Origin of the sequence: Bacillus cereus group sp. Bc031 (assembly GCF_027716265.1) — a bacterium.
GTDB classification, from domain to species: Bacteria; Bacillota; Bacilli; order Bacillales; family Bacillaceae_G; genus Bacillus_A; species Bacillus_A paranthracis.
On the sequence record NZ_JAQFUL010000003.1, the window covers coordinates 57672 to 115342 of the forward strand.

The following is a 57671-nucleotide window of genomic DNA, read 5'->3' on the forward strand; positions in this document are numbered from 1 at the left end:
ATAGACGATGTATTTGCTAAAAAGTTTCTAATCGGATGCGGATTAATCCTTCTTATCGTATTTGTTTATTTAGTCATTCTTTCTATTTGGTACGGTAATAAATTTGGAAAACCGTTATTACATGCGATGCGCTGGCTTAAAAACATAGCTGGTGGAAAGTACGAAGAGCCTGTTAGTAAAAAAGGAAAACCTATCAGGTTCAGGAAATCTGGTAAAGAAAAATGGTCATTCCGCTTATTTAGTGATGTTACAAATTCACTAGAGCACCTTTCTATTACACTCAAAAAAAATGATGCGATGAGGCAAGTACTGCAGCAAACACGTGAAGAATGGATTACTGGTCTAACGCACGATTTAAAAACGCCACTAAGTTCTATATACGGCTACGCATTATTACTAGAATCAAAACAGTATAACTGGACCGATCGTGACATTCAGCAATTTGGCAGCGTTATGAAAGAGAAATCTCAATATATGACCACACTAATTGATGACTTAAGCTTAACGTATCAATTAAAAAATAATAGTCTTCCTGCGCAGCATGTAAACATTGAAATGAATCAATTCGTCCAAAAAGTATTATTACAATTCATTAATAATCCGACACTTCAAAATCAAAATATTGAATTCGTACCAAGCTCAAATAAAATTCAATATTTCATTGAAGAAAAATGGTTCCAGCGTATTATTGAAAACTTACTCGTAAACGCTGTAAAACATAATAATGAAACGACTAATGTAATTGTAAAGCTTTCACAAAATGCTACTTCATTCACACTCTCTATTTCAGATAACGGAAAAGGAATGGATGATAAAACGAAAGAGCTTCTATTTGAGCGATATTACAGAGGAACAAATACAGAAGAAAGCAACATTGGAACTGGACTTGGCCTCGCTATTACAAAGCAACTCGTTCATGCTCATAACGGAACGATTTCTATCGATAGCGAACTTGGAAAAGGAACGACGATTATACTTGTGTTTCCGTTTCGTTCATAGAAAAGGCGCTATGTGGCGTCTTTTCTTTTTTGGGAGAGTTTAGCGGTATATGAAATGATATAGACCATCTTTCTGAGTTTTTTTAGCGGTATATGAAATTATATCGGCGATTTTGCGAATATATCGTCGCAACTCACAATATATCAGCGATTTTTCAAATATATCAGCGCAACTCACAATATATCAGCGATTTTCTAAATATATCGACTTACCGACAAAAATCGACAACGCTAACCTACTTCCTCTACTATACAAAGTAAAAATAAAACTATTAACAAATACATTTCTAAACTGTTATACTATAAATAGAAGTATAAACTAACTAAGTTTTGCATAAAATGAAGTAGACGAGGTGCTTCCAACACCCCGTCACTGCAACTAATTACCGCAAGGTGGAAGGTTGCAACTAAAGCTTATTTGCGCTTAGAAGACTTCCCACGCTTCGCAGGCAGACGGGTGGTCTTCTTTTTGCGCTTTTTTGTCGTTAATTTCTTAAATCCCATAACTATACCTTCTCTAGCTATAGTTTTTGTGATTTCCAACAAAATTTGCAAAAGAAATTCCATACGATTACACCTCCTTTCTTCACCAAATGAAGAAAGGGCGTAACCTTCCACCCGCAATATTTAATTGCTATTTTATTTTACCATTTTCAAATGTATTACATATAAAGCAATACAAATTTAACAATCCACTCATAAAAAATAACCTTTCATAACTCACTATGAAAGGGCACTCCATATTTCAGCTATTTTCCTACCAATACAAACACATTCTCATCAGGTGCTTCCATTACCGCAACGTGTCCTGATTCTGTTGGAAATGGTTCACGAATCCATTTAACATCTTTAGTATCTTTTAAACTTTCATACGTTTGTTGCACATCTTCTACTAATACTTCGACTTCCATAAAATGAATATCCGGATGATTGCTTATTACTAACTCCGAACTTTTCTCATCTGGAAACTTCAATCCGATTAACGTCCAAATAACCCCTTCTTCTAGTTCTCTTTCTATAACCCAGTTTTGCTCCATTCCCATTTCTTTATAAAAAGAAACGGATTTTTCTATATCCTTCGTATGTATAGATACACATTCTAGTTTTTTGAACATATTCCCACTCTCCCTTTATAAAAAAGCGAACCATTTCTCAATGACTCGCTCTTACCCTATTATTTCTTCTTCACCGGTATCCAAAGCTCTACTTGAGCGAACTCACTTTTATCTTCGTGACAACGCTCATCGTATAATTCAAACTCTGTAACACCGCAATGTTCGTATCCTGAATGCGGGAACCACTCTGAGAATACTACATTCCACGTTTGGTGAATAGACGATACCATTTCTTCATGAGGAACTTTCGGCGTTGTAAATACCGCATATGTTGCTGCCGGGAACGTGCGCTTTGCAATTTCATTTGGTACATTTTCAAAGTCTGTGACTTCCATTCCGATAATATAAGTGAAGTCCCCTGTTTCTAAATTAAAATCAGTACATAATCCAAGCTCTACCCATTGGCTCGTATCTTTACGATTCGGAATTGTCGTTCCAAGATCTTTTTGTAAATATTCTTGCCAAAATGCTGGAATGTCTTGATGGTTCTTCCCTTCTTTACTTGTCGTCTTCAGTTCATAACCCGCCACTAAAAATCCCGGTTTATTTACAATACGATATTCCATTTGTATGCCTCCTAAATACGGATTTAATTTTCTTTGCTTTACATTCACGCTGTAATACATCGGTGTTTCTATTTCCTGCTTTCGATATTCACTCGGTGTCATTTGAAATAATTTTTTAAAGGCTCTCGTGAACGTTTCGTGAGATTGAAAGCCATGTTCAAATGCGATATCAATAATTTTTTCATCCGTATGAGAAAGTTGATAAGCTGCCCGGGCTAACCTCCTCTTCCGAACATACTCCATTACCGTATCACCTACTAACGCCTGGAATACACGATGAAAATGCGACTCAGAAAAACCTGCAATGCGAGCTAACTTACGTAGCGTCTGTTTTTCCATTACATCTTCCTCAATATAATCAATGGACCTTTGAATTTGTGTTTCATAGCTTTCCATCTCTGTTCACCCGCCTTATATGTATTATGATAAAAGAGAATCTTATCCAATTCTTGACGTTTTTTACTATAATTCCATGAAAAATTGTAACTTTTTTATATGTTTTTCGTTGTTATGTGTGAAGGGAGGGAAATGTAGTGAAACGTAAACAATCATTAGAAGAAATTTATTCAGAACATATGCAAGATTTATTTCGCTATCTTCTCTCCCTAACCGGAGATTCCCATTTTGCTGAAGATCTCATGCAAGAAACCTTTTACCGCATGCTCGTCCATATTGACTATTACAAAGGCGAAGAAATTAGACCGTGGTTATTTACAATTGCCTACAACGCCTTTATCGATTGGTATCGAAAAGAGAAAAAATATAAAACAACTACAGTGGAAGAATTCCATTTACCAAACGTGCCAAGTACAGAGCACTCTTATTTCATAAAACATGAGATTGCTAGTTGGTTAGAAGGTTTATCTTCTCTTCCGCTTGAAAGACGAAATATTCTGTTACTACGAGATTACTACGGATTCTCATATAAAGAAATAGCAGAGATGACCGGTCTCTCACTAGCGAAAGTGAAAATTGAATTACACCGTGGTCGAAAAGAAATGAAAAGCATAAAGGAGTGATACGGATGGGTTGTACAGAATTTAAAAAACTATGGGAGAAGTACGAAAACGGAACGCTCATGCATGATGAACAGAAACTGTTAGAAAGTCATATTGAGACATGTGAAGAATGCGAGGCTTACTTAGATCAATTGCTTTCAAAAAGTGAAACAATAAAGAAAAAACTACCACCACAAAACCTGAAAGTTCCGTTTTGGAAAATAAAATGGAAACAACGTTGGCAAACCGTTAGTTTTGTCCTTGCCGTTTGTATTGCAATCTATTTTGTCGACCATTTTTCGTCTTCTCTTTACTTCTATAATATGAAAAAGTTAGTCGAAGTAGATGAAATTCCAGCACTCGCACTAGAAGCAACAATTCCAAATAGTCGTTCCACTGGAGGCAGTACAAAGATTAAACCCTTTTTCCGTACAGAAATTGAAATGAATTTAGTTAAAACGGTCGGTAAAAAAGAAATGCCAATTGGTACAGTAACAACGCGTAGCTTCTTATCATCTGTAACTGACACAAATCAATCATGGGCAAATAAACCCTATTCCAACAAACTTTCCTTTGTTCATCCAAAAATAAAGCAAGATGATCATTTGAAAGAAATCTCTAAAAAAGTTTGGAGTACACTCGGAAAGATACATGAGGGCACCGTTGCAGAAGTAGCGATATCTTTTGACAAACCTTACACTTTACAAGAATTAGCATCCATTCTATATAGCACATTTGAAGCACAAGAAATGCCGCCCACTCCTATATGGTACGCTTTAGACACAGGGCAAGAAAGAATAGATGAAGAAGATTTCATTCTACATGGCGGAGAGGTTATCGGATTTTCAGAACATATAAATCTCCCTGATAATGAAGCAAAACGACCGAAGACAAAAGAAGATGAAGTAATCGAAATGATGCGTATTCTTTCTGAGCATAAAAAAACTGTAAGCAAAACTACTTGGACTCCTGAAAAAGAGCTGAACTTAGATAAGCGTTATGAGTATGTAAAAGATAACGGCGTAAAAGTATATGGCATTGTCATTACTGGGCCGTCGAAAGAACTGTTAAAATTACAAAACTCACCTCACGTTCGTTATGCGACTCTTGGAGATATTGAGGTTTGGAATTGGTTTGATCAGTGATGTAAAAAAGTAGAGCATCACTCCTAGATGCTCTACTTTTTTATTCCCTCTCCACAAACTTCCAAACTAAAAATACTGCACATAAATAGGAAAGCCCAATAACTAAAAAGCTGTAGCTTGCCCCTCTGTACCAATTGGATGATTCATTTAAAATGATTCCCATAATTGCTATACCGACTAATGCACCAATTTGACGATTTACATTTAAAGTTGCTCCAGCCATATTCCCATTCTCACGACCAGCAGATTTCATTACAATTGTAGTCATGGCAGGTACTGCTATACCGATTCCAAGATTAACAACACTATAAATGATTGCAATTCCTAAATAACTCACATTATTTACTAGAAGCATTAATAATAAAGACCCTATACTAGCTATAAATAACGCTATGAATAGTAACGATTTTGAGCTAAACTTACTCACCATTTTTGCAAATAATACATTCCCAATAACAAATACGCTCATCATCGGCAATAGTTGTAATCCTGCTACAAATGGGCTTGCTCCATATGCTTTTTGTAAAAAAAGTCCAAACATAAATATGCCGCCAAATAACGCAAAGTTTATTAGAAATCCAACTATATTCGCCGAGATAAATGTCTCGTTTTGGAACAACACTCTTGGTACAACTGAGTTTTTTGATTTTCGTTCTGCATAAACAAAGAGAATAGTAGTTAATACTGTCCCCACTACTCCGCCTAAAATTTGAGGCGAGGACCATCCGTAACTTGGCCCTTCAATTAGAGTAAACGCCAATAATGTTATTGCAATTATACCGATTAAATGATTTAATACGTTTATTTTCTCCTTTTTCGGTAAAATGTTTGGAATAATTACAAAGGCCATTAAAATACCAATCATCCCAATTGGAAGGTTTATAATAAAAATGCTCCGCCAGCCAAATGTATTTACTAAAAGGCCACCAATAAAAGGGCCCGTACCAGAAGCAATGGAGACAATTGCGGACCATATCCCAAACATTTTAGCTCTCTTCTTTTCATCCGGAAACGATACTACTAATAAACTAAGTGAACTTGGCATAAATAAAGCCGCTCCAACGCCTTGAATTATCCGCCCAATAACAAGAGCGTTCCCCGTTGTAGCAACCGTACATAAAAGAGAGGCGAACACAAAAATAATTAAACCAATTAAATATATTCTTTTTGCTCCAAATCGATTGGCCAGCGCCCCTCCAGCTAATAATAATGCCGCAAAAGATAGAATATATCCGTCAACAATCCATGTCGAACTATATAATGTTAGTCCTAATGTTTCTTGAATATTCACCACTGCAACATTTACTACTGTTACGTCTAATGTTGCCATAATAAATCCCATTGCCAAAGCGATTAAAATGATAATACCTGATTTCTCTTCTGTTTGAACATCTAAATTTCTGCTAGCCACCCCATTCACTTGCTTACTCCCCTTTCAAAAATTAGTAATTTACCTATATATTCCTTTAGGACTATAATAAATAAAGTACTTTAATTATAAAAGTACTGATTTTTTATATAGTACCTATACTTTTATATAGTAAGGAGCCTTTATATGGAAAATATAAATGAAGAAATTTTATTAAAATGCCCCATTGAAAAAACAATGTCTGTAATAGGTGGAAAGTGGACTTTCTTAATTTTAAGAGATTTGTTCTATGGTCCTAAACGTTTTGCTGAGCTTGAAAGATGCCTAAACAGTATTAGCCCACGCACTCTATCTCTTCGCTTAAAAGAACTTGAACAAGAAAATATTATAAAGAGAACAATCTACTCAACTATGCCACCTCACGTAGAATATTCACTAACAAAAAAAGGCGAAACACTCCGTCCTATTTTTGACGCGATGAAGGATTGGGGAAATGAGTGGAAAATATTAGATGAATAAAAAGAAGGTATCATCTTATGTGATGATACCTTCTTTCTATTCATCCGAAATCACTTTCACATACATCCCTTTCACCGCTTTTTCATAAGCGCTATCACTCATCTGTCTTATGTTTTCTGACACAACAGACGACGGAACGACTTCCCCCTCACAAAGTAACGGTGGATCAATAAGACGTACTTTATTTTTCTGATACAAATCATAATCGTTTTTATCTTCTTTTACCTTTACATTCGGATGAACTTTGCTTACTAAAGCATGTACTTCTGGATCACTACATTGCTGCAATTTCGAATTTAGCTCATCATCTTCAAGAAGAAAATCATCTGCATGAATAACCTTTTTGTGTAGAGCTAACTTTAGCGTTTTTGCTAACATGTCATTTCCATAAATATTCATTGGTTGCATAAAGAAATCGATGACTTCTTTGTAATACGTTTCTGTAAACCATTCAGCTATTTCGATATTTTGAAGGACCATTCTCCCCTCTACTGCGATAATATCCTCTAAAAATCTATGAACCTCTTCTAAAGAAATATACCCATATGTATACATATCTCGTAACGTATAATCCACTCGATCTGCGCATAATTCTGGCGCTGACCTTTCCAGTAACGTCCACTTCGAATCATCTAACAAAATCTCTTCATAGTTATAGCCATACTTCGCAAGAATCGCTGGAATTTCTGAATTTTTCACAACAGCACTAAATATTTCTTCATGATAACTTTCATTTTTGTTATCAAAAACATAATCAATCACATGAGAAAAAGCAGTATGCGATACGTCGTGCAGTAAACCAGCAATTTGTTCCTCTACTGAGCCACCGAGTTTCTTAATTAACAACATAACGCCAACTGAATGATCAAAGCGCGTTACATTCCATTCCTCATTTATTAAATAGCTTGCGCCAGTTTGATGAATACCTTTTAACCTTTGCACAGACTTACTTACAATTAATTCTTCTACTACTGGATCCACTTCAAATTCTCCGTATAGCACATCTGATATGATCACTTATAATCCCCCTTTATCTTATAATCGTAACTCTTTTATGAAATCGACACCAATAAAATATTAAATTCAAATATATTGATTTTAGATTATAAGTATTGTATATTATACATGTCTGTTATTTGTTTTAATTCATTTATTTTTATTGAGTGCTCCTTATATGGAGCCTTTTTTATTTGTAAAAATAGAGAGCCATTAGCTCTCTATTACATACACTTATTCAAACGTAACCTCCACCTGTACAATCTCCGACCTACTTCCAAGTCTTAATGGTGGCCCCCAAAATCCGAAACCAGAAGAAACAATTGCGTGGAATGCACCTTTTTGTGCGTATCCCCAGTCTAGTTCGTACATTCTTCTAGTTACAATATGATTCGGTGCCATTTGTCCGCGGTGCGTGTGACCAGATAATAGTAAATCTACGCCAGCATCCGCTGCTTGTTTCAACTCAAATGGTTGGTGATCCATTGCGATAACTGGCATGGATTTATCTACTGTACTCATAAGTTTTTCAAAGCTTTGGCGATCTCGCTCTGTTTTATCTCTTCTTCCAACGAGATAAAACTGATCTTCAATTGTAATTACTTCATCTAATAAAATGCGAATATCGATCTTATCCATCTCTTGCAGGAATTCTGGAACTGCTCGCCCGTAATATTCGTGATTTCCTAACACACCATATACGCCTAGTGGAGCTTTCATTTGTTTCATAATATGTCCCATATTTTTTTGAATGAACACACCTGGATGATCATCGATAATATCACCTGGCAGTAAAATAATATCCGGCTCCATTTCATTTACATGACGAACAAGCCTTTTCAAATGCGAAACGCCAGATAATTTACCGAAATGCATATCAGAAGCCATCGCAATGCGTAAGCTTTTACGTCCCTCTACTTTTTTCGGAATGTGCACCTCATACTTTCTTACTACCGGGCTATATGCATTAAATACTCCGTACGCAAAGATAAAAATAAATGCAGCTAACACAGCTGCCCCTGTCCAAATAATTGCCGCTTCTTTCTCTACTACAAACTGTAAAAGAAAGACTGTAATATTAGCTAACGGCAATAACATAAGCGCGTATTGTATAACCGCAAACCAAATCGAACCTATCGTTCGTAGAAATGGCAAAAACTTAAACACTTGCACGAGAATGTACGCATAGGAAATGAAGCCAACAACGAAAGCGTAATATCCCCAAGACTCCCAGCCAAATACGGCATGAAGCCAAACCCAGCCGTTCCAGCCTATGTAGAGCATAAGTAGTGTGTATATAATTAATATCGTAAATATATTGAGATAACGAAGATTCTTCACAACTAGCCTCCTTATTGATTTCTTCTATTATAACTTGTTATGCACTTATAGCGTAAATATTAAGCACAATGACCTTCACAATAAAAACCTCTAACTGTTTAGTGTTATTGCGTTTGTTACGACGCAAATTGGAGAGTTGATGAGGAGGAGTATATAAACAATACAGCGGCGATTCCCTTGATAAAGACTCATAAAATTTCATTATCCAAAACTCACCTATGTAATTATGCATAACCATCCCTTCTGTTTTATTTTCATGTTACGATATAAATGAAATACGACATATATCGACAAAAATAAAAGGAAGTGATTGTATGAAACGTTCTAAAACATATTTAAAATGTTTAGCATTATCCGCTGTTTTTGCTAGTAGCGCTTTAGTGCTTTCAACACCTGCTGCTTACGCCCAAACGACGTCACAAGTTGTAACAGATATCGGACAAAATGCAAAAACACATACGAGCTATAATACATTTAATAATGATCAAACTGATAATATGACAATGTCTTTAAAGGTAACTTTCATCGATGATCCAAGCGCTGATAAACAGATTGCCGTTATTAATACAACTGGTAGTTTTCTAAAAGCAAATCCTACTATAAGTAGTGCGCCTATTGATAACTACCCAATCCCTGGCGCTAGTGCAACATTACGCTATCCCTCACAATATGATATTGCCTTTAATCTTCAAGATAACAGCGCTCGTTTCTTTAACGTAGCACCTACAAATGCTGTAGAAGAAACGACTGTAACCTCTAGTGTATCTTATCAACTTGGCGGTTCTGTTAAAGCTTCTGCAACGCCAAATGGACCTAGCGCTGAAGCGGGTGCAACTGGCCAAGTAACTTGGTCTGATTCTGTAAGCTATAAACAAACTAGTTATAAAACAAACTTAATTGACCAAACAAATAAAAACGTAAAATGGAACGTATTCTTTAACGGATATAACAATCAAAACTGGGGTATTTACACACGTGATTCCTACCATTCTTTATATGGAAACCAACTGTTCATGTACTCTCGCACATACTTATATGAATCTGATGCAAAAGGTAATTTAATACCGATGGATCAACTTCCAGCGCTAACAAATAGTGGTTTCTCTCCTGGTATGATCGCTGTTGTTATCTCTGAAAAAAATACAGACCAATCTAACCTACAAGTCGCTTATACAAAACATGCCGACGACTACCAACTTCGTCCAGGCTACACATTCGGAACTGCAAACTGGGTTGGAAACAACGTAAAAGACGTTGATCAAAAAACATTTAATAAATCGTTTACACTAGATTGGAAGAATAAAAAATTAGTAGAGAAAAAATAAAGAAAACCGAACCGTCACTTAGGTGGTGGTTCGGTTTTTTATTGAAATAAAAAACTCCTTTAGTTCTTTCGGCAACATAAACAGACTTTTTTTCACTTTATGGAAAGATTCATGTGCCTTTCTACTTAAAGCTAATATTGGTACTTTATTTCAACTTATCCGCCTTCGCAATAAATTGTGCTGCTTCCGCACGACTTACCGCTTTATTTGGAGCCCAGCCATTATCTGTTCCAATTGAAATCTTTTCTTGGATTAAAATATTGGCATACTTCGCACCCCAATGATTGTTTAAGTCAGCAAATTCTTTCGGTAGTTTTATATTTTCATTTCTTTCTAATTTATATGCATTTACTAACATAGAAGCCATTGATGCACGGTTAATTAACCCGCCCGGATTAAAGTTTCCCTTCTCATCACCTTTTACAATACCTGCTTTTTCAACAGCAGCGATATACGGCGTTGCCCAGTGATTTTGTGCATCAGGGAATGATGGCTTTGCATCTTTCTGAATTTCTAACCGTAAAACAGTTGCTACTATTTTTGCAGCGGAACTACGATCAATATTTTCAGCTGGTGCAAATGTACCATCTGGCTTACCGTGTACTGCTTCTTTATCTACTAAATATTGAACTGATTCTTGTGCCCAAGTTGGTACGTCAGAGAATTTAGGCTTCTGTTCAATTGCACTCGCATCGATTTCAAACTGTACTTGATATGTATGATCATATTTAATTGCTGGAATTAATATATGCATTTGCATATTATATTTTTTCGAAAACTCATCAATTTCAAATTGAACAACTTTCGTACCGTTATTTGCTTTATCTTCGGAAATTACTTTTACATCATGGAATGTCCCTACTTTATTCGTATCTTCTACTCTAAGATACTGGAAATAGCTACTATCTTGAACTGTTAACGTAACGATTTTTTTATCACCTTGAATGGTTACTTTTGCATTTTTTAAATATGTAGACGCAACAGATGTATCATTCGTTTGATCTTTATAAGTCTTTAAAATAACGTCATACGTGCCATCTGCTAATTTGCTAGCTGCTTTCATTTCTACTACCGCTAAATGGAACTGCTAACGTTGCTGCTATAACAAATGCATTCATATATTTTTTCTTAATCATTATCAATATGACATCTCCCTTTATATAAATATATCCAACATAACCATCACATTGATAATGATTATCAATGTCAAATAAAAATAATACTATTATTTTCTACATAAGTACGCCTTCCGCTCGTTATTAAAAAGTAAATAATGCGCCGTATGAACTTTTCGTTCTAAATAATCAATAGAATAAGAGCTTGATGGATCAACTAAATCACCTATCGCTCCTGAAAGATGATCAATGACTTGCTGCAAAACCTCTAAGTTTTTCTTCTCACTTTCCGTATTCATTTCATCCATAATGTCACATATAAGATATTGTACTCGCCGCAAACGTAATTCCTTCTGCTCCACTTATATCTCCTCCTTATTAGTCATATTACGGTTTAAATATATGGCACCATAGCTTAACCAATGCTAAAAAATAGAAAGGCAACCATCTTCATAAAGATGGTTGCCCCTATATTTAAACTTGCATCGCTTTTTCTCTCAAAGCTCTTCTCAGCAACTTGCCTGTCGTATTCTTCGGCAGTTCTGTTAAAAATTCAATACTCTTTGGTACTTTATATTTTGCTAAATGTAACGCACAGTAATGCATAAGTTCTTCTTCTGTTACGTTCGTTTGTTTCAGAACGACGTACGCTCGCACTGCTTCTCCTAAGTTTTCATCAGGAACACCGATTACGACAACTTCCGCCACTGATTCGTGCATGTACAATACTTCCTCTACTTCACGAGGATATACGTTATAGCCGCCAACTAAGACGATATCCTTTTTGCGATCAACGATATAGAAGTAACCTTCTTCATCCATTTTCGCTAAGTCTCCTGTATACAGCCAGCCGTCCTTTAATGTCGCAGCTGTATCTTCTGGTGCGTTATAATATCCTTTCATAACGTTAGGTCCGCGAACAATTAATTCCCCAACTGCCCCGACTGGTACTTCTTCCCCAAGTTCATTTACAATTTTATTTTCTACATGCCAAATATTTGTACCGATTGATCCTGGCTTACGCGGACGATCAAGCGGGTTAAAACAAGTAACTGGTGATGCTTCTGATAAACCGTATCCTTCTGAAACGATAACGTCAAAACGTTTTTCAAAGTTTTGTAGAAGAGCAACAGGCATTGAAGCACCACCTGAAATACAAAGACGAAGCGTCTTCACATCTTCTGCGCTCGCTTCTTCGAATAAATATAAGTAATTGTACATTGTCGGTACACCGGCAAAAATCGTCGGTTCGTACGTGCGGCAAATACGGAATACTTCTTTCGGGCTAAATTTCGGTAACATTAAAATCGTTGCCCCGTTCACAATCGGTGCATTGACCGCCACTGTTAAACAGAATACGTGGAACATTGGCAGTGCCGCAACGACGCGATCATCAGCCGTATATTGTAAATACGACGCCACATCGCTCGCATTACTATATAAATTTTTATGCGTTAACATAGCGCCTTTCGGTTTTCCAGTTGTGCCCGAAGTGTATAGAATAACCGCTACATCTTCTTCATCTAGTTCTGGGCCTTCGTAAGTTACATCTCCAGCCCCTATCATTGTAGTAAACGTTTTCATTTTTTCGGTTTCTGTATGGTTAAAATCTGATGAGGTTTCGCATATGATGATGTTTTCAAGTGAAGGAAGTCTTGTTGTAAGAGATTGTATAACAGGTAGAAGGACGTCGAGTACGATAATTGTTTTTACATCTCCATTTTGTAAAATGTAATGCATTTCGTCTGCTGTATAAATTGGATTAACTGGAATAACAGTTGCTCCCGCTTTCATTGTTCCGTATAAACCGACCAAAAAATGTGGTGAATTTCCAACAACTAATGCAACATTGTCCCCTTTTCCAATGCCCATTTCTGCTAAATTGCTAGAAAACCTTGTGACCATTTTGTTTAATTGGTCATATGAGACCGACTGATCCATAAATATATAAGCCGGTTTATCCCCCTTCTTTTTCGCCGTTTCAGCCAAAGATTGAACGAGATTCACACAAACCCCACCTTTATAAAATTTAGAATATTTAAAAATTCTAAATTAATTATATTAAAAGAAAATTAAAGTGGCAAGTGTTATTCCATTAACTGCATATAAACAGATCACCTCCTCTTCATTTACTTTGGAAGGATAAGGGAATTTTATTTGCAAGTAATTTATGAAACTAGACCAAAAATCATTTTAGGATAATATGCACTCATCTTTTCTCTAAGTTTAGTAAGTTCCTCTTTATTTAACGTCGTATGCTCTCCAAACAAGTTAATCGCGTCCGCTCCATCTTCATGAAAATACACCGTAACATATAGTGCCGGTAACCCTGCATTGTCTTCATCTATTGAAAAGACGACATCTGGTGTCTTATTAACAGTGCTGAATGTTTCATTTCTTTTCCACTTCTTATTTTGAAACATGTCTTGTATTTCCTGTATCTTTCGTCTGTTATCTGTATGCGTAAAATATATAACATTATCTTTCGCTGGTTTTCCGATCGATAAAAGTATGCGACTTGAGGACGTTTCATCGTTACAAGCTGCTATTCCAATAACGAAGCTGAGCAATAATACAACGTACATTACTCTTTTCATTTCGATCCGCCTCCTTTTGAATATGTATATTCTTTTATAAGAGGCAGATGTCCTGTGATTTTATCGTATATAAAATTATATCGGCGATTTTTCAGATATATCAGCGCAACTCGAAATATATCAGCGATTTTCCAAATATATCGACCGCAACTCGAAATATATCAGCGATTTTTAAAATATATCGACTTACCGACAAAACGCGACAATCTACGCAAAAAGAAAGAGGCTGCCTTTACGGCAGCCCCCCTTATTTTTAGAAGAACAAATGTAAGAAATCTTCTGTTGTAATATTACCGAAGTAACGTGCGATATCTACGCCTTCTAAAGCTGCAGTGAATGCATCTTTATCAAATTGTACGCCTGTTAGACGTTCTTCAATATCATGCACATCTAGTGAACCGAAGAAGTCACCGTAAATTTTACATTCTGTTACTGTTCCTTTTTTCACTTCAAGACGAACGTCAACTTGTCCAACTGGGAAGCGGTGTGAATGTTGTAAGTTGAACTTCGGAGATTTTCCGTAGTTCCAGTCCCAATTGCGGTAGCGCTCTTCAGAAAGTTTATGGATTTCTTTCCAATCCTCTTCTGTTAATTCATACGTTGGAATTTCTGTTTCTCCTTCGAAAATTGTTTCTAGAAGAAGTTGTCTAAACTCTTCTGTCGTCATTTCTTCGTTTAGGAACTCTGTAATGTTCGCAACGCGGCTACGGATTGATTTAATTCCTTTGGATTGGATCTTATCCATTTTTACTTTCAGTGCTGATACGACGTGATCGATTTCAGAGTCAAATAGTAACGTACCGTGACTGAACATACGACCTTTCGTTGAGAACTGCGCGTTACCTGAAATTTTTCTGCCTTCAGCTAAAATGTCGTTACGACCACTTAGTTCTGCATTTACGCCTAATTTACCAAGCGCTTTCGTTACAGGCTCTGTGAATTTTTTGAAGTTGCTGAAACTGTCTCCATCATCTTTCGTAATAAAACTGAAGTTTAAGTTTCCTAAATCATGATATACTGCGCCTCCGCCTGATAGACGACGAACGACATGAATACCTTTTTCTTTTACGTAATCTGCATTAATTTCTTCTACTGTGTTTTGGTTTTTACCAATGATAATCGAAGGTTCATTAATGTAGAAAAGTAAATATGTTTCGTTAATATCTAAATTCTTCACACAATATTCTTCAATCGCTAAGTTTATTCTAGGATCTGTAATCCCTTTATTATCAATAAATAACATCGTATCACCTCATGAGTTCCATACGTAGCCACTATGCGCTAGCGTAATATGGCCACTGAAAATTTGTTTTGCTTCTGTTACTAAATCAGCTGGATTGCCTGTATGCGGTAAGTGCGTTAATAAAAGTTCTTTTACATTCGCATCTTTCGCAATACTTGCTACTTCTGTACTATTCATATGCCCTGCTTTTGCAGCCTCTTGATGTGCATACATATTACACTCACAAATGAAAAGATCAGCATCTTTTGTGAATGGAATAAATTCAGGAATATAACTGGAATCTGCGCTATATACTACAGCGTCATTACCTGCTGTAATACGCATCGCAAAGCATGTAACAGGATGAACAGTTTTTAAGAATGAAATCAGAACGGTCCAACTTGAAGTGTTTCTTCTGGATTGTACGCGATTCCTTTCGTATGCGGTTCATGCGTTAAAGACTGGAATCCACTCTCATCAAACGTATGACCGTATATTGGTAGTTCCGGTAGTTGTCCCTTTGTCGCACTCGTAATTAGTCTCGCATATTGCAATACCCCAATGTCTGCAACATGATCGTGATGATAGTGCGAAAGTACAACTGCATCTATATCAGATGGTGTTATATATTTTTGAAGCTGTGCTAGTACACCACTACCACAGTCTACAAGTAAACGAAAACCATCGTGTTCAAACAAATACCCCGACGTTGCTTCTCCCGCTTCTGGAAAGCCGCCCCAAAAGCCGACAACAGTCATTTTCATATGTATCCATCCTTTCTAAAACCGAGTAGAAATGCATGTTTCACTTACATTCTACATTGTTAACTATAATCCATTTCCTAAACTTTTTCATTAATTTTCAATTTTGTTATAAAACAGTTGTTGACTTTTGTTTTTTTGTACTAATACAATGATAGTAAGAAATGGAAATGGAGGGATTGACATGATCGATCAACCAATGGAGTTTTTCAGAAATTTACCGACGAAAACTTGTGCGCACTGTGGGAAAGAAATTGATGAGCAACACGAAGCATACCATAACAAATGTGATGACTGCGTTCACGAAGAATAGTAGTTTGTGAACAGAAAAAAACCTAGCAGACATAGTCTACTAGGCTAATAACATCGTATCCTTCATCGTTGAACCTTTCACCAAGAGCTCCAGTTCAAACTCATACAATTCTTTTTTTCGATAATTTTTCGTATGGATTTTATCCATCATCAGGTCGACAACTTTTCGGGCCATCTCATCGATTGGCTGTTCAATTGTCGTAATACCTGGCTCTGTAATCTGTGATAAAATTTGATTATCAAAACCGATAACAGCGAGATCATCTGGAATGGTCCAGTCATGGCGTTTCGCCTCTGAAATAATTCCAGCTGCTACCTCATCGCCTCCTGCCAAAATCGCGGTAGGATTTTTTTTGTCCTTTAATACTTCATGGAATATTCGTTTTCCATCTCCCCAAGAGAAAGCGTTTTCAAGAAAATCAATCGCTTCTACTTGGCGGCTCTTCTCCGTTATTGCACGTAAAAAGCCCATTTTTCGCTGTTGGCTAACCACTTTGGTTTCGTTACCACGGCAAAAAATAAGATTACGATATCCTTGTTCTAACACATGCTTAGCAGCTATGTATGCTCCTTGCGCATGATCAAACTTCACTGTTGGAATATTTGCTTCCTCAATATATTCATTACATAACACGATTGGACCGTGTTGTAAGTATGGCTCTACATCTTCCCACGGATTTTCTAGTGAACATAGAATAATCCCATCTACTTGTTTCGTAGATAATAATTGTAAATACTCCATCTCTTTTTCCGGTAAATATCTTGTTTGACAAATAATCAGTTTATATTTATGTTCAGAAGCAGCAATCTCGATTGCTTCAATAAATCTACTGAAGAAAGGATTTGTAATCCTTGGAACTAGCACCGCAATTGTTTCCGTTTTTTGTTTACGAAGCCTTCTCGCCGCAGAATTAGGAACGAAGCCTAAATGCTTCATTGCTAATTGAACCCTTTTTTTCTTCTCATCTGAAACATATGGATGATTATTAATCACCCTAGAAACCGTTGTCCTTGATAACCCCGCTAATTTCGCCACGTCCTCTATAGTCGACACGAAATTCTCCCCCTTTGCATGAAAACGTTTTCTTAAATTGATTATATAGTATATTATTGGAAACTGCAATACGGCTTCTTATGATTTTACTATATTAATATTATACATAGGGAAAAGTATGTTAATGGGAGGGGATTTTATATTACTTTTAGAAGTTTACAGGAGGCATATTTATTAAAGATAAAAGGAGATATTTCATGAATCGGACCGATCGTTTATTAGCTATATTAATTGAATTACAAAGAAGACAAACTGTTACAGCACAAAGCTTAGCGGAAAAATTTGAGACAAGTATAAGAACGATTTATCGAGATATGGATGCACTTAACGAATCGGGTGTTCCTATTTATTCAATGCCTGGTCACGGTTATTCATTAATGGATGGTTATTTCTTGCCCCCCATTCAGCTTACGCCTGAAGAGGCTGTTACTCTTTTACTAGGCGGTGATTATATCGAGAAAACTTTCACTTCTTCTTTTTCTGTACATGCACGATCAGCAAAAGAGAAACTTGAAATTGTTCTCCCTGCTGATCAACAAAAGAAAGCCCAGGAATTACGAGAAACTTTTCGTTTCCTTTCTCCTATATTTTCACATCAGCAATCTGAACAAGAAAAACTAGAAAATCAACTTCTTCTATTGCAAGAATCTATTCAAAAAGAACAAGCTATCTCTTTTTCTTATCGGAAACCGAGAGAAACTACAAAAATAAAGCGGACCGTTCATCCTTATGGCTTAGTCAATATTTCAGGAATTTGGTACATCGTTGCCCACTGTTTACTTCGAAAACAAATACGCAATTTTCGTTTAGATCGAATGGATACATTACAGCAAGAACAAGAATTCTTTACAAAGCCGAAAGATTTTTCTTTACAAAACTATAAACCTGAAAGCAATCGGACTGTTACGGTTCATTTATTGTTTCCATCTCATATTGCACATAAGATTATTGAGTCCCGCTACTTTTTTATAGATTCATACGAGCATAGAGATAACAGTTTTCACGTTTTTTTGAAATCAAGAAACATAGACGAAGTATTTCAATGGGTATTTAGCTGGGGGAGCCAAGTGCAAGTACTTGAGCCAAAAATTCTTTCTGAGAAAATCCGTGATGAAGCAAAAAAAATGTTAAAACTTTAATTTCACTACTGACATAATGTTGTCAGTAGCCATCCTTTATATTAGGTATTAGCAAATACATTTTTATAAAAAGGGGTTAACAATATGAAGAAATTTGAGGAATTAGCAACGTATTACATAGAGGAATTAGAAAGGTACTCTATAGAACAATTTAGGACGAAGCCGTCTAGCGAAGAATGGTCCCTCGGTCAAATGTATAGTCATTTAATTGCCTCTACATATATGCAGTTAGATGCAATTGCGAAATGTAAAACTGAAACACCATCAGCAACTAACAAGAAAACGGACATGGGTGAAAAAGTATATAAACTTGGTGCTTTCCCGGATATACAAATCAAAGTACCAAATCATCCTGGATATACACCTGAAAATCCCTCTAATAAAGAAGACATCCAGAAACAGCTTCTAGAATTAATTACAATTGTTAAAGACATTGAGCCAACACTTTCTTCTATCCCAAGTGATTGTAAAGTCGAACATCCTGGGCTTGGTTACTTACATGCAGCAGAATGGTTTCAACTTATTTCTATGCATTTTGCACATCATCTTCGTCAGAAAGAGCGATTAGAGAACGCAATTTCATAATTTCTCATAAAGGGAAAATGGAATCCTCCCACCAATATAGTGGGAGGAAGAATAAAATGTTTTAAAGATGGCTCAGATATTTACCTGGCCATCTTTTTAATCATGACTATTAAAATGGAACTATACAAAGTAAACTACTACTTTGTAAGAACCCTCGTTGAAAAACTGAATTGAGACAATTATATACATTACTGAAAGTGAAAGTTCAAATAAAGTACTATTTTTATTTCTCAACAAAAAAACGTAGGGAATATAACAAATTACGAATATCACGTATTATAACAAATGGTACGACTAAAGAATAATTTTTATAAAGCCCGCCATAATCATTCCCTCCTTTTATTCCTTAGACAAATATTCACACAAACTGTATTATACATTTCCATATAATTTATCTACACTTAAAAACATAATAATCTTATTTTTCAAACCTATTACAAGCCAAACTTTCTCAACAATTAATTACTAAAATACGATTTACAGCTATAAAACTATCACTTATCATTAAGGATAATTTTACCATTTAAATAAAATACAGGTAAAATTCCCAGAAAAAATAAATTGCACAAAGGGGATGGATTATGAAAAAGCTACATGCATTAACATTAACAATGGGGTTACTAGCTTCTACTGTGATTGTACCTACTGCTTCTCTGGCAAAAAGTGATGATTTACCTTACTTAAATGAAATCAAAAAAATGCAGCCCGATGTAAGTACACAAGAGCTAATATCTAGTATTAATGAATTAGCAAACAACACTGGGAATACAAAAGAAGCTGTTTCTGAACAGATTTATAAAGAGCTAAAAGCAGATGAAGAACAAGGCAAAAAAGAAGCAAGTAAAAAAATGAATACTTTAGGAGCTAGTGGTGGTACAGTTTCAGTTGGGAACAGCAATATGGGGGATTTCTTCTATACTGGTTCATACACTGCATACTTAAATCATGGACATGTTGGTATGTATTATAGTTCAAATACAATTGTAGAATCTGTACCAGGTGATGGCGTTCGTACAATTAGTACTACATCCCGTAAAGTAGATAAAGGAGATGCGGTAGTAAAATCCGTAAATACATCTTGGCAAAACAAAAATGATGCGGCATGGTGGGCAAAAGATCGTGTAGGTAAAGATTCATATTCTTATAATTTTGCTACAAATAGAAGTACAACACATTATGGGGCTAAAAACTGTTCTAAACTAATTTGGTCTGCTTATCAACTTCATGGCGGACTAGATTTAGATAAAGATGGCGGTGCTGGTGTATATCCACGGGATGTTCGTGACGCAAAACAAACCTCAACAATTCGTAATATTTAATACTGAAGAAAAAGTGCAACAACTATATTTGTTGCACTTCTTCTTATAAAAGGAGCTCATAACAGTGAAAAAAATAATCGTTCTTATTCTAAGCATAATTTTAATTGTAGCACTCATCTACTTTTTCTTCTTTAAAAACAATAATGTAAATTCAATATCTGAAGAAGATATTGAGAAAAAAGATTTTTTGAAAGATAAACAAGCTGTTATATATCTCTCTTCGACTGCCGATCAAGATATGGATGGCAACGGGATTAGTTATGCGATATTCATCGATAAAAATGCAAAAGCACATGGATATAAAATGAATGGTTTAGAACTCGGAGGAATAGGTGTATCTGATAACAAAAAAGAAATCGTACTAGAAAGTAAAGATAATATTAAATTTATTGGAGATGATTTTAAAAATTTTAAAATGAAATACCAACATACAGGAGATCAAAGGATATATTTAAAAAAACAAGGCTTATTTGTTAACATTTACAATTCAGGTAGTAACTCATCTACTGGAAATTATGATTCGAATGTAATTTTTGGTAATCAAAAACAGATTCATAAAGGAAATATTCCTCATTATCTTATTAGCTCTGGCGTCAATACAGATGAAGTCTTAGTCTTAACTCAAGATATAGATAAAAATGAGCATAGTTTAAAAAAATTACTATTTAATGATTCAACTATGCACCTTGAAGATGTTACAACAATTAATCTTAATAAAAACATGTCGTATTCTAGTTACTCATCTATTTTAAGTGACTCAAATTTTTATTATACGATTTTAATTGAGAACGATAACTCCATTAAAGGCAAAGTATATTTATTACGCATTGATAAAAAATCATTAAAACAAGATTTAATTTTACTTTCTTCCGAGGAGAATTCCACAGCTTCCATACCATTTACAAAAAATAATTCCGCTTATCTACATAACAATGAACTATTTTTTATAAATGGACTAGGTGAGGTCATAACTTTTAATACCGAAACAAATGCAGTCAATCCTAAATTCAAAATTGATTACCATGTAACGGATGGCGTTAGATATAATGAACAAACATATTTTGAAAACGATCAATTATATGTATTACGTTATAATGAAAAGCAAGAACATAAATATTCTATAGAAACATACTCTCTAACAACCGGTAAAAAAATTAAAACTACTAAAATTAAAGATATGGATCAAATTATTACATCTGTTAAAGGTGGTAAATCCATTTACGCCTACGATTTTAAAATTTTACATCCGAATAAATAATAAAAAGCTCTGTTTTCCATAACAGAGCTTTTTATTTTAACTCCTCCCACTTCGTCCACATTTCTCTCCCATTTATACGGTACATATTATCCTCTCTGTCCATAAACCCCTGCACAATAAACTCGCGTCTAATCGTACAAAAATCGTCATGATATTGTTTGATGAATGCATTGATTTCTTTTTCCGTATACTGATTCTCCGCATTTAACTTGCTAATTAAATACTCTAACAATACTAGTTTTTTCTTCTTTTGACCTGGAATTGATTTTAGGCGGTCCTCTTTATCAAAAAAGTTACGAATAGTTGTATCTCTGAATTTGATTTCATTTTCGGTCATTTTGTTATCCTCCATCGGTTTTTATGTAATAAAACTCTTTATTTTTCTTTACCGTTTTTCTTCATTCTTTTACTTACAACATCCATAAAGTAATACCCGCTAATAAGCACATAGTAAACTACAAGTATTCCTAGTGCATCTTTCATATTTATATATTTTTCTTTATGAAACAAGATAGGTGAAAGGGCGTAAACAAGAAAGATGATTAGCGGATTTAAGATAAAATAATAAGTAAGCTTTCCTTTCATCATATCAGCTCCTCTATTCTAGTTTTCTCTTTAAATTGTTGTAATTCCTTTTCTTTCGTTTCTATAGTTTTTAGACAGATTCATATCCGAACTACAAAAAAGATGCCCTGCATTACAATAAAAAAGCACCAAAAAGGTGCTTTTTTCTACGCTTCAACCGATTGATTTTCAGCAATATTTTTAAACTGTCGTTTGTGCATCCAAGTTAATGAAGCAATTGTTCCAAGTGATAACACAACGATAAAGATCATGAGTATTCCTATGTTTTGCCACATGAAGTTAAAGTCTCCGCTTGATACGACTGCTTTCAGCCCTGATACAGAGTATGTCATCGGTAGCCAAGCATTGAATGGTTGTAAAAACTTCGGAATCAATTCTAGTGGGAATGTTCCAGCACTTGTTGTAAGCTGAATAATTAATGTGATGATGGCGATGAAACGCCCTGCATCACCGAATGCTGTTACTAAACATTGAATTAATGCGATAAACGCTAAACTTGTAACAATGCTAAAGAGTATGAAATACGGAATACTTTGTACTTCTACACCTAATCCAAACAATAATATGACATCAGCTACTACTGCTTGAATAATACCGACTGATAGTAAAACGCCGAACTTACTAATAAACCAGCTAAATCCTGATTTTGGAACACCCACTGTATCACGTAATGGATATACGATTGATAATAGTAATGCCCCAACAAATAAACCGAGTGATAAGAAATACGGTGTAAATCCAGTTCCGTAGTTTGGAACTTCCGCCATTTTCTCCGTCTTCACTTTTACAGGACTTGCAAACATATCATACGTTTTATCCGTTCCTTTTACTTCACCAGTTTTCTCTGCCCCTTCGCCAAGTTTCTCAGCAAGTTCACCTGAACCGTCGTTTACTTTTACAAGGCCATCCGTTACTTTCCCGGAACCGTCTGCTAGTTTATTAACGCCGTCGATTAGCTGGGTTGAGCCGGTTGACATTTTATTTAGACCACCATTTAGCGTACCTATGCCAGTTGTTACTTGACCAGAGCCATCTGCTAGTTGATTTACACCACCTGCCATTTGGTTTGCTCCTACAGATAATGTACCTAAACCGCCTGTTACTTGGCTTGAGCCATCTGCTAGTTGATTTACACCACCTGCCATTTGGTTTGCTCCTGTAGATAATTCGCCTAAACCGCCTGTCACTTGACCAGAGCCATCTACTAATTGAGTTACACCACCTGTCATTTGGTTTGCTCCTACAGATAATTTCCCTAATCCTATTGTCACTTTTCCAGATCCACTTTGTAATTGAGTTGCGCCATCAATTAATTGAACTGATCCCTCTTTTAATTTATCAGCACCTCTTTTTGTATCTCCTAACCCTTCACCAAAATCCTGAAACGTACTAACAAATTTCGCTTGTTCATTCGTTAGTTTCTCAATACCCTCCGTTAAAGCTTTCACCCGTTTTGGATTTGGTAATTCGCTTTGTACTCCACTTGTCGTTTGTTGTATTTCACCTTTTAATTGTTTTACTTCTGCATTTAATTTATTTGTTCCACCTGCAACTCCAACAGCTTTTTGTTGCACTGTCGCTGTACTTTTTGCCGCACTTGTTATAAAGGGTTGCAACTGATCTTGATATTCTTTTGGTAAACTCTCGATTTGCTTTTGCAAATTTGCTACATCTTGCGCTGCAGTTTGTGCATCCTCTGCTGTTGATTGCGTGAATTCATTTAACTGATTTACTTTTTCTCCAGCCTCATTTATTTTCTCATTTACCTTATTTAATGTAGAAGGAGCTTTTGACTGCATTTCCTCTAAACCTGCAATAGAGTTTTGTACGTTACTATTTAACTCCTGCAATCCCTTTTGAATCCCTTGAGACCATTTCTCTAATTGGCTTTGTCCCTCAACAACTTTTCCCATACCATTTGATAGATCGGTTGTTCCTGCTTTTAATTCGCCAGATTTACTTACCAATTTGTTCAAACCACCAGTCACTTGCTCAGATCCATCACGTAATTCGTCAATTCCTTTTTTCATTTCATCCGTTTTTCCATTTAACGTATTCAAACCTGCTGTTACTTTCTGAGAGCCATCTTGTAATTTCTCTATACCTACCTGCATCTCACCCGTTTTGCTATTTAACGTATTCAAACCTACTGTTACTTTCTGAGAGCCATCCTGTAATTTCCCTATACCTACCTGCATCTCACCCGTTTTGCTATTTAACGTATTTAAACCTGCTGTCACTTTCCCTGACCCATCTACTAATTTATTAGATCCATCTGCTAGTTTCCCTACTCCATCCTTCATCTCCCCAGACTTTCCTTGAAGTGTATGAAGTCCATCCGTTACTTTACTTGAACCATCATGCAACTCACTTGATCCGTCATGTAGTTTACTTGCACCTTCCGCCCCATCTGCTAGTCCTTTTGAGACGTCTTGAATGGAATCAAACATTTTCTCTGCATATGTTTTCGTTAACGTACTTGCTACTTCACCTTTAATTTTTTCAATGGCTGTTCCGCCAATTTGGGAAGATAAGAAGTTTAAGCTTTCGTTTGGAATGTATTCTAAGTTTAATGGTTTCGGTTCATCTTTTAATAATGTTGTAGCGTTACTTGAGAAGTCATCTGGAATGCGTACTAACATGTAATACTTTCTGCCTTCCATTCCTTTTTTCGCTTCTTTTTCACTTACAAATTCCCATTTAAAACTGCTATTATCTTTTAAATTATCAACGAGCCCTTTTCCGACCTCAATTGGTTTTCCATCGAATACTGCACCTTTATCTAAATTAACTACCGCCACTGGTAAATCATCTAACTGTTTATATGGATCCCAAAAGGCCCATAAAAACATACCTGCATATAAAATTGGTACGAATAGAACCGCGATAATTGGAATTAATATTTTTTTACTTTTTATAATTTGTGTGAACTCTTTACGAAGTAACTGATTTCCTTTCATCATTTCTCCCCCTTTTTAAATGACCAAATTGTTCAATTGGTCATTTTTACCCAAACAAAAAGGCTATACTGATTCATACATATGCCTTATCCCCGAATTTATACTATGCAACTGTTTCTTAATATGAAGTGAATATTTCTATTATCCCTCCTAAATTAAATATATGACCGTTTTGTTCAATTGGTCACTTTTTTATAAAAATAAAAGGATTATCTTAGTTTGACAATCCTTTTAATAAATAAAGTTCAAATAATTCTGCAATTTTTTCTTTTTCTAGCGGTTCATGATTTTTTTCCCAATCAAAAATAAGCGATACATATAAGCGAAGCATAATAAATGCTGTAATTTCTGGATCACATTTGCTAATTTCACCTTTATCAATCGCAAGCTTTAAATAGGATTGAATGACAGAAACGATTTCTACATCTACTTGTTGCATCACTTCTTGTACTTCTTTCGTTCCCATATCGCGCTCTTCTTGAATTAACTTAATCATGAGCTGATGTTCTTTTCTGAATTCTAATATGCTATATAATGCTCTATGTACATTTTCAAAAAATGAAACATCTGAACGAATTGCATTTTCTGCAACTTGCTTCATTTCTGTAATTAAATTAGAAATAATCTCGCCAAATAGCTCTTCTTTATTTTTGAAAAAAGTATAAATCGTCCCTTTTCCTACATTCGCTAACTTCGCTACTTGATCCATCGTTGTTGCTTTATAACCGAATGCTGAAAAAGACTTTGTTGCAGCCTCAATAATAGAACGTTTTCGATCTATCGCCACATCGTCACCTCCAAAAATGACCAATTGGATAATATAGTCAATTAGTACATCTTTGATATTACCACACGCTTACATTCTATACAAGTTCTCTTTTTTATTATTTCCAGTATAAAAAATTCCAGTCAAATTGTATCATACTGTCCATAGTTTATCAGAAGAAAAGAGAAAAGGAAAAGGTGTTCTTGAGATATACAGCTAAACCTTACTTCCCAACAACAAATTTCTCTTTTTTTAAATAATCAAATAAAAAAACAAGAAAATCTTTACATTTAATAGTAATATAGAAAATAGACAAGTTTATCCGACTTTAACGGGCAGTGAGACCCCCACCTCAAAATTCAGCGAAAGCAAAGAATTTAGGTGGGGATCGAGCTGTCCATAAAAGTCCGATTGGTGAAGACTAATAATCAGTGAGGGATGAAGCCCCCACTGATTAAAGTTTCACTTTATCAAAACAGTGGAGGCTTTTTCAGTCATGATGCGTGCACTTCGTTTAAATATAAAGCAAGCTTTTTGTAATCGTGTTTCTTTAATTATTATGTTTAGTGGATTCGTTCTTATTTGTATTTATCATTATTATTATGTCATTCGTTATTTAGGGGACGCTGCAAGCGGACCTATATCAACAGATATAAAATGGATTGGATTTCGTGACAATGAAATGGATGTTTATTTATTATTAATGCCAATTATTGCGAGCCTTCCCTTTAGTACAAGTTACAACTCGGATAAATCTGATGGCTTTAAACAGTTTGTAAGTAAAGGAATTAATTTATTTTCTTATTCAATAACGAAATATATTGTTACATTCTTTTGCGGCGGACTTCTTTATACGCTTCCATTTATCTTATCTTTATTATTTTGCAAATTAACCATTCCAGACGGAGAAACGCCGGCTGGTTCAGGCATCATAAATGTTAATGGGATGTTTGCAAACTTATATGAGGCTTCTCCCATTATTTACATTACTTTATATATTGGAATTAACTTTTTATTTGCAGGTTTAATGGCTCTTTTAGGACTTGCTGCATCTGCATGGTCACAAAAAGATTATATGTCGCTTCTATTTCCATTTGCAGCTACCTCCATCCCTTACGTCCTGCTAAATACCGTCTTCCCTACAATAGGCGGAGCACCAATTCATTTATATGATCCAAAACAACCATTGGATGGAATGTCACCGTACATTTTAACGGTGCAATGTGCTTTTTAGCTTACTTATGTATATACGAGGGGTAAAGCGGGATAGAAAAAAATATAGAAGAAGATTGCAAAGAAGAGATCGGTGTAGAAAATCATTTCAAGTATAATAAACCTCTAATTTCCTTACTATCTTGAAAATTAGAGGTTTATTTACTATCCTTTTATGGCGTGCCAGCCAATCCCCATAAAATAACGCCCCCTACAAAATAAATCGCTTTAATACCTACAACTAAACATAATGAAATAATTGCATATTTACTTAATTCTCTCCTTGCGCCAATTAAAGTAAAAATAACTGCTAAACTAAACGTTATATAAGATGCTGCTGTATGTATTAAGTTATATGTAATATCTAAATTTTGCGTAAGTCCTATTACCTCCGCTACAAATTGAAGCATGACGATTGTACTAAAAAAAATTGCAAGCTGATTTATTAATTTTCCATTTAGTTGTGCTTGCATCATTGACCTCCCCAAAAACTAAATATTCAATTAATTTTACCATAAAACTGCAGAAGACCAATCTATATCATTCTAAAAAATCGCTTATACACTATCCTTATCTATTTTTATCAAATAAAAGAACGCTTAGTTACCTAAGCGCCCCCTACTTTAAGATGCCTTCTTCAAATCAATTTGAGCAAGTACTGGGTCGTGATCACTTACACGTCCGTGTTCTTTCATAATGTTTGAGTTTAAGTGTACTGGATCTACGATTGTGTGCGGTGCGATGTTGTTTGTTACTAAAATATGATCTAGCACTTGTGCATTTCCTTCATGAATATACGTGTAGCGGTTTTCTTTCGGCACTGTGTTTAACATATTTTTCAAGATTGTTCCTTCTAGTGCTTTTAGTGGTTTAGCAAACTCAAAATCGTTCATATCCCCTAACACAACAACTGGTGCATTCGTGTTCTTTTTCTGAATTCCTTGTACGAAATGATTGACTTCTTGTGCTAATTGAACTCGTTTTTCTTCACTTTTTAATACGAGCGGCTGTACTTTTCCAAATGGTGTTGCATCTCCTATTTTTGAGTTTAAGTGATTTGCAACAACAACTAAATTTTGTCCTTGGAACGTAAATTCTGCCGCAAGCGGTTTACGTGTACTTTCAAACAATGGATTTTCGTCTCCAATACGGACAACGTTTTTATCAAGCAACTTCGGTACTGTTGCTAATTTCACGCGTGATGGGTTATAGAAGAAACCGACGCGAATGTTAGCGCCTGGTGCTCCTCCGTCTAAATTATTATTCGGAGCAATTTCTACATACTCATACTTTGGCCCGCGAATTTCTAGCACTGCATCAATGATACGTTTTGCGCTTAACGAAGCATCTGTTGTACCGTCATTAACCGTTCCGTTATTATCTTGCATTTCCTCTACACCGATAATATCCGGCATTTTTAAATTGTATTTAATAGAATACGCTAACGCTTTTACTTTTTCATCTGTTGTTTCTTTTTTATTCGCCGAGAAGTTTTCAATATTATATGTAGCAACCGTTAACTTATCAAGACGTGGCTGAATATTTGCTCCTATTTGCTTAAATCCACCGTCTACTACAGATGGTAATTCCGTTATTGGCGCAATGCGGAACGCACCGTAATCATATCCGACTACTCCTGTTATATTTCCAGTGAAAGTATCTCCTACTTTTGCTACATAATTACGAGGTACTTTTACAGAAAGACGCTCTGGGTTTAATTGATTTTCATCTAATACAGGTGTGCCATATTTCGTTACGACTTTATTTCCGCCATTTTTCACTGTTACATATAAATTCCCGTTTTTCTGAGGTGCAATAATTTTTGGCGTTGGCATCGTAACGCGCATACCTTCTATACTTTCATAAAAATCGATTGCATCTTCATTTGGATCAAATAAACCAAATGCATCATTATCGATAATTTGATCAGGAATTTTCACACCGTTTTCTCCAAGTACAATCGGTGCTGGTAAAACTTGATCTTTTGCGATTACAGCAACGCGGCTCGCTTTAATTTCCGTCGTCGTTAAGTCTGTTTCAAACCTTTCTGCATATCCAGGTCCAACATATTCTTCTACTACTCCATCAACTTGAATAAGATCTCCTACTGCTACATTCGCATCCTTTTTGTACACATACATACCTTCTGAAGTAGCTGGATCATTATCTGGCTGATTATCTTCTATATAAAAACCATTTTTATCAAGCGCTGTTACAACGCCTTCCACATTGTATACTTTCTTCCCGTTGTAAGGAGAAAGATGTGATTTTCCTTGAATATCATGAATACGAACTGGTTCATTGTTTACGATAACAAATGAAAATGTTGAAATCGCTGAAGAAGTAAGCCCTTCTTTCTCTGCAATTGCTTTAATCACATTATTTTCATTCACTACAATTTGTCCGTTATAACGAACGCTTTTATTTGTAGGGTTAGAGCCATCTAACGTATAGTAGATTGTTGCTCCTTCTGTATTCGTTGTTAACGTTACTGCTGTTCCTTTCGCAACTTCTCCTCCATTCGGTGAAGCTACTACATCACTAACACGGTTTTGTTCTTCCCCTTGAAACTTATGAGCTGTTACTGATTTTAAACCTGGGCTACTAAAATATAATTCAAGCGTCCCTGTTAAACTAACTTTCTTCCCGATATTTTCAGGATGATCTTTCACGTTTACTGCCGCTCTCACATCGCCTTTTGGTAACTGAACAGGCATGATTTTGTCTGGATTCGTTTCATTTGGCGAATCAGCAATTGCTACGTTTGTATCATCAAACTTAGCCGGATCTTTCGTGTATTTCGAAGGACTTTGCGTATATCCGACGATATACCCTTCCACTGTCCCCTTCGTTTTCCCTTGCTGCTTAAATACTTGAATTGCTTTTTCTACTGACATAGAAGTCGTTTCTTCTGCTTGTACTAAAGTTCCAGTAAATGAAAGCAATAGTATGAATGATAAAAAGACACTTAACAATTTCTTCACAGCCATTTCCCTCTCCCTATTTCATATTTTCTCAGCATGTCTATCATATCAAATGATTCGTTATATAGAATGATATTTCGACAAGTTTTACAAAAAATTTATTTAATTTACAAGCTTTCAAACTATAATACAAAATAATAATTTTACACCTTATACGAATGCGTTTTATAATATGAAAGAGAAAAAACAGAAATATCGAAATTTAATTGGCATGTAAAATGGATTCATTTGAATAGGAGTGATTGGATGGAAGTACAAACAGAAGCATACCGCGCAGCTATGAATGGAACATTAGAACGTCATTTTTCAGATATGATTGCTGTTATACCGACTAGAATTACAATTGAGAAGTTAAAACAACGGCTAGAAACTATCGCTACTAAAGTTGATGAGTTAAAAATTGTTTATAGTGATGAGACAAGCCTTATTGTTGAGTTACACATCGATGAAAAAGTCATACCGTATGAACTGCATATTGATGAGGCGAATGACCCAGAAGAATATAAACTGTACAATAGACAAGATTCTACAATCGTAGATCGTAATTTTGAAGATGCGGCTTTCGGTACTGAAATTTTCACCCGTACGCTATTTGTAGGCGATGTGCTGGACTGCTTTTTCCAGCAGTTACAGTTTTTATGGAACCTTGCGCCAGATTTGTTATTTTTAATTGATTTAAGTGCAGCAATGAAGGTAATATCTAGAAGCTATATTGAATATCACGTTGAAAATGAATTATTACCTGACATTCCTGACTTGTACGTTATTCATTCCGTTTATGAAGACGATAAAGAAGGCGAGCCTACGCAATATTGGTTTCATACACACGGCCTTTTAAGAGCGGGCGTAACAGAAATAGAATTAATTATTCCAAATCGCATTCCTTCCTACTATGGCATTGGTGACCTCTTTCAAACATTTGCGAATAATGCCGTTGAAAATGGACAAGTCCCTATGAATGAGCCTATCGTTATCGCACATAGTCAGCAAGGTTCTATACATACAGTAGCTGTGCCGTGGGAAAAAGGTTTATCTTATATTGGGCATAAAACGAGTATAGATCAATTATCTTCAATTGAGGATGAAGAAGTGAAGCTACAACCAATAGATGCACAAAACACATTCTTAGGCGGGATGGATGACCGAGATGAATACCATCAATCGCCATCTGTTCTCTTGTTCAAATTTGATACTTCAGAAGAATGTATCGAAAGCTTTTTCAAAGAACACGAGGAAGCTACAGGGCTCATGTTCTATAAAACAAATAGTGAAACGGCTCGTATGGCTTACAATGCAAAAAATACTTTCGGGTATTTCAGCAACATTTTTCAAATTGAACAATCAAATGAGGAGTTTCGTTTTCTCGCTAAGTTTGGCGTTTCCTATGAAGAGGGTAAAAGCGAGCATATGTGGTTTGAAATGCAACATATTACAGAAGACTTTATTCAAGGAATACTCATTAATGAACCATATTTTATAGAAGATATGAGTGAAGGAAATAGTTATCATTTAAATTTTGATGACTTAACAGAATGGGTTATTTATGCAGGAGATGCCGTTATAAAGCCAAATAACTTATACATGTTTATTGGTGAATAAGTAACAAAACGCCTTCAATATGATTGAAGGCGTTTCTCTTTATTGTGCGATTAATTCCGTATTCATTACTTTCTCCAAATGAGAGAGTACACGTTTTGCAGCCTTCTCACCTTGGTCAATACAGTCCGGCAGACCAGAACCAGCGTAAGAACTACCTGCCAAGTATATACCTGGCAACTCTTTCTCCATAAATGTTGTGAGTTTCTTCATTCGCTCGTTATGGCCTACTGTATATTGGGGCATTGCTTCTTTCCAACGGCTTACGACTGTAAACTCTGGATTCTCTGTAATATCCATCGTCTTTCGTAAGTCTTCTAGTACGAGCTGAACGAGTTCCTCTTCTGTTTGTTCTACAACTGCTTCATCACCAGGTCGTCCAACGTAACATCGAAGAAGCGTTTTTCCTTCTGGCGTTGTATGTGGCCACTTTTTATGCGTCCACGTACATGCTGTAATTGTGTAATCACTATTTCGAGAGACAACAAATCCTGTACCATCAATATCTCGCTGAATGGCTGATTTCGGGAAAGCCATTGCTACATTCGCAACTGATGTGGACGGAATGTTGCGAAAGAAACGAAACTGCTTGTACTGTGCAAACATAGATGGCAATACTTTATGTGAACTTGCCACTACGACCGCGTCCGCTTCTATTTCTTTTCCGTTACTAAGAGTAATCGTATAGCCATCACCCTGTTTTGTAACTTTTTCAATGCGAGTTCCCTTTATTATCGTACCTTCATGCATCTTTGCTTCAAGAGATTCTACGATAGATTCTAAACCTGTTTTCACTGTTTGGAAGATTCCTTTTTTCGGTTCAGCTTTCTCTTCTTTCGGAGCGAGCGTACGCATACCGAGTGAAATACTGCGATGTTTCTGCTCAATTTGATACATTTGCGGGAATGTTGACATTAAGCTCATTTCATCAATATCCCCTGCATAAATACCAGATAGTAATGGTTCTATTAAATTTTCAACCACTTCATTTCCGAGGCGATGTCTGAAAAAGTGCCCGAGTGATTGGTCAGATACTGGTTTTGATCTTGGCATTAATAGATCAAAACCAGCTCTTAGTTTCCCAATTGGGGAGAACAGCCCGGAAAATAGAAACGGCGTAATTTGCGTTGGAATTCCCATCATTGATCCATTCGGCATTTTATGTAACCGATTGTTTACGAGGATAAATGATTGACCGGCCTCATTATTTACAAGTTCATCGCCAAGACCTAATTCTTTCACTAATCTAGCTGCACTTTCTTTTCGTGCTAAGAAAGAATCCTGTCCGCGCTCAATTGTAAATCCATCTTTTCGAACGGTTTGAATTTTTCCGCCAAGTTTACCCGATGCTTCTATCAGTAATGTATCAATCGGCAAGTTTTTTTCATGAATATTTTTTTGTAAGTTATACATTGCTGTTAATCCAGTGATGCCTCCGCCGATGATCACAACTTTTTTCCTCAAGCAGGCTCCCCCTTTCTTCTTACAGTACAGATTCTTTTTTCTTTACTACAACATCTGTTAAGCAGTCAATAAATGCGTCCGATGCGTTTGGCATTTCTGGACGATAATATTTCGCGCCAATTTCATCCGTTACCACTTTACACTCAAAGTCGTTGTCATATAAAACTTCTAAATGTTCCGCAACAAATCCAACTGGTGCATATACGAATGAAGTATAACCGTGCTTTTCATTTAGTTCTCTCGTTAAATCTTGTACGTCGGGACCAATCCAAGGATCTGGTGTGTTTCCTGCACTTTGCCAACCTACTGCATAGTTTGCTACTTCAGCGCCTCTTGCAATATAGTCCGCTGTTTCATTTAATTGATCTGGATATGGATCGCCCATTGCGATAATTTTTTCTGGTAAGCTATGAGCTGATATGATTAATACTGCTTTTTCACGTTCTGCGTCTGACATACCGTTATATATACCTTTCACTGCATCAACCCAGTACTGGATAAATTTCGGTTCTTTATACCAGCTATCGATGCCATGAATTGTTAAGTTTCCAAGTTTCTCAGCTTCTTCTTGTGCTCGTCCAACGTATGATTTTACGCTAAACGTAGAATAGTGCGGCGCAAGAACAAGTGCGATTGCATCTTGTATACCGTCGTTATGCATATCTTTCACCGCATCTTCAATGAACGGTTCAATATGTTTTAAGCCAAGATACATATGGTACTCGACTTCATCTTGTACTTCATTTAAACGCTTCTCTAACTTCTTAGCTTGCTCTAATGTAATAGTAGCTAAAGGAGAAATACCACCAATTGCACGGTAACGCTCTGTTAAATCTTCTAGCATTTCAGGACTTGGCTTTCTTCCTCTGCGAATATGTGTATAGTAACGTTCAATATCTTCTTCTTTATATGGCGTTCCGTATGCCATTACAAGCAAACCAATTTTCTTTTTCATACAGCAATTCTCCTTTACTTCGCTAACTGCCCTTTAGAGTATTCATGAATAAATGTAGTTAAACGTTTTAATGTATCTGGATTTACTTCTGGGAATACACCGTGACCCAAGTTAAAGATATAACCCGGCTGCTTCATCCCTTGATCTAAAATACCTTTTACATGTTCTTCAATAACAGACCATGGCGCAAGTAAGAACGAAGGATCCATATTACCTTGTACCGCCTTGTGAACGCCGCGTGCACGTGCTTCTTCAATTGGTAAACGCCAGTCTAAACCGACTACATCAAGCGGTAAGTCGTGCCATTCATTTACTAAGTGTGCAGCTCCTACGCCGTGCATAATCATCGGTACACCCATCGTGCGAACTTCTGCAAAAATACGCTCCATTGCCGGTTTAATAAATACGCGGTAATCTGCTACGTTTACTGTTCCAACCCAAGAATCGAAAATTTGAACTGCTTTTGCCCCTGCGTTAATTTGCGCTTTTAAATATGTAATAACCATATCTGCTAGCTTATCCATTAAAGCGAACCAAGCTTTTGGCTCTGCATACATGAACGCTTTCGTATTATGGTAGTTACGAGATGGACCGCCTTCAATCATATAGCTCGCTAATGTAAATGGAGCTCCTGAAAAACCGATTAACGGTACGTCTAGCATTTCAGTCGTTAATAAACGAATTGTATCTAATATGTACGGTACGTCATCTTCTGGATTGATTTCCCCTAGTTTTTCTACGTCTTGTAAAGAACGGATTGGATTATCAATAACTGGGCCAATACCTGATTTAATTTCTACATCCACACCAATTGCAGGTAGTGGTGACATAATATCTTTATAAAGAATTGCTGCGTCTACGTTATACTGATCAACTGGCAGTTTTGTAACGTAAGCACATAACTCTGGATTATGTGTAATTTCAAATAAAGAATACTTTTCTTTTATCTTTCTATATTCCGGCTGCGAACGACCTGCTTGACGCATATACCATGCTGGTACATAATCAGTACGTTCCCCCCTACATGCTTTTAAAAATGTCTCATTTATAGTTCTTACCAAGACCCTAGCTCCCTTCCTTACCACAATGCTTCGAATACGTTCGATATTTATCTTTTTTTACTATACAGCTTGTAAAAACAAAATGCATAATATTATGTACGTTGTTCATTAAATTGACACAAACATTCTTAAAAACGCTTACTATTTTCACAACATTCTTATTATAACACAGAGAAAAACTATGGTTTAGCTACTTTTGACTTTTCTCCTTCGCGATTCGTTTGTGTGTTATATGGTACAACGTAAAAACTCGGTTTTGAAAAGATGTTAACGAACTTTTCCTCATATTCCCCGGCACCATTTACAGTACCTACATGCGTATGAATTCCATTTTCCACTCTATAAATACGATACATAATTCTTTCATCTGGAAGTGGTGTCCAGCTTAATTTCGCTTTAAATAAACCGAAAGGGCTAAATGCTAATTTCATTTTCACATCTTCAATCTTGCGCAGCCGAATTGGAGCACCGATTGTTTCCACACCTTCTGGTTTCCTAAACTGCTCTTTCTGTTCTACATTTGCTTTCGTTAAAATTTTCTTAAATAATTTTGTTGCTGACGCACTTTCTCCTTGCAACTGATGCTCTTTATCTATGCGGTCATAACCAATCCAAACAGCGCCTACTAAATTTGGCGTATAGCCAACGAACCACATATCCCTCGCCCCATTATCGTCATTTGGTAAGGAAGTTGTACCTGTTTTCCCAGCTAACGCTCCGTTATATACACCGGCTTTCGCTGTCCCTTCCTTTACAACTCCTTCTAACATTTTTGTCATATACCATGCCGTTTGTTTCGAGAAAATTTTCGTTTCTACTTTTGGTGATTCTCCAATGACTGCGCCGTGTCTATTTAACACTTTATCAATAACGTGCGGCTCAATAATATCACCATTTGCTAAAAACGCACGATACATTTTCACAAGATCAAATGTTGAAACACCATTTTTCAATCCGCCAAGCGCTGTGCTTAAACCAGCATCGGCAATGTGAACATTCCCTTTCTCTAAATATTGCTTTCCTTCTTCTACCCCCAACTCGTTTAATAAAGAAACTGCTGGTACATTTGCTGACTCTAAAATCGCATCGTACATCGTTATTTCTTTCGAATATTCACGGTTATAGTTCCGAGGCTCATAACCTTCAAAAGAATGTCTTTCATTCGTCAATAAAGAATACGGATTATACTTTTTCGTTTCGAGTGCTGGCGCATAGACGATAAGTGGTTTTAGCACAGAACCGGGCTGTCTTTTTGCAAAAACGCGATTAAATCCTCTCGGGACGTACTTTCTTCCGCCAATCGCAGCTTTAATCCCGCCCGTACGATTATCCATTAATAAAAAAGCACCTTGCGCCCCCTCTTCTTTCCCAGGGAAATTCCTTGCATCTTGAAACTGGTTATACGCTACCTTTTGAATTTTTTCATCCATCGGTACGACAAACGTATATCCTCCGCGAAGCACTTCTTGATGAGACAATCCGTATAAACGTGCTGCTTCATCTATGACCATATCAATATACGGCATATATGCGAGCTCATTCTCATCTAAGTTTTTATAGAGAGCGATTGTCTTTCCTTGATAACGTACGCTTTCTTCGGCAGTCAAATAGCCTTGTTTATGCATAAGTGACAATACTAAATCGCGGCGTTCTTTACTCTTCTCTGGAGAAAAATAAGGTGAATAACCGTTTGGCGACTTCGGAAGACCTGCAAGCATTGCTCCTTCTTCTACTGTTAAATCTTCTACATTTTTATTAAAATATAACTTTGCTGCTGCTTGAATACCGTAAGCTCCATGTCCAAAATAAATATGATTCATATACATTTCAAGAATTTGTTGCTTCGTATATTTTTGCTCTAATTGAAGGGAAATTGCGACTTCCTTCAACTTACGCGTAAATGTTTTTTCACGAGTTAAAAAAACGTTTTTAGCAAGTTGCTGCGTAATCGTGCTACCGCCTTCGACCTTCCCTCCAGCTAACGTGTCTTTATAAAGAGCACGAAATATAGACGGGTAATCAATTCCTTGATGCTCATAAAAACGAGAATCTTCCACCGCAACGAACGCCTGCTGCACATATTTCGGAATTTGCTCGATTGGTACGAGGTCTCTATTTTCTACGTATAATTTCGTAATTTCTTTCCCTTTCTGGTCAACGATACGTGATGAAGAGTGGAAAACGAGCTGCTTTTCATCCATCATATAGCCACCAGCTAACACAATTAGTTTATAAAGGACAATCGCTAATAGTAGCGTTGCTAACCCACCTAATAAAGTCCACTTTACTTTCTTCATACATCGGCCTTCTTTCCAAATGATGGTACATTTATTATTTGAAAAAGAAGTATCTTTATGTATATAATCTTCGAAGTTTTTTAAGAGAGTTGATATAATAGAAACAAATAAGTAAGGGGGCATTAAAATGAAGGCTATTATTTCATACGAAACACCTCTAGAACAAGCACATTTCACTGCAAAAAATGATGAAAAAAATATGTTTTATAAAGAAAATACAGAAGAATCTGTAGAAGGATCTCTTAAGTATGATGTACTAGACGCTGTTGGAGAATTTAAAGGACAACCTGGCTATATCGTTTGTAACAACATTTCTGTAACAGACGAAGGTCGCCCAGTATTTGAAAACCGTTTTAAAAACCGCGCAGGCCTTATTGAAAACGAACCAGGATTCCAAGCAATCCGCGTTCTACGCCCATTAAGTAACGATACATATGTCATCTTAACGATGTGGGAAACAGAGCAAAACTTTAAAGACTGGACAGAATCACGTTCATTCGAAAATGCTCATAAAAAACGCCCCGCACAAGCAGAAGGACAAGCACCGGCGCATCCACATGCAGAACAGCAAAAGAGTATTTTCTCTCGTCCGTCTTTCGTGACTACTTTTGATGTGTTAGTTTAGGGTTTTGGAGCTCGAAGTTCGAAGTTTGAAGGTCACAGTATGTGAAATTATATCGACGATTTTCTGAATATATCGGCGATTTCCCAAATATATCAACGTTTTTTTCAATATATCGACGATTCGACAAAGAATATCGACTTATCGACAAATGACGACACAAAAAAGGAAACACCGTTACACGCCGGTGTTTCCTTTTTCTTTATACCAATTATATATACGAAGCGCATCTTCTTTTTGCATATGCTTCACTTTGTAACGATGCCCCGCTACTGACACGTTAGCTGTACATAGCTCGTCTTTCTTTTGGAAATACGACTGACTGTATCCGACTGCTTGCACATGCCTTCTTCACATGATTCCTGTATATTTCGCGAGTCCTCGGTATACCATGACTAACTGATTGTCCCGTATCATATAACCACTACTTGTATACCGCGCGTATGCAAGTAACGTAAATATAATACATAGTGGTATGAGAGTGAATAACGCGATATTTTGTTTAAAATATATACTCGCACCTATGATTGGCACAGCGAGTACGGCACTTGTAATCCACCCCATTATTATGTAACGGCGTAATGCTTCTTTTGGTAAAGGAACGATTTCCGCTTCCATTTCATACGGCAACTGTAAATATGCGAGTAACTGCTGCACATCTTTTTTCTTCATAAAAGGATGTAACATCACTTCATTTCCTGCCGCTTCTATACTTTGAATGACTTCTACTTCGACAGAGCAATATCCGAAAGGCTGGCGGAGAATGCCTTCTTTCACCGTAATCGCTTGAATACGGTGTAATTTTAAAACAAACTCTTTCTTATCAAATAAACCTTGCACGATGCGAACTTCATTTCCGTTTCGCTCAATTTTAAAGTTCGCATATTTTAATGCATAACCTGCTGTTGAAATGACCCACGACACTGCCATTAAAATCGCCGCCATAACGATTAATTCATATACACCGTTATCCATCACATACGTTTCTACTTTATTGATAAGCCATTCTGGTAGAAATTGATTAAACTCTGTGTAAAGGATGACTAACATAGAAAACACTAATCCGAATCTACCAGATGTAATAGATGCTGCTAAAATCTCTTTCGTTGTTAACTGATATACCGTCTTACTTCCTTCTTCCGCAGGCCCTTCTTCACTCACAACACTTCTTTCTTTATGTAATAAAGCAATGAGTTCCTTCGCTTCTGCTTCTCTAATACCCGCCAACATCACTTCTGGCTCAGTACCGCCGCCTGCCGCTTCAATATTTAATTTCGTCAGTCCAAGTATTTGATAGATGATGTTAGAAGACGTACTAATATTTTGCACACGTTCTTTATTTAAGTAACTTTCTTTTTTTACAAAGACGCCATGTTTAATATGTAAAATATTATTTTCAACCCAGTACACTTTGAAATACCATTTTATCGCTGAGAAAATAGCCATAATGAATAATAGAGCCAAAAGAATAAGGTGGAAGAAATACCATGGTTCTACTTGACCATCTGATCGAAATAAAACAAGAAAAATAAAAGGCAACAAAGTCGCAATTCGAATACCTAATAAAATCGTGATTGGATGTTGCCTCTTATACATCCTCATCACTCACTTTCGCAAGTTCTCCAATTTGTCTTTTCAACTGCTCTGCTTCTTCTTTCGTTAAACCTGGAATACTATGAGAAGTTGCTGCTGTTGAAATATGTAATTCTGCTAAATTGTACTTTCTCATAATCGGGCCCTGTTCAATCGTTACGTGCTGCACACGAATCATCGGAATAAGCACGCGTTTTACAACGAACATTCCCTTTTGAATCTCAATCTCTTCTTCATTTAATCTGTAACTATAATAGCGCTGACGTAAATTTGGAAATACAAAATAATCGAGCGGAATAAATAGAATAGCTCCTGTGACTAACAAGCCAAACAACCAACCCCACCAATTAAAATTGATCATAAAAAAGAAATACGCAATTACGACTGCTAGTATAACTGCCGCCCCAATTAAAGCATGAATTCGCCACACTTTCAGCATATTAGAATGAATCTCCCTTTCTAACGGCTGCATCTCATCACTCCAATTATATGAATGTATTACTTATATATTAGTTGATATATACATTTTTGTAAAATTATAGTTTTTTACATCGTATCGAGAACTTCTTTAAAATTCCCTTCATTAATGGAATACACTTGAAACTGAATGTAATCTATCTCATTCGTATCTGGCTTAGCAAATGGCAAAATGTTAAATCTAGAAGCCGATCTTCCCAGCATATCTACAATCATAAGAGAAACGTCAATATATTCGAAGTCTACACAGAATACGACTGCTTCTCCCGTACATTCATACTCTTTAATCGCATCGTAAGACTTATTAGCACTAATTAACATTACTTTTAATAGTTGGTTCAAATTTTCTGGTTTAAAATTAATCATATACGTGGCTCCTTTTTCAACAAAACACTACAAAAATAGTGTAATCTTATACTTTCATAGCTTCACACATCAATTATATTAAAAATAAAGCTAGTTTTTTATAAATTTTTTGATATAATTACTTACGGGAAAAGGGAAGAATTTTGTCTTCCCTTGTGTTTTTATTTGCATCTAGTACTTTTGCTAGATGCTTTTTTTACGCTAAAAAGGTATCCTCAAACACTTTGAGGATACCTTTCCATTAATTTAGTGCACTTCAACAATTGTACCATCTTCAAATACTTTAAATACGCCAGTAAATCCTGATCCAGCTGCGCCTTCTATTTTATATGTCGTACGCACTCTAATTTGATAATATTTCTTTCCATTCTCTACTTGCGTATTTTCTAGCGTATAATCATAGTCTTCTTTATATTCATTTTTAATATATTCTTTCGCTTTCTCAAAAGTAAATGCATCTTGAGTCTTTCCTGTTTCTACCTTTTGGTTCTTCTCTGTCGTTACCTTCTGGTTCTTTTCTGTTTCTACTTTTTGAGGCTTCTCTGTTGTTACCTTCTGGTTCTTTTCTGTTTCTACTTTTTGAGGCTTCTCTGTCGTTACCTTCTGGTTCTTTTCTGTTTCTACTTTTTGAGGCTTCTCTGTTGTTACCTTTTGATTCGTTGCTACATTAGTTTTTTCTGCCTTCGCTACCGTTGCATTCTTTTCTGCTTCACCAATTTTAGTAATTAATCCTGAAGCCTTTTTATTATATTCTTCAAGATTTTTGTTATCTTTTGTTTCTGAAACTAGCTTATTTAATATATCTTTCGCTTCTGCGTAATTTTTCTTATTTATTAACTCTTCACTTTTCACTAGTTGCTCGCTATACTTCTTTTTTTGTTCGACGATAGCTAATAATGCTGTTCGTTCTTCCTTCGCTTGTTTTACTAACGTACTATTTCCATCCTTCATGTTCTCTACTTTTTCAAATGACTTGATTGATTCTTCTACCTTTGTTTCTTCTTTTAACTTCACAGCTTCAATCATTGCTTTTGTTTGTTCTACAAGCACCTTTGCATCTGAATCATCTTTCTTCTCATCTAGTGCTTTTTCAAATGATGATAAGGCATTTTTATACTCTTTATTCGTTAACGCGGTCTTTCCTTCATCCATTACTTTGTCAAAATTCCCATTACTACATCCAGCTAACATTAAAAATGTAAGTCCAATTACCATTAATAACTTTTTCATTTTTTCTCCTCCTATATATCCCCTAAAACAATAGCTTTATATGTATAAAAGTCTGTGTAGTAATTAGACTGAGCGTAAATATGTACTTTATGTGCGGGAAAGGAAGTACATTTCATTTACTATCATTACTTAAAACTCCTAAATAGTTGGTTTTCTTCTTTTAAAGACAGAAAGGAATTTTAATAATGTGCGCAAAGTTCTCACCAAGCTCTTTACTACACACACTCTTATACACATAGAAAAACTTTTTGAACTTCATATATCTTCTGACGATTTGATACACACTCCGATTTGTAACATACTAAAAAACAAAAAGAAAACAAACTGCAATATAAGTTACGGTTTGTAACTATTTTGTAACACACTGTTTTTAAACATACAATAGTTTTTTTACATTATTTTCCCCACCTTCTATATTTTAAAGCGTTAATCCGGTTCTAATCCTTAATGTAATACGTATTTTCATAACAATCGCGCTAAAAAAAGAATTTACATTTTTGATTAAATTGAAGGATATACCCCCTTAAAAAGAAAAAATACGCTATTCTTTCCTATGAGCCTATAGGAAGAAAGAATAACGTATTTTTCAAAAATGAGTTCTTTTATACAAACGCTTTAGTTCTATATCACAATTAAAAGGGCAATCAACGCTAATATAGCTGGAAGTCCTTGTTTTACAATAATTGATTTATTAGATGTGAAACCGCCGAACAGAGCTGCTACTACCACACACATTACAAAGAATAATTGAACCATATAACCAATTGAATTGAGACCAAGTATAAGTCCCCAAATGAGACCAACGGCTAAAAATCCATTATATAAACCTTGGTTTGCAAACATAATGGCTACGTTTCGATCTCCTTCTAAATGCTCGGGTAATTGAAAAGCACGTTTTGCCACTTTTGAATTCATAAAAAACATTTCGAGGATCATGATAAATAAATGTTCTAATGCTACGATCCCGACTAAAATAGCTGCGATTATTTCCACAGTATTGTGCCCCCTCTATCTTCGCTTTAATCTTATAGCTTATATAAAAATCCGACATCGTCTGAATAACACGTTTTCGAAAATTCCTCCTTCTTACTTATTAAAACATTAATTGATACATCAATATTTGATGCATCAATTAATATACAACTCCTCTTTTAGTTTTGCAAGTTTTTTTGCTCTATTCGTTTTATTTTGTTCCGTCAACTTTAAATCAATTCAAAACCCCTGTTCACTCTCTAGAAACTATGGTGTTTTTCAATAACTACATAAAAAAATCAACTGAATCATCAAATTAATAATTAGTTGTCTCCAAGGACGAAAATTTTATATCTTTTTTATTTGATAAGGCGGCGTTCATTCTTTCATCATGGCATAAAAAAATGTTATTACTCTTGTTAAATTGAGTAATAACATTTTTATTTAAAGCTATTTAACAAATTTGCTTCCAACTAGCATCCTTCACATCTTCACTAGTCGGCTTTCTAACCAATTCAATACATCGCTTTTCACAGGCACCAAACACAATGAAATTTTCCTGCGCTTGTCTTAACGAAACTTCATTTGCCCCGCCTTCATAGTCAGGCTCTTTAAATTGAACAGAATCATCTTCCCAAAAACATATGTTACAAATTTCATATGTACCTGGTGGTTCTTCTTCTAATGTTTTATATCCGCAGCATGGACAAGTGTATTTCATATAATCACCTTATTTTCCTTCATACGTAGTCCTACTTACTAAAAATGTAATAGAGCAAATTATAGTTAATCCCATAAAGTACATCATTTTAATAATACGAGTATTTTCATATGTTGTAGGAACCCCGTCAGATATAACTTCATAGCAAAAAACAATACTTATGGCTAAAAGAATATATAAAATTAAGGATGGGATAAAATGTAGCTTTATAGGTAAAATAACGCACCTAAACAATATCTCTCCAAGAAGACATCCAACTAAAACAACAGGGACTCCAACTATTAAAGTAGCGGCCAACATTTGGGTCATAGTAATAAAAAGATTCGTAAAAATAGAAAATAGCTCTCCTTCAAAAATCCCCTTCTCATCGTATATTTGAATTATCGTCATTGAAATAAATAAGCTTAATAAAGAATGGGAATACGGAATTAAAAATTTCCCCAATCCTGCTCACCTCACTTTTTTTGCGTCACATATATTATTCATTATTTCCTATCATTTTTACATAGAAAAATAACTCGCCTTCCGCAAAAGACGAGCCATTCCATTTAATTCTCACTTATTCTCTTCTTATACCAATCCTGCATTCTCTCCGCATCTTCTACTCTCGTATGCTCTAATTTATAACTCGATGATGCGCTCGAAAACTTATACGTACATAAATCCGCGCGGCGCTGGAAATAGGATTGCGTCTTTTCCATTGATTGGACGTGTCTTCTTCTAACAAGTCCTGTATATTTTCCAACACTACGATATACAAGCGTAATTTGCTCTCCATTTACACTGTAACCATTTGTTTTAAATGTTGCGTATCCAAGTATAAAGATGAGGATCGCAAGCGGAATGAGTGCCCACATAATGAAGTGCTTTTCAGAGTATATACTTATTCCAATAAGCGGGATAGCTATCATTGCGAAAAAGACAAAGCTATCAATGAGATAGCGGCGTAATGCTGCTTTTGGTAATGAAATCATATTTGTATTCAGTTCGTATGGTAATTGTAAATGTGCGAGTAACTGTTGTACTCGGTCTTTTCGAATGATTGGATGGAGTGTAACTTTTTCTTTTTCGTCACCCGTTCCCTTACTTTGAATCACTTCTACTTGCACAGCACAATAGCCGAATGGCTGACGTAAAATACTTTCTTTTATCGTAATACCTTGAATACGATGTAACTTTAGGACGAGTTCTTTTTTCTCAAGTAATCCTTGTGAAATGCGGACTTCGTCATTTCTTCGATTTACTGTGAAATCTCCATGTTTTAGCGCATAACCGATTGTCGATATAATCCATGAAAGGACGATCAAAATGGCTATCATGAAAATCAAGCCATATATATCGTGGTCCATTACATATGACTTTACGCCATTCTCTATCCATTTCGGAATGTATTCCTCTACTTGGTGATACACGAAAAAGATTAACGAGAATAATAGTCCAAACTGCCCCGATGTAACAGAGGCTAGTAAAATTTCTTTCCAAGTCAATTTATATTCTGTCGTTTGTTTTTCTTCTGTAACGATTTCTTTTTCTATTGCATGTTCCGCTTTTTCGTCTAGCGTTCCTTCTGCTTTCATTTCTGGAGTTGGCTCATTTAGCAAAGCAATAAGCTCAGTTGCCTCTTCTACTGTAATACCGGCTAAACTAACCTCCGCATCATCGCCCCCACCAGCTGTTTCGATTTGGATTTTCTTTAAGCCAAGCATTTGATATAACACGTTAGAACTTGTATTAATCGTTTGAACACGTTCTTTATTTAAGTAGCTCTCCTTCTTCACAAAGAGGCCTTGTTTTACATGTAATACGTTATTTTCAACCCAGTATGTTGTGTAATACCATTTTTCAAACGCTGAAAAAACGGTGAGTAAACCGAATGCAGCGGGAATTAAATACCAAAACGGGAATTTTCCATTTAAGCTAAACATGAAAATAAAGAGTGGTATAAAATCTGTTATTTTTAATTCCAATAACATCGTGATCGGATGCTGCCTCTTATACATCCTCATCACTCACTTTCGCTAATTCTACGATTTTCGTTTTCAACATTTCTGCTTCATACATCGTTAAGCCTGGGATGCTGTGAGAAGTTGCTGCTGTTGAAATGTGTAATTCTGCTAAACCGTATTTTCTCATAATCGGCCCTTGTTCAATCGTCACATGCTGTACACGAATCATCGGTACTAATACGCGCTTTACGACGAAAAGACCGTGTTGAATTTCAAGTTCTTCTTCATTTAGTTGGTAGCTGTAATAACGCTGACGTAGTTTTGGGAATAAAAAGTACGAAAATGGTGCGAACACAACTGTTAGCCCAATCATCACATACAAAATCCACGCCCACCAATCAAACTTTATCATGAGGAAAAGGTACGCTAAAATGACAAGAATACCGATCCCTTCTTCTATTACAGCCCGAACTTTCCACACCTTGACCATGTCAGGGTGAATTTCATTTTTCAATGGATCCATGTAACCACTCCAAATCTAGTAATCTAATATATGAATAGTCTCAATCTATATTTTACATAACCTTACAGAAAATTGAAATTCAATCTTCTTTCTTCTCAGGAATAAAATATCCGAACCAAAGTAGCCAAATGAAACCGATTAACTTCATCCAATTTCCATCCGCTTGAAAAGCTTCTATCATGCCTGGAATTTTATACACCCCAATGAATCCAAGAAAACCGAGCCACCAGTTTTTTTGCATTTTCATCTTTACTCCTCCTTCATGACGTTTTTCACATTTCGAATCCAAATTTCTTTATACTTTAACTGAAATCCCATGAGCATGTAATTGCTCATATTATCAATTACAAGCGCTAGCGTATGAGCGTTTTCTTCCGTTGCATCTTGTGACACAACGCCTAGTCTCGCGCCTTTCTTCAATAGATCGTGGAAACCATTTAAAAACTCTTCTTGTATTTCAAATAAGCGTTTCTGATACTTTTCATTTCGCGCCGCAGTTACGATAAATTCATTTATGACACGTAGTATTCCTTCTTGTCCTTCATACTCAGAGAGCATATGTAAACCATCTGTGATTAACTTTTCTGCAAAATTTTCTCTCGTATATTGCTCTTTATCAAAATAACTCACGAAATGATATCCAGAAAAAACTTCTTCAAATAAAAAGTCCACTAACGCTTCTTTAGAAGAAAAGTGATAATAAATAGCCGGTTTTGAAATTCCTACCTCTTTCGCAATCATGGAAAGGCTCATCTTCTCAATTCCGTGCTCTGCCATAAGTTTAAATGAAGCCTCTACAATGTTTTGCGATGTTTGTAAATTCTTTGTCATACTGTACCTCACTTGTTTTTACTTACCGGTCGGTAAGTAAATTATAAAATGAAACAAAATGATTTTCAAGTTAGTTAGCGCTCCAGGAGGAATTTATTGGTAAATAGAGAAGAATATAAAACAAAAGCAACATATAACAATAAGGAGGATATCATATGGGAGTTGGTGGTAAAGGCGGTAGTGGTGGTAGTGGCGGCGGTGAAGCTGGACAAGCTGGTAAGAGCGGATTTTCATTGATCATTGTACTTTTTATCGTATTGATTATAGTTGGAGTTAGCTATATCGGACTTGGCTTCTAAGAAAAGGCGTCCTACATTACACATGTAGGACGCCTTGTTTTTAATCCTTATTCAACAATCGCATACGATAACAATTCATCGTTACTTCTCCAAGTCTTTGCAGTAATTGATAGTTTGCATATGCGCCGACCGGGGCACCGATTATTGGTACGAGCTGAAGCATTTTTGCTAAATCGATATAGTCTCGGTACTCTGTTTGGAACTTTTCCCAGTCCATATGATTTTCTTCTTCTGTATCCCACGTTTCGATTGCTTTCCATATTTCTTTTCGGTGTTCATCACTTGAAAAGGCAAGTTGGAAAACGTGAAGGATAAAAAGGCGCTCTTCTTTATCGCTCGTATCAAATCCGTACAATGTTGCTGCATCGAATAAAAATTTAATTTTAATGCCGAGCAACAGCGGAAAGTCAGCAAGGCCAAGGAGAATACCGCCTGCTCCCGTCCCCGCTCCTTCTGCCGCTGCTATTTTTTTATACTCATCCATTTTTTTACGTACTTCATCATCTCGTCTTTGCAACGACCAGTTCGTCTCTTTTAATTTCGGCTTTATAAAGTTTGATCCGGCACTAATTGTTTGCACCATCATCCGAATCGTTTCTGTTAATACTTTTTGCACTTTCGCCGGAATAAGCTGCTGTACTTTCGTCTGCACTTTCTTTGAGAACCGTGTCATCATAGAAGAATCTTTCATGAATGTAGCTTTCCACTGCTCCAGTTCTTTTATAACCTTTTCTTCATATGTAATCATAGGTTCATTCCCTTCAATTTAAACGCTCAATACGTTTTGCCCCATATTGATAAACGAAACCGATACTAAATACTATGCTTAGGACTAGTAAAATTCCTGTCATCATGAAATCTTTCGTAGCAAGTGCAAATATGATTGTAAATACAACGCTGCCAATAATGAGAATTGCATTTAATAAAGTAAGAAAATCTTTCTTCTTCTCTTCTCCGCCTACTGGGTACAAATCAAGCCAAATTTTCATGCGGTGATGTTTCCATAAAGTTAATAGCTGATAACCGATTAAGTATAGGAAGATAAGGCTTACGATAAATCGTCCATATAAAAACGGAATGAAGTAAAGAATAACTCCGCCAAGAGCGAGCAGGCGCACATATAAGCCAAAATAATTACCAGATCTTAAGAACGTTCTCGTATATAAGTATAAATAGGTACGCTTTTCACCGATCATCGAAAGAATGAAATCAAGCCATTTTCTACGTGCTACTCTCTCTTTTAATGCTGGTACATCAACGAACATGTTCGCGATGCGGTACAGCAGCATCATCTTCTTACCTTCTTCAGAAATTAAATACTCCCAGTTTAACGGCTTTCCCTTCACCATTTGATGCAGAATAGCGAGGTATAACACCATCAGAAGGATGATTCCGGCAATAAACATAACGGAAGTACGTTCCACAAGGAAATAAACAAATAAGGCGTTTAAAATAAATCGAATGAACCAATCGGCTCTTTGTATATTTTGATCTGTTAAAAATGACTTTTCCCACGCGACGAATAAGTTCCACGCTTTTACAATGATAAACGCGATTACAATCCATATGTAACCAGCTCCTGTTTGTTTCATTTGCTGGAAGTATAACGGAGCAAGCGCTGCTGCTACGATTGCAATTATGTATAACTGAATCATAAACGTAAAAAGAAATGCCTTTGTGAAGTATGGTTTTAACTTTTCTTCCACTGGCAGTAAGTAAACGAGATCCGCTTCTTTTAATAACGTTTGAATAGATCCGGCCGTTAATACGAATCCAAGTAACACTGCCATAACGAGCGCAGTCGGAAACGAAGGTGTTAACGTTTGTAACCATTGCTGGTAATAATACGCTCCTGCGCCGATGATGAATACGAAAATAAATTTTAAATGATCATTAAATACGTATTTACTATATGTACGAACTTCTTGTAAAAAGTAACGAAATCGTTCTTTCCATAACGCTGTGCTATTCATAATCTTCTTCCTTCGTTAATGCAATATAAATATCATCTAACGTTGCACCTGGCATATGAAACTGTGATTGCAGCTCAGATAATGTTCCCTTTGCTCTTACTTCGCCTTGATGCAAAATTATGAACGAATCACAATAACGCTCTGCCGTCGCTAAAATATGTGTACTCATTAAAATACCTGCACCACTCTTTTTCATTTGGTCCATCATTTGAAGGAGTGATTGGATTGCTAACGGATCAAGCCCAACGAACGGTTCGTCCACAATGTAAAGAGATGGCTCTACTAAAAACGCACTCATAATCATTACTTTTTGTTTCATCCCTTTTGAGAAATGAGACGGAAACCATTTCAAACGATTTTTCATACGGAATTCTTGTAATAATTGTCCTACACGTTCTTCATATTGTTTTTCATCAACGCCGTAAGCCATCGCTGTTAACTTCAAATGTTCTTCTAGCGTTAGCTCATCATATAATACTGGTGTTTCTGGGATGAACGAAAAACTAGAACGGTACGCTGTCATATCATCACGAATTGTTTTCCCATTAATTGTGACAGTTCCTTTTTTCGGTTCCATTAAACCGATAATATGTTTAATCGTCGTACTTTTACCTGCTCCATTTAAACCGATTAAGCCGACAAGTTCACCTTTATTCACAGAGAACGAAACATCTTTTAATACAGGTCGTTTCGTATATCCTCCTGTAACATTTTCTACACGCAATAACTCGCTCATACGACACCACTTTCTTCATTTATATTCGTTCTATATTCATCTTACCAAAAATTACGCTGTACTACATAGTATCGATGCGTTCAAAAAAAATTTAAATTTGTTCGCATATATTATTACGAAAGCGGACATCATAATTATTGAAGAAGGAACACATTGAAAAAGCGACCACCTATTGATGAGTACAACAACATAGTGAAGTCATCATGAAATGGGGTGTCCATGTTGGACAAAGGAATTTACACATAACCAGATTATTTGTTTTATTTTCGAAACGGGGTGTCTCCGAAAGAGCATATACTGTTTTAAAAAGTAAACAATTTCATTTAAAAAGATTGCAATTCATTTCACTTGAAAATGGGGTGTCTACGGCAGAAACTTTAGCCGATTTACCGTGCATTTCTTAAAATAAATGAGGTGTCTGCGAAACGTAAATTACGATAATGCTTTTTCAATCCCTCTTCAGAAAACAGGAAGCTGAGTCAGCTTCCTGTTTTTCGTGTTTGTTCTCTTATGTAATTATGGTAAAATACGGCTAAGGATATTTGAAAGGATGAGATCAATGAATCATACAGCGGATAATTGTATTTTTTGCAAAATCATTGACGGGCAAATCCCTTGCTCAAAAGTATACGAAGATGAACATGTGCTTGCATTTTTAGATATTAGTCAAGTGACAAAAGGACATACTCTTGTTATTCCGAAAGTTCACAAACAAGACATTTTTGCGTTAACGCCAGAAATCGCATCACATATTTTTTCTGTCGTTCCAAAAATCGCAAATGCGATTAAAGCAGAGTTTAATCCAGTTGGCTTTAACCTACTTAACAACAACGGTGAAAAAGCTGGACAAACTGTGTTCCACTTCCACCTTCATTTAATTCCACGCTACGGTGAAAACGATGGTTTCGGTGCTGTTTGGAAATCACATCAAAATGAATACACAATGGAAAATTTACAAAACATCGCAAGTACAATTGCAAATAGCGTGAAATAGTGACACTATAATAAGTAGTCATACATAACAAGCCACTTTCCTAAAGTGATTAAATATGGCACGGCTTGTTTCTCCACTTAAGATGCCAGGGACTGCACACTTTCCTTTCCCTCGTCTTAAAGATATGCATATTTTTTCACATCATGAATACGAACAAAAAATAAGGAGGTCTCCTTTTATGTCAAAAGCTAAATCCTTTATTACCGGTGTCATTTGCGGCGGAGCAGTTGCTGGACTAGCTGTTCTTTTCTCAACTCCTTCTTCTGGCAAAGACATGCGCGGCAAGTTAAAAGAAAAAGGAAATGATATTAAAAAGACTTTAGCTGATATTACAGCTGATACAAAATTATTAAAACGTCAAATCGTTGAAACTGCTTCAGAAGGTAAAGAAGTGTTCCAAGAATTAAAAGACGATATGCACGATACACTTTCTAACTGGAAGCAAGATATTTCTCAAAACAAACGACATATTGAGAAAGAGATTTTGGACATTCAAAAATCAATTGAGAAACTACAAGAAGCTGTTCCGGAAAAAGCGTAAACAAATTCCTGCTTAGTTTTTTGCATATAACAAATATTTTTTATATAAATGGACCTTAACACGGCATATCACATAGATATGCCGTGTTTTTATGCATTTACAATATATGTTATCACTTAACATGTATGGACAACACATGTATTCATGACTCATAAACCGCTTCCATAGTTATGCATGATTTGTATAGAATGTCATTTTTTTAAAAAATTTTCACAATTCTCACAAAAAGACTTTATTAATTTTTATTTTACTGGCATAATAGATAGTAATGAAAAAGAATGTTAAAGTGGGTGAGTATATGAAAAGTGGAGAAAAAGATTACTCGGTAAAAGAAGCGATGATTTTCAGCCAACGCATTGCTCAATTATCGAAAGCGTTATGGAAATGTGTAGAGAAAGATTGGCAGATGTGGATTAAACCTTATGATTTAAACATTAATGAGCATCATATTTTAACAATCGCTTATCATTTAAAAGGGGCTTCTATTTCTGAGATTGCTAAGTTTGGAGTTATGCACGTATCAACGGCGTTTAACTTCTCGAAAAAGCTGGAAGAACGCGGCTATCTTGTATTCTCGAAAAAAGAAGATGATAAACGAAATACGTACATCGAAATTACAGACAAAGGGGAAGAATTACTACTTCGCTTAATGGAGGAGTATGACCCTGAAAATAATTCAGTGTTTAATGGGGCTCTTGCACTTCGTAATTTTTATGGGAAGTTCCCAGAAAATATCGAACTGATTGCTATCTTGCGTAACATTTACGGACAAGACTTCATCGATATTTTTGAGAAATCATTAGAAGATATTGAAGAGAACTTTACAGAATCCGATCAGAAGTTAGTTAAGAAATAATCTATTTATTTTTTCGCAATCATGCTTAAGAATTCATTCATAAGCGGTTTGAATAAACCTTGTTTTGCTAGCGCTTCCGCAGTTTCGTGTACTTCGAGCTGATGTGGAAGCGCTTTTTCAAATTGATCTAACAGCGCATCGAACAAAAGAAGGCCTTCTGCTTTCTCCGCTACATATTGCTCGTTCAGTATTTCACAAAGATGTAGTATACGTTCAACATCTTTTTTACGAGCTTTTTTCTTTATGATCAAAGAATAAAATGGACACTTTTCTTCATCAATCATTTTAAATAGTAGGTCTACGTAGTATTCAGCTTGTTCTAATCTTCTAACAACGTCCATTTTCTCCCTCACTTTCTAACACAAAGTCTTCTATTTCTGAATTTTATAACACGAACAAAATATCGTATGATACAATATATAAAGTATATGTATTTTAGCCAAAAGGAGGTCTCGCCTCATGACACTTATAACAGTTGTTTTTGTCGCATTCGCACTTCTTGTTATATTTTACACGAATTTCATGACACATACACTGTGTGAACGAAAACAAATATCTGCGAGCCGCCAACCCGGTGTCTTTCGGGTTATTAATGTATGTATAACAATTTTATTAATTTCTAGTTATATAGAAATTATATTTCATGGAAAGTGAGGAAGGAAAGCCCCTTCCTCACTTTTTTCCTCTATAAGCAAATTATACCTACAATAACCAATAAAATAAACAGTACAAGTAATAAAATAAGTTGAGAATTCATCCCCCATCCCCCTCCTCTTTTCTGTATATGCGACATACGCCCAATATGGCACACCTTCAAAATCTGACACGTACTGGTTAATTTTTCTTTATCAATATGAAATCGAGTCGAAATATGATATATTAAATTTTGTACATATTGCTTATACTATGAAATAAATGACACGCATCTTAACTTTATCCTAAAGCCTCGGTAAGCCCTGTTAAGCGCGCTTTACCAATATAAAAAGCAAAAGTATCAGTGAGACTTAATCGGGCTCTTATGAACTAAAATTCATTGGTGTAGGATAAATTAAAAATACATAATAGTAGGAGTGTTTATTGAATGAAGAAAGCTATGCTTGCCTTAGCCGCAACAAGTGTAATCGCATTATCAGCATGTGGAACATCATCATCAGACAAAATCGTTACATCTAAAGCTGGTGACATTACAAAAGAAGAATTCTACGAGCAAATGAAGACACAAGCTGGTAAACAAGTACTAAATAACATGGTTATGGAAAAAGTACTTATTAAAAACTACAAAGTTGAAGACAAAGAAGTAGACAAAAAGTTCGATGAAATGAAAAAACAATACGGTGATCAATTCGATACACTATTAAAACAACAAGGTATTAAAGAAGAAACGTTAAAAACTGGTGTGCGTGCTCAATTAGCGCAAGAAAAAGCTATCGAGAAAACAATCACTGATAAAGAATTGAAAGATAATTACAAGCCTGAAATTAAAGCAAGCCACATTCTTGTAAAAGATGAAGCAACTGCTAAAAAGGTTAAAGAAGAACTTGGACAAGGTAAATCTTTCGAAGAGTTAGCAAAACAATACTCTGAAGATACTGGTTCAAAAGAAAAAGGTGGCGACTTAGGATTCTTCGGACCTGGCAAAATGGTTAAAGAATTCGAAGAGGCTGCTTATAAACTGAAAAAAGATGAAGTAAGCGAACCTGTGAAATCACAATTCGGTTACCATATCATTAAAGTAACAGACATTAAAGAGCCAGAAAAATCATTCGAACAATCTAAAGCTGACATCAAAAAAGAAATCGTTCAGAAGAAAGCACAAGATGGCGAATTCATGAACGACCTTATGATGAAAGAAATCAAAAAAGCTGACGTAAAAGTTGATGATAAAGATTTGAAAGATCTTTTCAAAGAGCAAAAAGCTGACGCTAAGAAAGACGAAAAGAAATAATGAAATAAAAAGCTTGGGCTTCGGCCCAAGCTTTTTTATATGCCCTCTTCTCCCGGTAACTATGTCCGATTTCGGTAAATGAAATTATATAGTTGGTCCTCTGAATAAATTATATCGGCGATTTTCGAGATATATCGGCGCAATTCCAAATATATCAGCGATTTTCAAAATATATCGACTTACCGACAAAAAACGACAACAAGCGTGACTCCCTCTATAAACACAAAAAAACCTTGATTCCATTACACACGGAACCAAGGTTTATCTTATTATCATTGATTAAATTCAGAAACTATGTTAAATTAGTACAGAAACACGTTTTCTAAAATACAAAGAACGTATTTATCCGTATCTTAATTGTACACCAAAACACATCTTCAGTCAACCTCTATTTTTCACTTTTAAAGGAGTGCTACCGTATGAATAAAAAACTTGATTTAGAGCAAAAACGCTTGGATACCGTAATCGAAACGATTGCGAAACAAATTGATAAGCTGGAAAACGAAACTGGTAGACGCCGGGCAGAAGTAATCAATATTCGTAAACATTTCTGGGATGACGTGAAAGTGAATACTGATACTTTTGATGATTATCTTGAAACAGTTATCAACTTAAGACAACAAGCTCAGTCACTAGCTGTCACACAAATTACTCATAAGCACACCTTTAATCGGCTTGCCGCACTAAAACGCATGCATAAATCACCTTATTTTGGACGAATTGATTTTAAAGAAGAAGGAGAATCTGCTGCGGAGAAAATTTATATTGGCGTAGCTACACTTACTGATGCAAGCGGAGAAAATTTTCTTATATATGACTGGCGCGCACCCATTTCAAGTGTCTACTACGATTATCCACCAGGACCGGCTGAATACAGTACACCAGGTGGCGTAATTCACGGTAACGTGGAGAAAAAATTACAATACATTATTCAAAATGGCGAGATTGATTCTATGTTCGATACGAGCCTTACAATTGGCGATGAAATCTTGCAACAAGCGCTCGGAAAAGGTACGAACAAACATATGCAAAGTATCGTCGCTACGATTCAGCGCGAGCAAAATGAAATTATTCGTCACGATGAAGGCCGACTCCTTATCGTGCAAGGAGCTGCTGGTAGCGGTAAAACGTCCGCTGCGCTGCAACGAATCGCCTACTTACTATATAAATATCGCGAATGGCTAAAAGCGGATCAAATTATTCTCTTCTCCCCTAACTCTATGTTCAACAGTTACGTATCTAACGTACTACCTGAACTCGGCGAAGAAAATATGCAGCAAGTGACATTCCAAGAATATTTAAACCATAGACTAAGTAAGTCATTTGACGTGGAAGATCCATACGAGCAATTAGAATATATGCTAACTGAAACAAATAGCCCTACCTATAAAACGAGAAATGCGAGCATTCGCTTTAAAGCATCTACTCAATTTTTCGAGATGATTCGAGCGTACAGACAATCTCTTGAATCATCAGGCATGCTATTTAGAGGAATGAAATTTAGAGGAAAGCTAATTGTTTCTGCGAAAGAAATTACAGAGCAGTTTTACAATACCGACTCCTCCCTCCGCTTCCATAGTCGAATTGAAAAGTTAACGGATTGGCTAAATAAGCAAATAGATGCACTTGAAAAAGCAGAACTGAAAAAGCCTTGGGTAGAAGAAGAAATTGAACTACTGAGTAAAGATGAATATCAAAAGGCTTATAAATATTTACAGAAAAAAGGTGAGTTTGACGACAACTCCTTTAACGATTTTGAGAAAGAAGCGAAAGTACTTGGACGTATGATTGTCCGTAAAAAATTGAAACCACTTCGCAAAGGTGTTCAAACATTGCGTTTCATCAATTTCACAGGCATATATAAACAGCTATTCACAGATGCATCATGGGTTACGGGAGAAAAGCCGAAAGACTGGGATGACATTTGTTCTTTAACGGTGAACATGCTCGATGAAGGAAAATTATATTACGAGGATGCAACTCCATTTTTACTTTTGAAAGAGTTAATTGAAGGCTTCCAAACGAACCGATCAATTAAACACGTACTCGTAGACGAAGCGCAAGATTATTCACCATTTCAGTTCGAGTTTTTAAAACGTCTCTTCCCTGCCGCAAGAATGACTGTACTCGGAGACTTTAACCAAGCGATATTTGCCCATGCAAGTGAAACAGTGAATTTCAATACGCTCACTAGCTTATACGGACCGGATGAAACAAACGGCATTAACTTAACTCGTAGCTATCGCTCAACAAAACCAATTATTGAATTCACACGTGCTCTCGTACCAGAAGGAAAGAACATTCACGCCTTTGAACGTGACGGCGAGAAACCTACAGTGACGAAAGTATCAAATGAGAGCGAACTGCACGAACGTATTACTGCCAAAATTGCTGAACTGCAAAAAGAGCAGCACAATACAATCGCAATTATATGTAAATCTGCAGCTGAAAGCGCCGCTGCCTATGAGTCACTTAGTCATATCGAGAATATTAAACTCGTTAAGAGTAACTCAGCTGAGTATGAGCAAGGCATCGTTGTGATCCCTGCTTACTTAGCGAAGGGTATCGAATTTGATGCTGTTATTATTTACAATGCTTCTAAAGATGTATACAGCGATAAGAGCGTTCGTAGATTATTCTACACTGCTTGTACGCGCGCGATGCACGAATTGCAACTTTATAGCGTTGGCGAAGTTAGTCCTTTTATACTTGAGGCTGATTCGGAGAGTTTTGAGCTTATTACAACACCTTGATAACAATCAAGGTGTTTTCTTTTTTATGCAGGACTTACACCTTTAAAGTAGAATATATCAGTTTAGAAAAAAGTTAAGGAGCGAAAAGATGAACCATTATTTTATTGCTATTTATGACGGTGAGTTTCCTACCGAGAAATTACATACCATTTTACAATCTAATCCCACTTTTACTGATCTAAACGTCCGCACCCTTTCAATCTCATCACCAAGACCTTTTACATTATTAGTTGCCGAAGAACACGATGCACTTACAATTGAACTTACAGACAAATACCACTTATTAACGAAAGAATTGCAAACACTTGAGCAGCAAGAAAAGTACTACTATGTATACGATTATAAAATTAGAAAGACCATCGAGAATCCTACCCAAAAATGCTTTCCATTCGCACAAATCAATATAAGTGTTACGAAATTCCATCAGATGATTCAAAAAGTAAAAGACTTAAAACGACCTGTATTTGCAGGTTATAACATCGTCTCTCATGATGCAGACATACTTACGATTGATGTACTTCTTTCTTCACCTTTATTGGATCCTAACACTTCTGAAAAAAATACGACAGAACATGCTTATTTACAACAATTAACTGAATCAATCTCTCGTTCTGAATTATGTACTTCTATTAAAGCGAGTTCACTTATTTAAACATAAAATGAAACTTTATCGCTAAGT

Annotated in this window: 55 protein-coding genes and 4 pseudogenes (1 of these 59 only partly in view); 21 read left to right on the top strand and 38 right to left on the bottom strand. The window is 35.9% G+C overall.

The window, feature by feature from the left end:
* Positions 1 to 999 carry the 3' portion of a sensor histidine kinase gene (locus tag PDQ33_RS02340; RefSeq protein ID WP_061131519.1) on the top strand. The gene continues 744 nt to the left of window position 1, outside the view, so only the last 999 of its 1743 coding nucleotides appear in the window; the start codon falls outside the window, past its left edge; the stop codon is at positions 997 to 999.
* Positions 1000 to 1412: 413 nt separating this feature from the next.
* Here the strand turns inward: PDQ33_RS02340 and PDQ33_RS02345 are convergent, their stop codons facing one another.
* The 3 genes from PDQ33_RS02345 to PDQ33_RS02355 all read right to left on the bottom strand — a co-directional run bounded on the left by PDQ33_RS02345 (position 1413) and on the right by PDQ33_RS02355 (position 3075).
* A complete protein-coding gene (locus PDQ33_RS02345; protein WP_000394952.1) occupies positions 1413 to 1565 on the bottom strand; it encodes a hypothetical protein in 153 nt (50 codons plus the stop codon).
* Positions 1566 to 1747: 182 nt separating this feature from the next.
* Positions 1748 to 2113 carry a VOC family protein gene (locus PDQ33_RS02350; protein WP_012644261.1) on the bottom strand — a complete coding sequence of 122 codons (366 nt, stop codon included), beginning with the start codon at positions 2111 to 2113 and terminating at the stop codon, positions 1748 to 1750.
* Between the two features lie 59 nt (positions 2114 to 2172).
* Positions 2173 to 3075 (bottom strand): AraC family transcriptional regulator, encoded by a 903-nt coding sequence (locus PDQ33_RS02355; RefSeq protein WP_061131518.1) that lies wholly within the window; start codon positions 3073 to 3075, stop codon positions 2173 to 2175.
* Between the two features lie 137 nt (positions 3076 to 3212).
* Here PDQ33_RS02355 and PDQ33_RS02360 point away from each other — a divergent pair, with 137 nt between their 5' ends.
* The gene (locus tag PDQ33_RS02360; protein ID WP_061131517.1) at positions 3213 to 3698 is read left to right on the top strand and encodes an RNA polymerase sigma factor; all 486 of its coding nucleotides are present in this window, start codon (positions 3213 to 3215) and stop codon (positions 3696 to 3698) included.
* Positions 3699 to 3703: 5 nt separating this feature from the next.
* Positions 3704 to 4822 (top strand): anti-sigma factor, encoded by a 1119-nt coding sequence (locus PDQ33_RS02365; protein ID WP_061131516.1) that lies wholly within the window; start codon positions 3704 to 3706, stop codon positions 4820 to 4822.
* Between the two features lie 40 nt (positions 4823 to 4862).
* Here PDQ33_RS02365 and PDQ33_RS02370 read toward each other — a convergent pair whose 3' ends face one another.
* Positions 4863 to 6242, bottom strand: coding sequence for an MFS transporter (locus PDQ33_RS02370; protein ID WP_061131515.1), 1380 nt, complete (start codon positions 6240 to 6242; stop codon positions 4863 to 4865).
* Between the two features lie 135 nt (positions 6243 to 6377).
* Here PDQ33_RS02370 and PDQ33_RS02375 point away from each other — a divergent pair, with 135 nt between their 5' ends.
* Complete coding sequence (locus PDQ33_RS02375) at positions 6378 to 6710, top strand: winged helix-turn-helix transcriptional regulator (protein WP_061131514.1); 333 nt, start codon at positions 6378 to 6380, stop codon at positions 6708 to 6710.
* Positions 6711 to 6746: 36 nt separating this feature from the next.
* On the opposite strand, the gene PDQ33_RS02380 is transcribed toward PDQ33_RS02375, so the two are convergent.
* Together PDQ33_RS02380 and PDQ33_RS02385 are read right to left on the bottom strand one after the other, a co-directional pair.
* A complete protein-coding gene (locus tag PDQ33_RS02380) occupies positions 6747 to 7727 on the bottom strand; it encodes an HD domain-containing protein (protein WP_270392929.1) in 981 nt (326 codons plus the stop codon).
* 213 nt (positions 7728 to 7940) lie between these two features.
* Positions 7941 to 9047, bottom strand: coding sequence for a metallophosphoesterase (locus tag PDQ33_RS02385; protein WP_061131512.1), 1107 nt, complete (start codon positions 9045 to 9047; stop codon positions 7941 to 7943).
* Positions 9048 to 9361: 314 nt separating this feature from the next.
* On the opposite strand from PDQ33_RS02385, the gene cytK2 reads away from it, so the two are divergent.
* Positions 9362 to 10372 carry a beta-channel forming cytolysin CytK2 gene (gene cytK2, locus PDQ33_RS02390; RefSeq protein ID WP_000830621.1) on the top strand — a complete coding sequence of 337 codons (1011 nt, stop codon included), beginning with the start codon at positions 9362 to 9364 and terminating at the stop codon, positions 10370 to 10372.
* 145 nt (positions 10373 to 10517) lie between these two features.
* Here the strand turns inward: cytK2 and PDQ33_RS02395 are convergent.
* The 6 genes and pseudogenes from PDQ33_RS02395 to PDQ33_RS02420 form a co-directional block, all read right to left on the bottom strand.
* A pseudogene (locus tag PDQ33_RS02395) lies at positions 10518 to 11508 on the bottom strand (NEAT domain-containing protein).
* An 89-nt stretch (positions 11509 to 11597) separates the two neighbouring features.
* Positions 11598 to 11849, bottom strand: a complete 252-nt coding sequence (locus tag PDQ33_RS02400; protein WP_061131511.1) for a hypothetical protein — start codon at positions 11847 to 11849, stop codon at positions 11598 to 11600.
* Positions 11850 to 11961: 112 nt separating this feature from the next.
* Positions 11962 to 13494, bottom strand: coding sequence for a fatty acid--CoA ligase family protein (locus PDQ33_RS02405; RefSeq protein ID WP_061131510.1), 1533 nt, complete (start codon positions 13492 to 13494; stop codon positions 11962 to 11964).
* Between the two features lie 161 nt (positions 13495 to 13655).
* Positions 13656 to 14084 carry a hypothetical protein gene (locus tag PDQ33_RS02410; RefSeq protein WP_000832616.1) on the bottom strand — a complete coding sequence of 143 codons (429 nt, stop codon included), beginning with the start codon at positions 14082 to 14084 and terminating at the stop codon, positions 13656 to 13658.
* 253 nt (positions 14085 to 14337) lie between these two features.
* Positions 14338 to 15327 carry a lipoate--protein ligase gene (locus PDQ33_RS02415; RefSeq protein WP_000897258.1) on the bottom strand — a complete coding sequence of 330 codons (990 nt, stop codon included), beginning with the start codon at positions 15325 to 15327 and terminating at the stop codon, positions 14338 to 14340.
* 9 nt (positions 15328 to 15336) lie between these two features.
* Positions 15337 to 16070: pseudogene (locus PDQ33_RS02420) on the bottom strand (MBL fold metallo-hydrolase).
* A gap of 181 nt (positions 16071 to 16251) precedes the next feature.
* Here PDQ33_RS02420 and yhfH point away from each other — a divergent pair.
* Positions 16252 to 16380: a protein YhfH gene (gene yhfH / locus PDQ33_RS02425; RefSeq protein ID WP_000567010.1), complete on the top strand. Its 129-nt coding sequence runs from the start codon at positions 16252 to 16254 to the stop codon at positions 16378 to 16380.
* A 39-nt stretch (positions 16381 to 16419) separates the two neighbouring features.
* On the opposite strand, the gene PDQ33_RS02430 is transcribed toward yhfH, so the two are convergent.
* The gene (locus PDQ33_RS02430) at positions 16420 to 17433 is read right to left on the bottom strand and encodes a LacI family DNA-binding transcriptional regulator (protein ID WP_242230870.1); all 1014 of its coding nucleotides are present in this window, start codon (positions 17431 to 17433) and stop codon (positions 16420 to 16422) included.
* A 197-nt stretch (positions 17434 to 17630) separates the two neighbouring features.
* Here PDQ33_RS02430 and PDQ33_RS02435 point away from each other — a divergent pair, with 197 nt between their 5' ends.
* The 4 genes from PDQ33_RS02435 to PDQ33_RS02450 all read left to right on the top strand — a co-directional run bounded on the left by PDQ33_RS02435 (position 17631) and on the right by PDQ33_RS02450 (position 21734).
* Positions 17631 to 18572, top strand: a complete 942-nt coding sequence (locus PDQ33_RS02435; protein WP_001082268.1) for a helix-turn-helix transcriptional regulator — start codon at positions 17631 to 17633, stop codon at positions 18570 to 18572.
* A gap of 84 nt (positions 18573 to 18656) precedes the next feature.
* Complete coding sequence (locus PDQ33_RS02440) at positions 18657 to 19157, top strand: DinB family protein (protein ID WP_000713022.1); 501 nt, start codon at positions 18657 to 18659, stop codon at positions 19155 to 19157.
* A gap of 581 nt (positions 19158 to 19738) precedes the next feature.
* Entirely contained in the window at positions 19739 to 20476 is a 738-nt protein-coding gene (locus PDQ33_RS02445) for a hypothetical protein (protein ID WP_000733102.1), read from the top strand.
* A 64-nt stretch (positions 20477 to 20540) separates the two neighbouring features.
* Positions 20541 to 21734: a hypothetical protein gene (locus PDQ33_RS02450; RefSeq protein ID WP_000721064.1), complete on the top strand. Its 1194-nt coding sequence runs from the start codon at positions 20541 to 20543 to the stop codon at positions 21732 to 21734.
* Positions 21735 to 21765: 31 nt separating this feature from the next.
* Here PDQ33_RS02450 and PDQ33_RS02455 read toward each other — a convergent pair whose 3' ends face one another.
* The 4 genes from PDQ33_RS02455 to PDQ33_RS02470 all read right to left on the bottom strand — a co-directional run bounded on the left by PDQ33_RS02455 (position 21766) and on the right by PDQ33_RS02470 (position 26066).
* Positions 21766 to 22071 carry a DUF2087 domain-containing protein gene (locus tag PDQ33_RS02455; protein ID WP_000138195.1) on the bottom strand — a complete coding sequence of 102 codons (306 nt, stop codon included), beginning with the start codon at positions 22069 to 22071 and terminating at the stop codon, positions 21766 to 21768.
* 38 nt (positions 22072 to 22109) lie between these two features.
* Entirely contained in the window at positions 22110 to 22322 is a 213-nt protein-coding gene (locus PDQ33_RS02460; RefSeq protein ID WP_002163726.1) for a hypothetical protein, read from the bottom strand.
* 143 nt (positions 22323 to 22465) lie between these two features.
* Complete coding sequence (locus tag PDQ33_RS02465) at positions 22466 to 25279, bottom strand: YhgE/Pip family protein (protein ID WP_242230868.1); 2814 nt, start codon at positions 25277 to 25279, stop codon at positions 22466 to 22468.
* A 214-nt stretch (positions 25280 to 25493) separates the two neighbouring features.
* Positions 25494 to 26066, bottom strand: a complete 573-nt coding sequence (locus PDQ33_RS02470; protein ID WP_270754604.1) for a TetR/AcrR family transcriptional regulator — start codon at positions 26064 to 26066, stop codon at positions 25494 to 25496.
* A gap of 475 nt (positions 26067 to 26541) precedes the next feature.
* Here PDQ33_RS02470 and PDQ33_RS02475 point away from each other — a divergent pair.
* Positions 26542 to 27376, top strand: a pseudogene (locus PDQ33_RS02475) (hypothetical protein).
* A 54-nt stretch (positions 27377 to 27430) separates the two neighbouring features.
* Here the strand turns inward: PDQ33_RS02475 and PDQ33_RS02480 are convergent.
* Both PDQ33_RS02480 and PDQ33_RS02485 read right to left on the bottom strand, forming a co-directional pair.
* Entirely contained in the window at positions 27431 to 27730 is a 300-nt protein-coding gene (locus tag PDQ33_RS02480) for a hypothetical protein (protein WP_242230866.1), read from the bottom strand.
* A gap of 150 nt (positions 27731 to 27880) precedes the next feature.
* On the bottom strand, positions 27881 to 30247 hold the full coding sequence (locus PDQ33_RS02485; RefSeq protein ID WP_242230857.1) for a DUF6359 domain-containing protein: 2367 nt from the start codon (positions 30245 to 30247) through the stop codon (positions 27881 to 27883).
* A 240-nt stretch (positions 30248 to 30487) separates the two neighbouring features.
* On the opposite strand from PDQ33_RS02485, the gene PDQ33_RS02490 reads away from it, so the two are divergent.
* Positions 30488 to 31840 (top strand): DUF4026 domain-containing protein, encoded by a 1353-nt coding sequence (locus tag PDQ33_RS02490; protein ID WP_270392934.1) that lies wholly within the window; start codon positions 30488 to 30490, stop codon positions 31838 to 31840.
* A gap of 39 nt (positions 31841 to 31879) precedes the next feature.
* Here PDQ33_RS02490 and hemY read toward each other — a convergent pair whose 3' ends face one another.
* The 4 genes from hemY to PDQ33_RS02510 form a co-directional block, all read right to left on the bottom strand.
* Positions 31880 to 33301 (bottom strand): protoporphyrinogen oxidase, encoded by a 1422-nt coding sequence (gene hemY, locus PDQ33_RS02495; RefSeq protein WP_270754610.1) that lies wholly within the window; start codon positions 33299 to 33301, stop codon positions 31880 to 31882.
* A 19-nt stretch (positions 33302 to 33320) separates the two neighbouring features.
* On the bottom strand, positions 33321 to 34256 hold the full coding sequence (hemH, locus tag PDQ33_RS02500) for a ferrochelatase (RefSeq protein WP_242230852.1): 936 nt from the start codon (positions 34254 to 34256) through the stop codon (positions 33321 to 33323).
* A gap of 14 nt (positions 34257 to 34270) precedes the next feature.
* Complete coding sequence (hemE, locus tag PDQ33_RS02505; RefSeq protein WP_000252614.1) at positions 34271 to 35317, bottom strand: uroporphyrinogen decarboxylase; 1047 nt, start codon at positions 35315 to 35317, stop codon at positions 34271 to 34273.
* Between the two features lie 179 nt (positions 35318 to 35496).
* Positions 35497 to 37614: a transglycosylase domain-containing protein gene (locus PDQ33_RS02510; protein ID WP_071741542.1), complete on the bottom strand. Its 2118-nt coding sequence runs from the start codon at positions 37612 to 37614 to the stop codon at positions 35497 to 35499.
* 127 nt (positions 37615 to 37741) lie between these two features.
* On the opposite strand from PDQ33_RS02510, the gene hmoB reads away from it, so the two are divergent.
* Positions 37742 to 38239: a heme-degrading monooxygenase HmoB gene (hmoB, locus tag PDQ33_RS02515; RefSeq protein WP_000644055.1), complete on the top strand. Its 498-nt coding sequence runs from the start codon at positions 37742 to 37744 to the stop codon at positions 38237 to 38239.
* Positions 38240 to 38413: 174 nt separating this feature from the next.
* On the opposite strand, the pseudogene PDQ33_RS02520 reads toward hmoB, so the two are convergent.
* From PDQ33_RS02520 to PDQ33_RS02570, 11 genes and pseudogenes are all read right to left on the bottom strand, one after another.
* Positions 38414 to 39832, bottom strand: a pseudogene (locus PDQ33_RS02520) (PH domain-containing protein).
* Positions 39825 to 40301 carry a PH domain-containing protein gene (locus PDQ33_RS02525; protein ID WP_001182705.1) on the bottom strand — a complete coding sequence of 159 codons (477 nt, stop codon included), beginning with the start codon at positions 40299 to 40301 and terminating at the stop codon, positions 39825 to 39827. Before PDQ33_RS02525 ends, PDQ33_RS02520 begins: the two are co-directional and overlap by 8 nt.
* Positions 40302 to 40375: 74 nt before the next feature.
* The gene (locus PDQ33_RS02530) at positions 40376 to 40672 is read right to left on the bottom strand and encodes a hypothetical protein (RefSeq protein ID WP_000606816.1); all 297 of its coding nucleotides are present in this window, start codon (positions 40670 to 40672) and stop codon (positions 40376 to 40378) included.
* Positions 40673 to 40918: 246 nt separating this feature from the next.
* Entirely contained in the window at positions 40919 to 41902 is a 984-nt protein-coding gene (locus PDQ33_RS02535; RefSeq protein ID WP_163072778.1) for a hypothetical protein, read from the bottom strand.
* Positions 41903 to 42523: 621 nt separating this feature from the next.
* On the bottom strand, positions 42524 to 42895 hold the full coding sequence (locus PDQ33_RS02540; RefSeq protein ID WP_000402491.1) for a DUF1304 domain-containing protein: 372 nt from the start codon (positions 42893 to 42895) through the stop codon (positions 42524 to 42526).
* Between the two features lie 433 nt (positions 42896 to 43328).
* A complete protein-coding gene (locus tag PDQ33_RS02545) occupies positions 43329 to 43595 on the bottom strand; it encodes a CPCC family cysteine-rich protein (protein ID WP_000877827.1) in 267 nt (88 codons plus the stop codon).
* 9 nt (positions 43596 to 43604) lie between these two features.
* Positions 43605 to 44039 (bottom strand): hypothetical protein, encoded by a 435-nt coding sequence (locus PDQ33_RS02550; protein ID WP_270392944.1) that lies wholly within the window; start codon positions 44037 to 44039, stop codon positions 43605 to 43607.
* Positions 44040 to 44143: 104 nt separating this feature from the next.
* Positions 44144 to 45595, bottom strand: a complete 1452-nt coding sequence (locus tag PDQ33_RS02555; protein ID WP_076867627.1) for a PH domain-containing protein — start codon at positions 45593 to 45595, stop codon at positions 44144 to 44146.
* The gene (locus tag PDQ33_RS02560; protein ID WP_270754617.1) at positions 45588 to 46064 is read right to left on the bottom strand and encodes a PH domain-containing protein; all 477 of its coding nucleotides are present in this window, start codon (positions 46062 to 46064) and stop codon (positions 45588 to 45590) included. The genes PDQ33_RS02555 and PDQ33_RS02560 overlap by 8 nt, the downstream gene beginning before the upstream one ends.
* A gap of 79 nt (positions 46065 to 46143) precedes the next feature.
* A complete protein-coding gene (locus tag PDQ33_RS02565; protein ID WP_000783813.1) occupies positions 46144 to 46311 on the bottom strand; it encodes a hypothetical protein in 168 nt (55 codons plus the stop codon).
* Positions 46312 to 46313: 2 nt separating this feature from the next.
* Positions 46314 to 46895: a TetR/AcrR family transcriptional regulator gene (locus PDQ33_RS02570; RefSeq protein ID WP_000164867.1), complete on the bottom strand. Its 582-nt coding sequence runs from the start codon at positions 46893 to 46895 to the stop codon at positions 46314 to 46316.
* A 155-nt stretch (positions 46896 to 47050) separates the two neighbouring features.
* Between PDQ33_RS02570 and PDQ33_RS02575 the strand changes: the two genes are divergently transcribed.
* Positions 47051 to 47194 (top strand): YjcZ family sporulation protein, encoded by a 144-nt coding sequence (locus PDQ33_RS02575; RefSeq protein ID WP_242301862.1) that lies wholly within the window; start codon positions 47051 to 47053, stop codon positions 47192 to 47194.
* Positions 47195 to 47234: 40 nt separating this feature from the next.
* Here PDQ33_RS02575 and ecsC read toward each other — a convergent pair whose 3' ends face one another.
* From ecsC to ecsA, 3 genes are read right to left on the bottom strand one after another with little or no spacing between them, the layout of a single operon-like run.
* On the bottom strand, positions 47235 to 47942 hold the full coding sequence (gene ecsC, locus PDQ33_RS02580; RefSeq protein WP_000634130.1) for an ecs operon protein EcsC: 708 nt from the start codon (positions 47940 to 47942) through the stop codon (positions 47235 to 47237).
* A gap of 13 nt (positions 47943 to 47955) precedes the next feature.
* Positions 47956 to 49167 carry an ABC transporter permease EcsB gene (gene ecsB, locus PDQ33_RS02585; RefSeq protein ID WP_242301864.1) on the bottom strand — a complete coding sequence of 404 codons (1212 nt, stop codon included), beginning with the start codon at positions 49165 to 49167 and terminating at the stop codon, positions 47956 to 47958.
* A complete protein-coding gene (gene ecsA, locus PDQ33_RS02590; RefSeq protein ID WP_001292602.1) occupies positions 49160 to 49903 on the bottom strand; it encodes an ABC transporter ATP-binding protein EcsA in 744 nt (247 codons plus the stop codon). Before ecsA ends, ecsB begins: the two co-directional genes overlap by 8 nt.
* A 559-nt stretch (positions 49904 to 50462) precedes the next feature.
* On the opposite strand from ecsA, the gene PDQ33_RS02595 reads away from it, so the two are divergent.
* The 3 genes from PDQ33_RS02595 (at position 50463) to PDQ33_RS02605 (ending at position 52294) form a co-directional block, all read left to right on the top strand.
* On the top strand, positions 50463 to 50897 hold the full coding sequence (locus tag PDQ33_RS02595) for an HIT family protein (protein WP_001016840.1): 435 nt from the start codon (positions 50463 to 50465) through the stop codon (positions 50895 to 50897).
* 178 nt (positions 50898 to 51075) lie between these two features.
* Entirely contained in the window at positions 51076 to 51438 is a 363-nt protein-coding gene (locus PDQ33_RS02600; protein WP_000030300.1) for a YtxH domain-containing protein, read from the top strand.
* A 298-nt stretch (positions 51439 to 51736) separates the two neighbouring features.
* Complete coding sequence (locus PDQ33_RS02605) at positions 51737 to 52294, top strand: HTH-type transcriptional regulator Hpr (RefSeq protein ID WP_000834918.1); 558 nt, start codon at positions 51737 to 51739, stop codon at positions 52292 to 52294.
* Between the two features lie 5 nt (positions 52295 to 52299).
* On the opposite strand, the gene PDQ33_RS02610 is transcribed toward PDQ33_RS02605, so the two are convergent.
* Positions 52300 to 52635: a DUF1878 family protein gene (locus PDQ33_RS02610; protein ID WP_048557269.1), complete on the bottom strand. Its 336-nt coding sequence runs from the start codon at positions 52633 to 52635 to the stop codon at positions 52300 to 52302.
* Positions 52636 to 52753: 118 nt separating this feature from the next.
* Between PDQ33_RS02610 and PDQ33_RS02615 the strand changes: the two genes are divergently transcribed.
* The 4 genes from PDQ33_RS02615 to PDQ33_RS02630 all read left to right on the top strand — a co-directional run bounded on the left by PDQ33_RS02615 (position 52754) and on the right by PDQ33_RS02630 (position 57644).
* Complete coding sequence (locus PDQ33_RS02615) at positions 52754 to 52948, top strand: hypothetical protein (protein ID WP_000172692.1); 195 nt, start codon at positions 52754 to 52756, stop codon at positions 52946 to 52948.
* 427 nt (positions 52949 to 53375) lie between these two features.
* A complete protein-coding gene (gene prsA, locus PDQ33_RS02620; RefSeq protein ID WP_000710071.1) occupies positions 53376 to 54239 on the top strand; it encodes a peptidylprolyl isomerase PrsA in 864 nt (287 codons plus the stop codon).
* A 419-nt stretch (positions 54240 to 54658) separates the two neighbouring features.
* The gene (helD, locus tag PDQ33_RS02625) at positions 54659 to 56992 is read left to right on the top strand and encodes an RNA polymerase recycling motor HelD (RefSeq protein WP_270754623.1); all 2334 of its coding nucleotides are present in this window, start codon (positions 54659 to 54661) and stop codon (positions 56990 to 56992) included.
* Positions 56993 to 57080: 88 nt separating this feature from the next.
* Positions 57081 to 57644 carry a hypothetical protein gene (locus PDQ33_RS02630; protein ID WP_242277410.1) on the top strand — a complete coding sequence of 188 codons (564 nt, stop codon included), beginning with the start codon at positions 57081 to 57083 and terminating at the stop codon, positions 57642 to 57644.
* The last annotated feature ends 27 nt before the right edge of the window (positions 57645 to 57671 follow it).

Coding starts and splice junctions, on each gene's coding strand:
- yhfH (WP_000567010.1), top strand. CDS start 16,252: ATGATCGATCAACCAATGGAGTTTTTCAGAAATTTACCGACGAAAACT.
- PDQ33_RS02510 (WP_071741542.1), bottom strand. CDS start 37,614: ATGAAGAAAGTAAAGTGGACTTTATTAGGTGGGTTAGCAACGCTACTA.
- PDQ33_RS02575 (WP_242301862.1), top strand. CDS start 47,051: ATGGGAGTTGGTGGTAAAGGCGGTAGTGGTGGTAGTGGCGGCGGTGAA.
- PDQ33_RS02435 (WP_001082268.1), top strand. CDS start 17,631: ATGAATCGGACCGATCGTTTATTAGCTATATTAATTGAATTACAAAGA.
- PDQ33_RS02600 (WP_000030300.1), top strand. CDS start 51,076: ATGTCAAAAGCTAAATCCTTTATTACCGGTGTCATTTGCGGCGGAGCA.
- PDQ33_RS02565 (WP_000783813.1), bottom strand. CDS start 46,311: ATGAAAATGCAAAAAAACTGGTGGCTCGGTTTTCTTGGATTCATTGGG.
- PDQ33_RS02525 (WP_001182705.1), bottom strand. CDS start 40,301: ATGCAGCCGTTAGAAAGGGAGATTCATTCTAATATGCTGAAAGTGTGG.
- PDQ33_RS02570 (WP_000164867.1), bottom strand. CDS start 46,895: ATGACAAAGAATTTACAAACATCGCAAAACATTGTAGAGGCTTCATTT.
- PDQ33_RS02355 (WP_061131518.1), bottom strand. CDS start 3,075: ATGGAAAGCTATGAAACACAAATTCAAAGGTCCATTGATTATATTGAG.
- PDQ33_RS02455 (WP_000138195.1), bottom strand. CDS start 22,071: ATGACCGAAAATGAAATCAAATTCAGAGATACAACTATTCGTAACTTT.
- PDQ33_RS02610 (WP_048557269.1), bottom strand. CDS start 52,635: ATGGACGTTGTTAGAAGATTAGAACAAGCTGAATACTACGTAGACCTA.
- PDQ33_RS02560 (WP_270754617.1), bottom strand. CDS start 46,064: ATGGATCCATTGAAAAATGAAATTCACCCTGACATGGTCAAGGTGTGG.
- ecsA (WP_001292602.1), bottom strand. CDS start 49,903: ATGAGCGAGTTATTGCGTGTAGAAAATGTTACAGGAGGATATACGAAA.
- PDQ33_RS02615 (WP_000172692.1), top strand. CDS start 52,754: ATGACACTTATAACAGTTGTTTTTGTCGCATTCGCACTTCTTGTTATA.
- PDQ33_RS02460 (WP_002163726.1), bottom strand. CDS start 22,322: ATGATGAAAGGAAAGCTTACTTATTATTTTATCTTAAATCCGCTAATC.
- PDQ33_RS02605 (WP_000834918.1), top strand. CDS start 51,737: ATGAAAAGTGGAGAAAAAGATTACTCGGTAAAAGAAGCGATGATTTTC.
- PDQ33_RS02410 (WP_000832616.1), bottom strand. CDS start 14,084: ATGAAAAGAGTAATGTACGTTGTATTATTGCTCAGCTTCGTTATTGGA.
- PDQ33_RS02375 (WP_061131514.1), top strand. CDS start 6,378: ATGGAAAATATAAATGAAGAAATTTTATTAAAATGCCCCATTGAAAAA.
- cytK2 (WP_000830621.1), top strand. CDS start 9,362: ATGAAACGTTCTAAAACATATTTAAAATGTTTAGCATTATCCGCTGTT.
- PDQ33_RS02480 (WP_242230866.1), bottom strand. CDS start 27,730: ATGCAAGCACAACTAAATGGAAAATTAATAAATCAGCTTGCAATTTTT.
- hemH (WP_242230852.1), bottom strand. CDS start 34,256: ATGAAAAAGAAAATTGGTTTGCTTGTAATGGCATACGGAACGCCATAT.
- PDQ33_RS02350 (WP_012644261.1), bottom strand. CDS start 2,113: ATGTTCAAAAAACTAGAATGTGTATCTATACATACGAAGGATATAGAA.
- helD (WP_270754623.1), top strand. CDS start 54,659: ATGAATAAAAAACTTGATTTAGAGCAAAAACGCTTGGATACCGTAATC.
- hmoB (WP_000644055.1), top strand. CDS start 37,742: ATGAAGGCTATTATTTCATACGAAACACCTCTAGAACAAGCACATTTC.
- PDQ33_RS02530 (WP_000606816.1), bottom strand. CDS start 40,672: ATGATTAATTTTAAACCAGAAAATTTGAACCAACTATTAAAAGTAATG.
- PDQ33_RS02490 (WP_270392934.1), top strand. CDS start 30,488: ATGGAAGTACAAACAGAAGCATACCGCGCAGCTATGAATGGAACATTA.
- PDQ33_RS02555 (WP_076867627.1), bottom strand. CDS start 45,595: ATGTATAAGAGGCAGCATCCGATCACGATGTTATTGGAATTAAAAATA.
- PDQ33_RS02440 (WP_000713022.1), top strand. CDS start 18,657: ATGAAGAAATTTGAGGAATTAGCAACGTATTACATAGAGGAATTAGAA.
- ecsC (WP_000634130.1), bottom strand. CDS start 47,942: ATGATTACATATGAAGAAAAGGTTATAAAAGAACTGGAGCAGTGGAAA.
- PDQ33_RS02365 (WP_061131516.1), top strand. CDS start 3,704: ATGGGTTGTACAGAATTTAAAAAACTATGGGAGAAGTACGAAAACGGA.
- PDQ33_RS02595 (WP_001016840.1), top strand. CDS start 50,463: ATGAATCATACAGCGGATAATTGTATTTTTTGCAAAATCATTGACGGG.
- PDQ33_RS02630 (WP_242277410.1), top strand. CDS start 57,081: ATGAACCATTATTTTATTGCTATTTATGACGGTGAGTTTCCTACCGAG.
- PDQ33_RS02535 (WP_163072778.1), bottom strand. CDS start 41,902: ATGAAAAAGTTATTAATGGTAATTGGACTTACATTTTTAATGTTAGCT.
- PDQ33_RS02345 (WP_000394952.1), bottom strand. CDS start 1,565: ATGGAATTTCTTTTGCAAATTTTGTTGGAAATCACAAAAACTATAGCT.
- PDQ33_RS02485 (WP_242230857.1), bottom strand. CDS start 30,247: ATGGCTGTGAAGAAATTGTTAAGTGTCTTTTTATCATTCATACTATTG.
- PDQ33_RS02445 (WP_000733102.1), top strand. CDS start 19,739: ATGAAAAAGCTACATGCATTAACATTAACAATGGGGTTACTAGCTTCT.
- PDQ33_RS02545 (WP_000877827.1), bottom strand. CDS start 43,595: ATGAAATACACTTGTCCATGCTGCGGATATAAAACATTAGAAGAAGAA.
- PDQ33_RS02465 (WP_242230868.1), bottom strand. CDS start 25,279: ATGAAAGGAAATCAGTTACTTCGTAAAGAGTTCACACAAATTATAAAA.
- prsA (WP_000710071.1), top strand. CDS start 53,376: ATGAAGAAAGCTATGCTTGCCTTAGCCGCAACAAGTGTAATCGCATTA.
- PDQ33_RS02415 (WP_000897258.1), bottom strand. CDS start 15,327: ATGTTATTTATTGATAATAAAGGGATTACAGATCCTAGAATAAACTTA.
- ecsB (WP_242301864.1), bottom strand. CDS start 49,167: ATGAATAGCACAGCGTTATGGAAAGAACGATTTCGTTACTTTTTACAA.